The organism is Bradyrhizobium ingae, from assembly GCF_055791185.1.
The window spans coordinates 54,484-96,452 of the sequence record NZ_JBVUBB010000034.1 but is presented as its reverse complement, the minus strand read 5'-3'; the positions used below and the strand labels follow the sequence as shown (position 1 = coordinate 96,452).

At 65.2% G+C, this 41,969-nt stretch carries 40 protein-coding genes, 2 tRNA genes and 1 pseudogene (1 of these 43 running past the window's edge); 25 read left to right on the top strand and 18 right to left on the bottom strand.

Annotation, left to right across the window (positions count from 1 at the left end):
* A partial coding sequence (locus ACV1FX_RS33305; protein WP_473121776.1) for an acetate--CoA ligase occupies window positions 1-1,239 on the bottom strand: 1,239 nt, incomplete at its 3' end.
* 389 nt (window positions 1,240-1,628) lie between these two features.
* Here ACV1FX_RS33305 and ACV1FX_RS33300 point away from each other — a divergent pair.
* Entirely contained in the window at window positions 1,629-2,798 is a 1,170-nt protein-coding gene (locus ACV1FX_RS33300) for a DNA topoisomerase IB (protein ID WP_473121775.1), read from the top strand.
* A 6-nt stretch (window positions 2,799-2,804) separates the two neighbouring features.
* Here ACV1FX_RS33300 and ACV1FX_RS33295 read toward each other — a convergent pair whose 3' ends face one another.
* Window positions 2,805-3,263, bottom strand: a complete 459-nt coding sequence (locus ACV1FX_RS33295) for an SRPBCC family protein (protein ID WP_473121774.1) — start codon at window positions 3,261-3,263, stop codon at window positions 2,805-2,807.
* 114 nt (window positions 3,264-3,377) lie between these two features.
* Here ACV1FX_RS33295 and ACV1FX_RS33290 point away from each other — a divergent pair, with 114 nt between their 5' ends.
* The gene (locus ACV1FX_RS33290) at window positions 3,378-4,457 is read left to right on the top strand and encodes an adenylate/guanylate cyclase domain-containing protein (RefSeq protein ID WP_473121773.1); all 1,080 of its coding nucleotides are present in this window, start codon (window positions 3,378-3,380) and stop codon (window positions 4,455-4,457) included.
* 136 nt (window positions 4,458-4,593) lie between these two features.
* Here ACV1FX_RS33290 and ACV1FX_RS33285 read toward each other — a convergent pair whose 3' ends face one another.
* The 3 genes from ACV1FX_RS33285 to tsaD are packed head-to-tail and all read right to left on the bottom strand — an operon-like array spanning window position 4,594 to window position 7,066.
* Window positions 4,594-5,007 carry an EVE domain-containing protein gene (locus ACV1FX_RS33285; RefSeq protein WP_473121772.1) on the bottom strand — a complete coding sequence of 138 codons (414 nt, stop codon included), beginning with the start codon at window positions 5,005-5,007 and terminating at the stop codon, window positions 4,594-4,596.
* Window positions 5,008-5,009: 2 nt separating this feature from the next.
* Entirely contained in the window at window positions 5,010-5,990 is a 981-nt protein-coding gene (locus ACV1FX_RS33280; protein WP_473121771.1) for an NAD(P)H-dependent glycerol-3-phosphate dehydrogenase, read from the bottom strand.
* Between the two features lie 2 nt (window positions 5,991-5,992).
* A complete protein-coding gene (tsaD, locus tag ACV1FX_RS33275; RefSeq protein WP_473121770.1) occupies window positions 5,993-7,066 on the bottom strand; it encodes a tRNA (adenosine(37)-N6)-threonylcarbamoyltransferase complex transferase subunit TsaD in 1,074 nt (357 codons plus the stop codon).
* Window positions 7,067-7,214: 148 nt separating this feature from the next.
* Between tsaD and ACV1FX_RS33270 the strand changes: the two genes are divergently transcribed.
* From ACV1FX_RS33270 to ACV1FX_RS33250, 5 genes are all read left to right on the top strand, one after another.
* Window positions 7,215-7,961: a uroporphyrinogen-III synthase gene (locus tag ACV1FX_RS33270; RefSeq protein ID WP_473121769.1), complete on the top strand. Its 747-nt coding sequence runs from the start codon at window positions 7,215-7,217 to the stop codon at window positions 7,959-7,961.
* 73 nt (window positions 7,962-8,034) lie between these two features.
* Entirely contained in the window at window positions 8,035-9,282 is a 1,248-nt protein-coding gene (locus ACV1FX_RS33265) for a COG4223 family protein (protein ID WP_473121768.1), read from the top strand.
* Between the two features lie 21 nt (window positions 9,283-9,303).
* A complete protein-coding gene (locus ACV1FX_RS33260; protein WP_473121767.1) occupies window positions 9,304-11,139 on the top strand; it encodes a heme biosynthesis HemY N-terminal domain-containing protein in 1,836 nt (611 codons plus the stop codon).
* 87 nt (window positions 11,140-11,226) lie between these two features.
* Window positions 11,227-11,302: transfer RNA gene (locus ACV1FX_RS33255), tRNA-Thr, on the top strand.
* Window positions 11,303-11,411: 109 nt separating this feature from the next.
* Window positions 11,412-11,759, top strand: coding sequence for a hypothetical protein (locus ACV1FX_RS33250; protein ID WP_473121766.1), 348 nt, complete (start codon window positions 11,412-11,414; stop codon window positions 11,757-11,759).
* A 63-nt stretch (window positions 11,760-11,822) separates the two neighbouring features.
* Here the strand turns inward: ACV1FX_RS33250 and ACV1FX_RS33245 are convergent, their stop codons facing one another.
* Window positions 11,823-12,878, bottom strand: a complete 1,056-nt coding sequence (locus tag ACV1FX_RS33245; RefSeq protein ID WP_473121765.1) for a polysaccharide deacetylase family protein — start codon at window positions 12,876-12,878, stop codon at window positions 11,823-11,825.
* Window positions 12,879-13,131: 253 nt separating this feature from the next.
* Between ACV1FX_RS33245 and ACV1FX_RS33240 the strand changes: the two genes are divergently transcribed.
* Entirely contained in the window at window positions 13,132-13,428 is a 297-nt protein-coding gene (locus tag ACV1FX_RS33240; RefSeq protein ID WP_473121764.1) for a hypothetical protein, read from the top strand.
* A 101-nt stretch (window positions 13,429-13,529) separates the two neighbouring features.
* Window positions 13,530-13,745: a hypothetical protein gene (locus ACV1FX_RS33235; protein WP_473121763.1), complete on the top strand. Its 216-nt coding sequence runs from the start codon at window positions 13,530-13,532 to the stop codon at window positions 13,743-13,745.
* Between the two features lie 80 nt (window positions 13,746-13,825).
* On the opposite strand, the gene ACV1FX_RS33230 is transcribed toward ACV1FX_RS33235, so the two are convergent.
* Window positions 13,826-15,514: an MFS transporter gene (locus tag ACV1FX_RS33230; RefSeq protein ID WP_473121762.1), complete on the bottom strand. Its 1,689-nt coding sequence runs from the start codon at window positions 15,512-15,514 to the stop codon at window positions 13,826-13,828.
* 135 nt (window positions 15,515-15,649) lie between these two features.
* Between ACV1FX_RS33230 and ACV1FX_RS33225 the strand changes: the two genes are divergently transcribed.
* The 6 genes from ACV1FX_RS33225 (at window position 15,650) to ACV1FX_RS33200 (ending at window position 22,747) form a co-directional block, all read left to right on the top strand.
* Complete coding sequence (locus ACV1FX_RS33225; RefSeq protein WP_473121761.1) at window positions 15,650-17,023, top strand: hydrolase; 1,374 nt, start codon at window positions 15,650-15,652, stop codon at window positions 17,021-17,023.
* A gap of 36 nt (window positions 17,024-17,059) precedes the next feature.
* Window positions 17,060-18,427 carry a cytochrome P450 gene (locus tag ACV1FX_RS33220; protein WP_473121760.1) on the top strand — a complete coding sequence of 456 codons (1,368 nt, stop codon included), beginning with the start codon at window positions 17,060-17,062 and terminating at the stop codon, window positions 18,425-18,427.
* A 48-nt stretch (window positions 18,428-18,475) separates the two neighbouring features.
* Window positions 18,476-19,885, top strand: a complete 1,410-nt coding sequence (locus ACV1FX_RS33215; RefSeq protein ID WP_473121759.1) for a DUF5939 domain-containing protein — start codon at window positions 18,476-18,478, stop codon at window positions 19,883-19,885.
* A gap of 345 nt (window positions 19,886-20,230) precedes the next feature.
* Window positions 20,231-20,719 carry a tellurite resistance TerB family protein gene (locus ACV1FX_RS33210; RefSeq protein ID WP_473121758.1) on the top strand — a complete coding sequence of 163 codons (489 nt, stop codon included), beginning with the start codon at window positions 20,231-20,233 and terminating at the stop codon, window positions 20,717-20,719.
* Between the two features lie 221 nt (window positions 20,720-20,940).
* Entirely contained in the window at window positions 20,941-21,720 is a 780-nt protein-coding gene (locus tag ACV1FX_RS33205; protein ID WP_473121757.1) for an SDR family NAD(P)-dependent oxidoreductase, read from the top strand.
* 229 nt (window positions 21,721-21,949) lie between these two features.
* Complete coding sequence (locus ACV1FX_RS33200) at window positions 21,950-22,747, top strand: glutamine amidotransferase (protein WP_473121756.1); 798 nt, start codon at window positions 21,950-21,952, stop codon at window positions 22,745-22,747.
* A gap of 266 nt (window positions 22,748-23,013) precedes the next feature.
* Here the strand turns inward: ACV1FX_RS33200 and ACV1FX_RS33195 are convergent.
* Window positions 23,014-23,089: transfer RNA gene (locus ACV1FX_RS33195), tRNA-Ala, on the bottom strand.
* A gap of 189 nt (window positions 23,090-23,278) precedes the next feature.
* On the opposite strand from ACV1FX_RS33195, the gene ACV1FX_RS33190 reads away from it, so the two are divergent.
* From ACV1FX_RS33190 to ACV1FX_RS33180, 3 genes are read left to right on the top strand one after another with little or no spacing between them, the layout of a single operon-like run.
* Window positions 23,279-23,569 (top strand): YggT family protein, encoded by a 291-nt coding sequence (locus tag ACV1FX_RS33190; RefSeq protein ID WP_473121755.1) that lies wholly within the window; start codon window positions 23,279-23,281, stop codon window positions 23,567-23,569.
* 13 nt (window positions 23,570-23,582) lie between these two features.
* Window positions 23,583-23,933, top strand: coding sequence for a DUF167 domain-containing protein (locus ACV1FX_RS33185; RefSeq protein ID WP_473121754.1), 351 nt, complete (start codon window positions 23,583-23,585; stop codon window positions 23,931-23,933).
* Window positions 23,934-23,936: 3 nt separating this feature from the next.
* Window positions 23,937-24,821, top strand: a complete 885-nt coding sequence (locus tag ACV1FX_RS33180; RefSeq protein WP_473121753.1) for a bifunctional methylenetetrahydrofolate dehydrogenase/methenyltetrahydrofolate cyclohydrolase — start codon at window positions 23,937-23,939, stop codon at window positions 24,819-24,821.
* Between the two features lie 95 nt (window positions 24,822-24,916).
* On the opposite strand, the gene ppa is transcribed toward ACV1FX_RS33180, so the two are convergent.
* Window positions 24,917-25,447, bottom strand: coding sequence for an inorganic diphosphatase (gene ppa / locus ACV1FX_RS33175; protein ID WP_473121752.1), 531 nt, complete (start codon window positions 25,445-25,447; stop codon window positions 24,917-24,919).
* A 178-nt stretch (window positions 25,448-25,625) separates the two neighbouring features.
* Window positions 25,626-26,135: a GNAT family N-acetyltransferase gene (locus ACV1FX_RS33170; RefSeq protein ID WP_211387995.1), complete on the bottom strand. Its 510-nt coding sequence runs from the start codon at window positions 26,133-26,135 to the stop codon at window positions 25,626-25,628.
* A 266-nt stretch (window positions 26,136-26,401) separates the two neighbouring features.
* Here ACV1FX_RS33170 and ACV1FX_RS33165 point away from each other — a divergent pair, with 266 nt between their 5' ends.
* The 4 genes from ACV1FX_RS33165 to ACV1FX_RS33150 are packed head-to-tail and all read left to right on the top strand — an operon-like array spanning window position 26,402 to window position 29,506.
* Window positions 26,402-27,301, top strand: coding sequence for a dienelactone hydrolase family protein (locus ACV1FX_RS33165; RefSeq protein ID WP_473121751.1), 900 nt, complete (start codon window positions 26,402-26,404; stop codon window positions 27,299-27,301).
* On the top strand, window positions 27,298-27,765 hold the full coding sequence (locus ACV1FX_RS33160; RefSeq protein WP_473121750.1) for a DUF2269 family protein: 468 nt from the start codon (window positions 27,298-27,300) through the stop codon (window positions 27,763-27,765). The genes ACV1FX_RS33165 and ACV1FX_RS33160 overlap by 4 nt, the downstream gene beginning before the upstream one ends.
* A gap of 8 nt (window positions 27,766-27,773) precedes the next feature.
* Complete coding sequence (locus ACV1FX_RS33155; RefSeq protein WP_473121749.1) at window positions 27,774-29,099, top strand: SDR family oxidoreductase; 1,326 nt, start codon at window positions 27,774-27,776, stop codon at window positions 29,097-29,099.
* Window positions 29,099-29,506 carry a thiol-disulfide oxidoreductase DCC family protein gene (locus ACV1FX_RS33150; RefSeq protein WP_473121748.1) on the top strand — a complete coding sequence of 136 codons (408 nt, stop codon included), beginning with the start codon at window positions 29,099-29,101 and terminating at the stop codon, window positions 29,504-29,506. Before ACV1FX_RS33155 ends, ACV1FX_RS33150 begins: the two co-directional genes overlap by 1 nt.
* A gap of 23 nt (window positions 29,507-29,529) precedes the next feature.
* Here the strand turns inward: ACV1FX_RS33150 and ACV1FX_RS33145 are convergent.
* The 3 genes and pseudogenes from ACV1FX_RS33145 to ACV1FX_RS33135 all read right to left on the bottom strand — a co-directional run bounded on the left by ACV1FX_RS33145 (window position 29,530) and on the right by ACV1FX_RS33135 (window position 33,891).
* A pseudogene (locus ACV1FX_RS33145) lies at window positions 29,530-30,776 on the bottom strand (flavin monoamine oxidase family protein).
* 203 nt (window positions 30,777-30,979) lie between these two features.
* Window positions 30,980-32,806: a translational GTPase TypA gene (gene typA, locus ACV1FX_RS33140; RefSeq protein ID WP_473121747.1), complete on the bottom strand. Its 1,827-nt coding sequence runs from the start codon at window positions 32,804-32,806 to the stop codon at window positions 30,980-30,982.
* Between the two features lie 314 nt (window positions 32,807-33,120).
* Entirely contained in the window at window positions 33,121-33,891 is a 771-nt protein-coding gene (locus ACV1FX_RS33135; protein ID WP_473121746.1) for a Crp/Fnr family transcriptional regulator, read from the bottom strand.
* Window positions 33,892-34,052: 161 nt separating this feature from the next.
* On the opposite strand from ACV1FX_RS33135, the gene ACV1FX_RS33130 reads away from it, so the two are divergent.
* Entirely contained in the window at window positions 34,053-34,460 is a 408-nt protein-coding gene (locus ACV1FX_RS33130) for a response regulator (protein ID WP_473121745.1), read from the top strand.
* Window positions 34,461-34,469: 9 nt separating this feature from the next.
* Here ACV1FX_RS33130 and ACV1FX_RS33125 read toward each other — a convergent pair whose 3' ends face one another.
* Both ACV1FX_RS33125 and ACV1FX_RS33120 read right to left on the bottom strand, forming a co-directional pair.
* On the bottom strand, window positions 34,470-36,017 hold the full coding sequence (locus ACV1FX_RS33125; protein ID WP_473121744.1) for an alkaline phosphatase D family protein: 1,548 nt from the start codon (window positions 36,015-36,017) through the stop codon (window positions 34,470-34,472).
* Between the two features lie 151 nt (window positions 36,018-36,168).
* Window positions 36,169-37,614, bottom strand: coding sequence for a TAXI family TRAP transporter solute-binding subunit (locus ACV1FX_RS33120; protein WP_473121743.1), 1,446 nt, complete (start codon window positions 37,612-37,614; stop codon window positions 36,169-36,171).
* Window positions 37,615-37,764: 150 nt separating this feature from the next.
* Between ACV1FX_RS33120 and ACV1FX_RS33115 the strand changes: the two genes are divergently transcribed.
* Both ACV1FX_RS33115 and ACV1FX_RS33110 read left to right on the top strand, forming a co-directional pair.
* Window positions 37,765-38,070: a 4a-hydroxytetrahydrobiopterin dehydratase gene (locus ACV1FX_RS33115; protein WP_473121742.1), complete on the top strand. Its 306-nt coding sequence runs from the start codon at window positions 37,765-37,767 to the stop codon at window positions 38,068-38,070.
* Between the two features lie 91 nt (window positions 38,071-38,161).
* The gene (locus ACV1FX_RS33110; RefSeq protein ID WP_473121741.1) at window positions 38,162-38,551 is read left to right on the top strand and encodes a YkvA family protein; all 390 of its coding nucleotides are present in this window, start codon (window positions 38,162-38,164) and stop codon (window positions 38,549-38,551) included.
* A 223-nt stretch (window positions 38,552-38,774) separates the two neighbouring features.
* On the opposite strand, the gene ACV1FX_RS33105 is transcribed toward ACV1FX_RS33110, so the two are convergent.
* The 3 genes from ACV1FX_RS33105 to ACV1FX_RS33095 all read right to left on the bottom strand — a co-directional run.
* Entirely contained in the window at window positions 38,775-39,947 is a 1,173-nt protein-coding gene (locus ACV1FX_RS33105) for a TAXI family TRAP transporter solute-binding subunit (protein WP_473121740.1), read from the bottom strand.
* 24 nt (window positions 39,948-39,971) lie between these two features.
* On the bottom strand, window positions 39,972-40,838 hold the full coding sequence (locus ACV1FX_RS33100) for a hypothetical protein (protein ID WP_473121739.1): 867 nt from the start codon (window positions 40,836-40,838) through the stop codon (window positions 39,972-39,974).
* 529 nt (window positions 40,839-41,367) lie between these two features.
* Window positions 41,368-41,969 carry the 3' portion of an NADPH:quinone oxidoreductase family protein gene (locus ACV1FX_RS33095; RefSeq protein ID WP_473121738.1) on the bottom strand. It continues 373 nt past the right edge of the window, so the window shows 602 of its 975 coding nt (coding positions 374-975); the start codon falls outside the window, past its right edge; the stop codon is at window positions 41,368-41,370.

The window sequence follows — 41,969 nt, the reverse complement described above, 5'->3', positions numbered from 1 at the left end:
GGTCTGCCACCAGGTGTCGACGATCGGGCAGCGGTCCTCGCCGACGACGCGGTGATACCACTCCCAGGCTTCCGGATTGATGGGCTCGCCGACCGAGCCGAGCAGACGCAGGCTCGCGCGCGAGGTCTTCTTCACCGGCTCGTCGCCGCCCTGCATCAAGGCGCGGATCGCGGTCGGCGCGGTGTAGAAGATGTTGACCTTGTGCTTGTCGATGACGTTCCAGAAGCGGGAATTATCGGGGTAGTTCGGCACGCCTTCGAACATCAGCGTGGTCGCGCCGTTGGCGAGCGGTCCGTACAGGATGTAGCTGTGGCCGGTGACCCAGCCGACGTCGGCGGTGCACCAGTAGATGTCGCCGTCGTGATAGTCGAACACGTATTGATGCGTCATCGCGGCATAGACGAGATAGCCGCCCGAGGTGTGCAGCACGCCCTTCGGCGTGCCGGTCGAACCCGAGGTGTAGAGGATGAACAGCGGATCCTCGGCGTGCATGTGCTCGGCCGGGCAGTCCGTCGTCACCATCTTGGCGGCGTCGTGGTACCAGAGGTCGCGCGACGGGTTCATGTCGACCTTGCCGCCGGTGCGCTTGACCACGATGACCCAGTCGACGCCTTCTGTCTTGGCGAGCGCCGCATCGACATTGGCCTTCAGCGGCACCTTCCTGCCGCCGCGCAGGCCCTCATCGGCGGTGATGATCACCTTGGATTTGCAGTCGCTGATGCGCTGGGCGAGGCTGTCCGGCGAGAAGCCGGCGAACACCACCGAGTGGATTGCCCCGATCCGCGCGCAGGCCAGCATCGCATAGGCGGCCTCGGGGATCATCGGCAGGTAGATGGTGACGCGGTCGCCCTTCTTGACGTTGCGGGTGCGCAGGATGTTGGCCATCCGGCAGACCTCGTCATGCAGCTCCTTGTAGGTGATGTGCTTCGACTGCGAGGGATCGTCGCCCTCCCAGATGATCGCGGTTTGATTTGCACGGGTGTGAAGATGCCGGTCGATGCAGTTCCAGGCGACGTTGAGGACGCCGTCCTCGAACCATTTGATCGAGACGTTGCCGGGCGCGAACGAGACGTTCTCGATCCTGGTCGGCGCCTTCATCCAGTCGATGCGCCTGGCCTGCTCGGCCCAGAAGCCGTTCGGGTCCGAGATCGAGCGGGCGTACATGTCCTTGTACCTGGCCTGGTCGACCCAGGCACGCTTCGTCCACTCTGCCGGGACGTCGTAGATCTTCTCGGACATGTTTTCCTCCACCAAGCGGCAAGCTCAAGGCCACGCCGACATCATTTGAATGATTATGCGTCGGGCTAACCGCGCCCGACAAGGAGGACAAGCTGGACCTTCGGCGGGCATTCGGCCATGAGCAGAATCAAGATCGGTGAGGGGGCCTGTCGCAAATCTGAAACAGCCGGCGCGAAGGCTCCTGGGCTCTTTACCGAACCTTGCGGAAGCCGCGACGCAGACCCTCCATGCGCTAGCCGGAGGTATTTGGCAACCGTTAACCGCTGATTCGGGACTCGCAATGCCGTTCGGAACCTCCTAAATGGCCTGACCGGGTCCGTTGGGCCCACCGGAACAAAAATCAAAACAACAGCATTGACCGATAACAGGCGGAGCTAAGGCGCAAGACTATGATGGATCAGCAGAATTTCGGGACGATGCGGCCCGCTTCAGCCGATCCCGCCGCTATTGCGCTCGCCAAAGCGCTCGGACAATGGCCGAAACCGACCGGTTTCCGGCGCCCCAGTCCGAAAAAGACCTATGATACGGCGGCCGCAACTTCGGTCGAGGCGCTGGCCAAGGAATTGGGTCTGCGGCTCGGCGACCAGAACGAGCTGACGATCCGCCGCATCAAGCGCGGCAAGGGCTACTCCTTCGTCCGTCCCAACGGCGCCCATATCCGCGATGCCCGCACCATCCGCCGGCTGCACGCCATGGCGGTGCCGCCGGCCTATCGCGAGGTGCGTTATTCGGCTGACCCGAGCTCGCATCTCCAGGCGGTGGGTCGCGATGCCGCAGGGCGGCTGCAATATCGCTATCACGCCGACTGGGAGAAGGTCCGCGAGCATCGCAAGGCGCATCGCCTGGAAAAGCTCGTCGGTGCCTTGCCAAAAATCCGGCGCAAGGTCTCGGCGTTTCTCTCGGGCGACGAGCCGACGCGCGAATTTGCGCTCTCGGCGGTGATCGAGTTGATCGCCCGCACCGCGATCCGTCCCGGCAATGAATCCTACGCCCGCCTCAATGGCACCCGCGGCGCCACCACGCTGCTGAAGTCCAACGTCACGCTCGAAGACGACTGCTTCGTGCTGACCTTCAAGGCCAAGGGCGGCAAGGCGGTGCGGAAGGAGTGCGACGCGGCCAAGCTGGTCCGCGCCATCGGCATTCTGCGGGGCGTCCCCGGCAAGCGCATGTTCCAGTATCGCGATGCCTACGGCATCGTGCGCGCTGTGAACACCACGCAGGTGAACGCGTTCCTGCGCGAGATCGCCGGCATCAAGATTTCGCTGAAGGATTTTCGCACCCTGATGGCCTCGGCCGTCGTGGTGGAATCGCTGTCACGGATCACGCCGGCGACCAGCCAGCGCGGCCGCAAGCGCCAGGTGCTGGACGCGATCCGTGCCGCGGCCGACAAGCTTTCCAACACGCCGGCGATCTGCCGCAGGAGCTACGTCCACGACACCATCGTCACCGCATTCGAGGACGGCATCCTCGAACGTTTTGCCGCGACGATGAAGGGGCAGCGTTCGCAGGCGAGGCGCGAGCAGCTTCTGGCGCAGGTGGTGGCGACGGCTGCGGTGTAGCGCCCGCTACATCTTGCCCTGAGGCCTCATCACATCGGGCCCGGGATCTCGGCCTCCGGCCACGAGGCTCAACCGGTCCAGGTAATGGGCCCAGCCCCTGCTGTGGGCTTCGCATTGTTCCGCAGTCGGCAGGCCGCTGTGCGTCATGCGCAACAGCGTGCCGCCATCGCGTTCGATCAGGTCGATCTCGATCAGGCTGGAGCCCGGCGGCACTTCCTGGCCGCCCTCCCAACCGAACGTGTAGGCGAGCCGGTGCACCGGCACGACCTCGCGAAACGCGCCGCGCGCGACGCCGCCGCGCTGGCCAATACCCCTCAGCAGGTAAAGGCCGCCAGGCTGCGTCTCGAACGTCGCCTCCGAGCCCATCCAGTTCACGATTTTGTCGGGGTCGGCGAGGTAGGCGAAGACGGTGGCGCGCGGGGCCGGGATGTGGGTCTCGCGGCGGACTATGAATGGCTCAGTCATCGGCATCGGTTCCCAGGCTGAACTCAAGGACATGGCGCCGCTCCAGCGCCTCTTCAAGGCCGCCGTCGATGATAGGTCGTGACAAAAAGGGCGAGCAGACCACATGATCGCACCATGCAGTTGTCCTCGACGCTCGCCTGGCTCGTCGATGCCGCCGCCGAGACCACGGGCGCCGACCGGCTGCTCGCCGATCTCGGCGCGCATCTGGTTGCGGATGGTTTGCCGCTCGTCGCGGGCAGCCTGACACTGGACGTTCCGCATCCCCTGATCGCACAGCGAACCTGGCTGTGGCGCGCCGAGAGCGGCGAGGTCGTCGAAGCACTTGGTTTTGCGCCGGGGGCTGCCGCGCTCGCGCCACGCAATGATGCCGGCCGTCGCTGGCTGAGCACGACAGCCGCCGGCACCGTCCACGAAGACGTGATCGGACGGCAGGACGGACCGTTGCTCGGCTGGATCGGGCCGCATCCGTTCACGCCGCGCGAGATCCACGATCTCCAGCAAGCCGCGCGCTTTGCCGCAGCGCCGCTCGCCGTGCTCGCCGCACGGGCCACATTGGCGGCCGCGCTCGAAGCTTATCTCGGACGGCGCAGCGCCGAGCGCGTGCTCGCGGCACCCTTGCGCCGCGATCTCGGTGAAACCATCCAGGCAGCGCTGCTCTATGCCGATCTGCGTGATTTCACGGCACTGTCCGAAGGCAATCCGCCGGCCGCGGTCATCTCGGCGCTCGACGCCTGGTTCGATCGCATCGCGGGCGCGGTGCACGCCTTTGGCGGCGAGGTGCTGAAATTCATCGGCGATGGCGTGCTCGCGATCTTTCCGGTGCTTGACGATTCGCCGCGTCGTGCCTGCGACGCCGCCTTGCGTGCGGCGGCCGCGGCACGCGCCGGCATGGTGCATCTGGATGACGAACGGCGCCGCCAGAGATTGCCGTCGCTATCATTCGGCGCCGCGCTTCATCTCGGCGAGATGCTGTGGGGCAATATCGGTGCCGCCAACCGGCTGGATTTCACCGCCATCGGTTCGGCCGTCAATTTGGTCAGCCGGCTCGAGGGATTGTGCAAGCCGCTCGGCAAGACGATTCTGGTGTCGGGTGCGCTGGCGGCGGAGACCGACACGCCATTGCTTCCCCTCGGGATGCATCCACTGCGTGGGATCGTAGCGCCATGCGAAGTGTTTGCGTTGCCGGACTTGTGAGGCCAGCTTTTTTCCTTCTCCCCTTGCGGGAGAAGGTGGCGCGGACGAAGTCCGCGACGGATGAGGGGTCTGTTTCCGCGGATAGAGACCCCTCACCCGCGCTCGCTGCGCGAGTGCATCCGCAAGGGGAGAGGGTTTAAAGGCCGCCCATCTTGCAGACGAGCTTCCATTCGTCCGCCGTCACCGACTGCACCGACAGCCGCGAATATTTCACCAGCGCCATGTCGGCGAGCTTCTTGTCGGCCTTGACTGCGGCCATCGTCACCGGCGTCTTCAACGGCTTGTCGGCCTTGATGTCGACGCAGACGAACTTGCCGGTCTTGTCGGTCGGATCGGGATAGGCCTCCTTGATGATCTCCGCGATGCCGACGATCTCCTTGCCCTCGTTGGAATGATAGAAGAACGCCTTGTCGCCCTTCTTCATGTTCACGAGATTCTGGCGCGCGGTGAAATTGCGCACGCCGGTCCAGGCCTCGCCCTTGGCGCCCTTGGCGACCTGCTGGTCCCAGGACCAGACCGACGGTTCGGATTTCACCAGCCAGTACGCCATGCTCATTCCTCTGCCTTGAAGGGGCGCGTCAAAAGTCCCGATATTGCGGCGTCGATCGTGCTCTTGCCGCTCAGGATCGCTGCCACCGCCTGTGATACCGGCATCTCGATACTTTGCGAAGATGCGAGCTCGATCAGCACGGGTGCGGTGGATTCGCCTTCTGCGAGCTTGCCGGCCGGCGGCTTGTCGCCGCGCCCGAGTGCGAGCCCGAGCGCGAAGTTGCGCGATTGCGGGCTCGAGCAGGTCAGGATCAGGTCGCCGAGGCCGGACAGGCCTGCGAGCGTCTCGCTGCGCGCGCCGAGTGCGCGGCCGAAGCGGGCAAGCTCGGCAAAGCCGCGCGTGGTCAAGGCCGCCTGCGCGGACGCGCCGAGCTTGCGTCCGACTGCGATGCCGACAGCGATCGCCAGCACGTTCTTGGCCGCGCCGCCGATCTCGACGCCGCGTACATCAGTAGAGTGATAAGGCCGGAAAGTCGGCGACCCCAGCGCCTGCACCAGCGCGCTTGCGAGCTGATCGTCTTTTGCGGCGAGCGTCACCGCCGTCGGCAAGCCGCGCGCGACGTCGTCCGCAAAGCTCGGTCCCGACAGGATCGCGGGGCTCGAATGCGGCGCAGCTTCGGCGATCACGTCGGTCATGAATTTGTGGGTGCCGTGCTCGATGCCCTTGGCGCAGGCGATGATCGGCGTTGGCCTGGTCAAATGCGGCGCCAGCGTGCTCACCGCGCCACGCAAGTGCTGGGCCGGCGTGACGATCAGCAGCATGTCCGCGCGCGCGGCAAGCGCCAGCTCGCTCGTCACCACGATATCGGGAGACAGTTTTACGCCGGGCAGCCGCGGGTTTTCGCGTGACGATGCAATCCGGCCCGCGTGCTCGGCATTGCGCGCGCACAGCGTTACGGTTCTTCCCGCCCGCGCAGCGACCGTCGCCAGCGCCGTGCCCCAGGCGCCCGCGCCGATCACTGCGACGGATCGGAAGGATGTCATCACTAGAATCCCGCGCGGGTGTTGGTGTAGCCTTTGGGTGCCGTGGCATTGGCATCGAGCAGCCAGCGGGCGCGGGGCTGGGCGTCCATCGTGTCGGTGAGGCCGAGCGCGAGACGCTCGGCGCCGGCCCAGGCGATCATCGCGCCGTTGTCGGTGCAGAGCGCCGGGGGCGGCATGATCAGCCGCGTCCCGGCTGCGTCGGCAACGTCCTGCAAGGCGCCGCGGATCGCCTGATTGGCTGCAACGCCGCCGGCCGCAACGAGCGCTTGCGGCGCGCCGAACTGCTCGCGGAACAGCTTCAAGCCCATGCCGAGGCGGTCCGCGGTCGAATCCAGCACCGCGGCCTGAAAGCTCGCGCAGAGATCGCGGATGTCCTGTGGCTCGAGCGGCGTGATCCGGCTCGCTTCGTTGCGCACCGCCGTCTTCAGTCCCGACAGTGAGAAATTGGCGTCCGGGCGTCCCTGCATCGGCCGCGGAAACGCAAATCGCGTCGCATCGCCCTCTGCCGCGGCGCGCTCCACCTGCGGTCCGCCCGGATAAGGTAGCCCGAGCATCTTCGCGACCTTGTCGAAGGCTTCGCCGATCGCATCGTCGACGGTGGTGCCGAGCCGGATGTATTGACCGACGCCGACCACGGCGACGATCTGGGTGTGACCGCCCGAAGCCAGGAACAGGCAATAGGGGAATTCAAGATGATCGGTCAGCCGCGGCGTCAGCGCATGCGCCTCGAGATGGTTCACCGCGACGAGCGGGGTGTCGTGCACCATCGCGATCGCCTTCGCGGTGGTGAGCCCGACGATGACGCCGCCGATCAGTCCGGGGCCCGCCGCAGCCGCTACGCCCGACAACTCGGCGAAGCCGACGCCGGCTTCTTTCATCGCGCGGTCAATGATACCGTCGAGCAGGTCGACATGGGCGCGCGCGGCGATCTCCGGCACGACGCCGCCAAAGCGGGCGTGTTCCTCGACTTGCGAGCGCACGACGTTCGAGAGAATCTCGCCGTCACCGTCACCCGTGCGCGCGATCACGGCCGCGGCGGTTTCGTCGCAGGTGGTTTCGATGCCCAATACCAGCATTGGCGAATTGTTATCCAATTTGCGCCCTTGCGCTCTTCCGCAAAGCAGAGTTCTGGTACGTCCGGTAGCATTCCGGGGTCGCCAAAGGCAATCGCGCCTTTGCAACGTCCGGAACACCAGATCGCGATGCCGCCGGAGAATAGAGATCATGGCCATTCTTGTCACACGGCCGCATCCCGACAATGAGGCCACGGCGGCAAGCCTGCGTGCTCAGGGTCATGTGGTGCTGCTCGCGCCGGCGCTCAAGTTCGAGCCGGTCGCGTTTCACGACGAGAGCGAGGCGAACTACAGCGGCATCATCGTCACATCAGCCAATGCGATCCGCTCCATCGCGCCGCAACTGCCGGAGCTTCGTCTGTCGAGACTGCCGCTGTTCGCGGTCGGCGAGCACACGGCCACGGCCGCCCGCGAGGCCGGCTTTGAAAAGGTGATCGCCGCCGGCGGCGACGGGGCGGCCCTGCGCGATAAGGTGCTGCAAGGCGCACGCGACAAGGTCGTGAAGAAAAAGGGCACGCTGCTCTATCTTGCAGGCGCGGACCTGTCGCGCGATCTCGCCGGCGAGCTCGGCGCGGAAGGATTCAGTGTGGTGACGCAAACCATCTATCGCATGGTGCCGGTCAAGCATTTGCCGCGCGAGGTCTGCGAAGGTTTCGCCGCCCAGGGTATCCGCGCCGTCCTGCACTATTCGCGACGCAGCGCGCGCGCCTTCCTGGATGCGGCGCGCGACGAAGGCGTCGAAATCTCCGCGTTGTCGATTCCGCAGTGCTGCCTGTCGGAGAGCATCGCCGGCGTGCTCCGCGACGCCGGCGCGACGCAGGTTGCGGTCGCGGCCGCGCCGGACGAAAATGCCCTGATTGAGACCTTGGCGCGTGCTTTGCGCACCCGTTTGGCGTAAGAGAACGGGCCGAATCCTTCAACTTTGGGGTCCGGTCCGAGTACGTCGCTTGCAAGTGTGAGGAAACGTCACGATGGCCGAAGACAAGCCTGAAGACGCAGGATTGGCCCCCGAATCCGGCCGTGCCAAACGCACTCCGCCCACCATCGACCTCGAGGCGACCGAGGTGTCCACACAGCCGCAGCAGGCGGCCAAAGAGTCGCAGCCCGAGCCTGCCGATGCCGATGCCGATGCGGCCAAAGCCGAACCGGTCGCGGCCGAGGCCGCCGAGCCCGAAGCAGCTCAGCCAGAAGACAAGCCGGATCGCGCCGAGGCCCAGGCCGGCGTGCCTCCGACGTCTGCGCCGGTGTCACCCTGGGTCATCGCGCCGCTGTCGGGCGCGGTCGCAGCCGCGCTGGTGATCGCGGTCGGCTGGATGCTGGGCTGGCCGCAGGTGGAGGCGCCCGCAGCGGCGCCACAGGTCACGACTGCCACGGTCGATGCGTTGAGCGGGCGCGTCGCCGCCGTCGAGACCAAGGTCAACAAGCAGGCGGCACCTGCCGCAGACCCCGCCGCAGCGGCGCGGCTTGATGCGCTGGATAAATCCGTCACCGCCTTGCGCAGCGACATCGCGAGCCTGCGGACCCAATCGGAGAAGCTCGGTAGTGCACTGAACGACGTGAAGTCTGCGCCGCGCGACGCGGCTGCCGCGCCGGATCTGTCAGGTGTCAACGATCGCATCGCGCAGCTCGAGCGTACCATCAAGGCCGAGCGCGCCGAGCTTGCACAGCAGGGCGAGAAGATCGCCGATGCTAAGTCCACCGACGACAAGGCGATGCGTCGCGTCGTTGCCGCGGCGCTGCTCGACGTCGCGGTCCGTCACGGCGATAGCTATGCTGCGCAGCTTGAGGCAGCGAAATCCTTCGCGCCCGATCCGCAGGCGCTGAAGCCGCTCGAGACGTTCGCCTCCGCAGGCATTCCAACGCCGGTTGCGCTGAGCCGCGAACTCCTCAACATCGTATCGAAGTTGTCGCCACCGGCGGAGGCGCCGCCCAGCGGCGGCATTGTCGATCGCCTTCAGGCGGGCGCCTCGAAGCTCGTCCGCATCGAGCGCACCGACGGTGTCGGCAATGATCGCGGCGCGATCGTCGCGCGGATGACTGCGGCGGCACTGCGCAACGATTTCGACACGGCGCGGCGCGAGCTGAAGACGCTGCCGGAGTCCGATCGCGAAGCCGCAAAGGCCTGGCTCGACAAGGCCGATGCGCGCGATGCCGCGCTCGCCGCGTCCCGCAAATTCGCCGACGATGCCATGGCGGATCTCGCCAAACCCGCGCACTAGAGTCGCGCCGAAGGGATCGCCATGTTTCGCGTCGTATCGTTTCTCATCCTCATCGCACTTGCCGCGGCTGGCGCAGCCTGGGTCGCCGATCAGACCGGCGATGTCATCCTGACCTGGGGCAACTTGCGTGCCACGACGACAGTGCCGGTGTTCGTGCTCGGGCTTGGTCTCGTTGCGGTGGCCGCCGTCTTCGCCTGGAGCATTTTGAGCGGGATCTGGCGAACGCCGGCGCGGCTGCGTCGCCGTCGTCACGAGAAGCGCCATGCGCGCGGTCGCCACGCCATCACGCATGGATTGCTGGCGATCGGCCATGGTGATACCGCGCTCGCGCGCCGCCACGCGGAAGCGGCGCGGCGGCATGCGCCGGACGATCCGCTCGCGCTGCTCTTGCACGCGCAGTCGGCGCAGCTCGACGGCAATCGCGACGAGGCGCAGCGCGCCTTCCGTGCCATGGCCGAGCGCCCGGATACGCGGCTCCTCGGTCTGCGCGGTCTGTTTATCGAGGCGCAGCGCGCCGACGATGCCGTTTCCGCGGTGATGATCGCTGAGGAGGCGATCAAGCTGGCGCCGTCCTCGACCTGGGCCTCGCAGGCGGTGCTCGGCTTCCGCTGCGCGCGCAGCGACTGGAGCGGCGCGCTCGCGATCCTCGATTCAAATCTCTCGGCAGGCCTGATCGACAAGAAAGCCTGGCGCCGGCAGCGCGGCGTGCTGCTCACGGCGCGCGCGCTGGAGCTCGAGACCATGGACCGCGATGTCGCGCGCGAGAGCGTGATGGAAGCGGTGAAGCTTGCCCCGACGCTGGTGCCGGCTGCAGCCCTCGCCGCGAAATTCGAGAGCGAGGCGCATCAGGTGCGGCGCGCCATGAAGCTCGTGGAAGCCGCCTGGCTCGCTCATCCGCATCCCGATCTCGCCGACGCCTATGCGCATGTGAAGCTCGGCGACTCCGCGCGGCAGCGCCTGCAGCGGATCGAGACGCTGGCGGCCAAGACGCCCGGTCATGTCGAGGGCCAGCTCGCGCTCGCGCGCGCCGCGATCGACGCCAGCGAGTTCGCCCGCGCCCGCGAGGCGCTGGCGCCGCTGGTCAACGATCCGACCCAGCGGGTTGCGCTGCTGATGGCGGAGATCGAGCGCGCCGAGCATGGCGACAGCGGCCGCGCGCGGGCCTGGACCTTGCGCGCGGTGCGCGCCCGTCACGACCCGGCCTGGACGGCCGACGGCTATGTCAGCAACCGCTGGCGCCCGGTCTCGCCCGTCACCGGCCGGCTCGACGCCTTCCAATGGCAGACGCCGGTGGCGAGCCTGCCCTCGGACAAGGGCACGACGATCGAGGCCTCTCCATTCGAGGAGGCCATGCTGGCCGCCCCGCCGCCGAAGCGGATCACCGTGAGCAGCGAGGCGCTGGAACCGGTCCAGCCCGCGCCTGCGCCAGCCGCGCAGGACAATCTGCCGCCCACGCCCAAGCCCTTGGAAATCAAGCCTTCGGACGACAAGGTTTTGGAAGCCAAGGCTTCGGAGACCAAGGCTTCGGAGACCAAATCTTCCGAGGTCAAGGCGCCGGAGGCAAAGACGGAAGTCGAGACGGTCGACGTGAAGGCGTCCGAAGTAACGGAGCCGGCCAAACTGGTCCCGGAGCCCGCCGAATCAGCCCCCATTGCGGCCACGCCCGTGTTCCGCGCCCGGGCCGACCTCGGCAAGCCGGCGGCATCGCCGATTCCTGCCGTCATCCCGATCATCCGCGCGCCGGATGACCCCGGAATCGATGACGACGGTCCCAGCGATGAATTTACGGAACAAATCGGCACGCCGAAGGCTCAGGCCGGCGGCTGGCGCGGTTTCTGGTCCCGCTGGGGACGCTGATCGGCTGCTTGTCCTTGCCAATTCCGGCCATGCCCGATATCAGGGGCGCGCGTATTTGGGGTCGCTCAGCCGGCCCCTCATTGGTCCGCCGCAATAGCTCAGTTGGTAGAGCACGTCATTCGTAATGACGGGGTCGGGGGTTCGAGTCCCTCTTGCGGCACCAGCTTTCGCTGGCTTCGGCCGGGCAAGCCGGCAACTTGCGTGATCGATGTCACGTAACGCCAGGCCGACTTGTCCTAGCTTCCCGTCAGGCTCACACGGGAGACACGCACATGCGCAAGATCGTTCTGGTTGCCGCCATGGTTCTCGCCTCCGCGTCCGCGCAGGCCGCCGGTTCGCGTGGGCTCACGCTCGCGTCCGCCGATGATCCGGCCGCGCCGCAAGCCACGACCACCGCGGCCCCGCAGGCCTCCAAGCCCGCGGATGCTCCGAAATATGTCGACCGGCCGGCGGCCGTGTCCACGGCACCCGCGGCGACCACGGGCTCAGCGCCCGCGACGACGCAGACGCCTGTAGCTTCGAGCAAGACCGCGGCGAAGGCCGACAAGCCCAGGCGCAGGCCATACTGGACCGCAGGCCGCATCATCGGCGAGCTGCATCGCCACGGCATTTATTGGTAGCCAAAAACGATGATGGCCGGGAAGCCCGGCCATCATGAACTGTCGAAGCGGATTGGTTTGTCGTTACTGCGAAACGGTCTGCACCACGCTCGAGATCGGGCGCGCGCTCGACGTCGGCACCTTCAGCTCCTTGAGCAGGGCCTCGTCATATTCCGGCAGCGTCTCGAACGTCGTCTTGGCCTTGATCTGCACGACCTTGTAGCCGCCGGCCTTCAGGCGTGCGAGCAGCGTCGGCAAGGCTTCCGCGGTGTGCTTCTGGAAGTCGTGCATCAGGATGATGCCCTTGCCGAGCTTGTCGAGCTTGGTCATCACGTTGCTGACGATCTTGTCCGGCGTGCTTTCCTTCCGGAAGTCGAAGGAGTCGAGATCGGTCGAGAACATCGCGACGTTGCGCGTGCCGAAATAGCTCACGATCGCCGGATTGTGCTGAAGCTGCGGGAAGCGGAAGAACGGCGCCGGATTGGTGCCGAGCGCGAACTTCACCGCGCTAAAGCCCTTCTCGACCTCGTCCTTGGCCTGTTGCTCCGTCATCTTCTTGCTGTTGAGGTTGACGTGCGACCAGGTGTGCGTGCCGACCGTGTGGCCCTGGGCCAGCACCTGGCGCAGGATCTCGGGATGGTAGGTCGCATGCTTGCCGACCGCGAAGAACAGGCCCTTGGTGCATTCGTCGGCGAGCGCCTTCAGCACTGCGGGCGTGTTGTTCGGCCACGGACCGTCATCGAAGGTCAGCACGACCTCCTTGTCGGTGAGGAAGTCGAACTGCTTGAAATGCTCGAAGCCAAATCCGGGTCCGCCGGTGGTGTCGATCTCGACCACGCGGGCAACCCCCAGCGCGTTCGGATTGGCGCAGGTCGATTTCTGCTGGACCGGCATGGGCGCTGCCGGAGCAGGCACGGGCGGTGCGGCCGCAGCCGCGACCTGCCTGCCGGACAATGCCGCCGTCGTCTCGACATCATCCCTGGCGGCTAGCTTCGCCGAGGCCGGGAGAGGCTCCGACGCGCGGGCAGCCATTGTCTGGGGAGCGGCCTGTTCGGCGCGCGAGGAATAGAAAAACCAACCTCCGGCGATCACGACCGCCGCAATCACACTGGCCGCTATCAGGCCTAACGCATTACGCATCGCTACTCTTTCCAAATACGCAACCAAACCAGCGGTTTCTCTCCGCGCCGCCCCATTAATGCGAAGGAACAGTTAACGTGACACCAACGCGACAGCGGTTGCGGTGGAATTTCAGCGGGGTGCGCCAAAGTGACCGGTGTCACAATCGGCGGGCCGGTCGTGACCGTCATCACAGTGCAAACGGTTTTGCCGGGGCATCGTAGCTTTTCGTTAACGATGGCCCGCCCGACGGCGGCGCCGATGGGAGCCTCAAATGACCACCTCGTCTTCGTCCAAGATCCGCGACGCCAGCCTGGCGCTGGGTTTTGCCGCGTTTGTCTCGATCCTGTCCTCGACGACAAGCTTTGCCTACACCGCCGAGGCGCAGCAGATGTGCACCGGCGATGCCTTCCGCCTGTGTTCGTCGGAAATCCCCAACATCCCCGCAATCACTGCCTGCATGATCAAGCACCGCGCCGATCTCAGTCCCGGCTGCCGGGCCGTGATGGACAGGGATCTCGCCAAGGCGCCGTCGCGCAAGGTCGCCGACGCCCAGGAGAGCGCGCGCTGAGACAAGCGCTGCCGGCGCGGCGCATCAACAAAGCCGTTGCAGCGCGGGAACCATCGCTCTAGCTTCGCCGGCCTATCGTTTCGGGTATGAGGCATTGCGCGATGAGCAGATTTCTTTTGATTCTTCCCCTGGCCCTGATCGCATCGGGTGCATCGGCGCAGCAGCAGCCGGGCCACGATGCCTGCGCCCGTGACGTCTCGCGCTTCTGCCGTTCGGTGATGAACAATGGCGATTCGGCCGTGCTCGCCTGCCTCAAGCAAAATCGCACCCGCCTCGGCAAGGCCTGCGACAAGGTGTTGACCGAGCACGGGCAGTAATCTCTGTCGTCATTCCGGGCTCGCGCCTTGCGGCGCCCCGGAATGACGGAATTAAATTCGGGCTGCGACTTCGATGAAAACTACGTGCTGCTCCCCGCCGCGGTCGCGACCACCGGCAGCACCTCGCCGCTGCTGCGGTCCGGCGTCTCTTCCTTCCAGCGCACCGAGCCGAACGGGCGTTCGAGCATGCGGCGAATCCGCACCGGCTCGGGTCCGATGTGAAAATCGATCGCCTGCTGATGCAGCGCGCGTTCGGACTGGGTCGAGCGGTTGCGCTGGCGGAGGTAATCGAGCCAGGTCGGACAGTGGTAGCGCTCGGTCCACAATTCGGGATCGGCGATGTCGCGCGCGATCGACCAGCCATAGGCGCCGTTGCGCTGCCTTGAGAGCTGCACGTCCTGCATCACATTGTGGAAGGCGCGCGCGTTCTCCTGCCCCACGCGATATTCGATCTCGACCACCAGGGGACCGCTGCGCCCGGTCAATGACAGCCTCACCTCGGGATCGGCGAGCACCTCGGCGTCCTCGTTGCGCGCGCCGACGCGCGGCATTGCCAGCCACAAGCCGAGCAGTGGCGAAAGCAGCATCAGGCCGGCGGCCGTCAGCAGCGCCGTCTCGACGCCGGCATAATCGGTGAGGTGGCCCCAGCCCCAGGCGCCGATCGCGATGCCGCCGGAGATCGAGGCCTGGAATGCGGCGAGCGAACGTCCCGCGACCCAGCGCGGCGCCGAGAGCTGCACGCCGATATTGAACAGTGCCACCGACGCCATCCACACCGCGCCCGCCAGCACCAGCGCAGCCGCGGTCAGCACCGGCTCGCTGCTGAGCGCGATCGCGCCCATCGCGAAGGCCATCGAGATCGTGCAGGCGCGGATCGCCGCTTCGCCGCTCATGCGCTTGCGCAATTCGTGGATGTTGAGCGCGCCGACCACGGCGCCCATGCCGAAGGCGCCGAGCATGATGCCGTAGGTCTGCGCGCCGCCATGCAGGAGGTCGCGCGCGACCAAGGGCATCAGCGCCATGATCGCGCCGCCGATCAGGCCCATCACCAGCGTGCGCGTCAGCACGATCTTGATCGGCGGCGAATTGGTGATGTAGCGCACGCCGGACACCATGGCCCGGTTGAGCTTCTCTCGCGGCAGGCGCGAGGGTTCGGTCGAGCGCCGCCAGAGCAGCAGCACGACCAGCAGCGGCAGATAGAGGATCGCGTTGCAGGCAAACGCCGCCACCGCGCCGAGCGCGGCGACGATGACACCGCCGACTGCGGGACCGAAGCTGCGGGCGATGTTGTAGCTGATGCCGTTCAGCGCGACGGCGGACGGCAATGCTTCGGGCGGCACCTGCTCGCTGACCGAGGATTGCCAGGCCGGTCCGAACAATGCGTTGCCGCTGCCGACGACGAAGCAGAAGGCGAGCAGCGTTTCCGGCGTGACGAGCTGGAGGCCGGCCAGGATCGTGAGCGCGGACGCGCCGGTCAGCGCGATCGCGAGCGAGACCAGGGTGACGACGCGGCGGTCATACATATCGGCGATGGCGCCGGCCGGCATCGAGATCAGCATGATCGGCAGCATCAGCGCGGTCTGCACCAGCGCGACCTTGTCGGCCGAGGCCGCCATCTGCGTCATCGCCCAGGCTGCGCCCACGCCCTGAATCAGCAGCCCGAGATTGGAGAGCAGGCTGGCGAGCCAGATGCGCCGGAATACGGTATACCGCAGGGGTGCGGTGATGCCGTCATTGGCAAATTTCTGGCGTTTCGGCTGCTCGGTCATATCCCCTTCCAAATGGCTTGCGAGAAATGGTTCGGCGATTCCTGCTGGCCAAGTGATGCCTGTGAAAGTCCTTCGCTGTCCAGTGGTTAGACGGCTATAAGCGGTGCAACGAAATGGTTTGCCGGGGAGGAACAAATGAAACTATCGCGACGGACAATCTTGCAGGGCGTCAGCGCCCTGCCTTTCGCGGTTGCGAGCTTGCGGACGTCCGCATTGGCGCAGGCCACCGCCGCAGCGCCAGCCGCCGCCGAGGTGCCGCCGATCCTGTTCGTGCACGGCAACGGCGACTACGGCGCGCTCTGGATGACCACACTGTGGCGCATGGAATCGAATGGCATTGCGCGCGAGCGCATGCAGGCGATCAATTTCACCGATCCCAATGCGCGGGATGTCGACAGCGTCGAACAGCCCAACCGCTCCTCGATCGAAGATCAGCGTCGCGAGCTCGCCGCTGCGATCGCCGACTTGAAGCGCCGTACTGGCGCTGCGCGCGTCGCGCTGGTCGGCAGCTCGCGCGGCGGCAACGCCATCCGCAACGTCATCAAGAACGGCGGAGCCGGTGATGTCAGCCATGCCGTGCTGTGCGGCACGCCCAATCACGGTGTCTGGGCTACCGATGATGCGCTTGGCAACGAGTTCAATGGGCGCGGCGCGTTCCTGCGCGGCCTGAACGAGGGCGAGAGCGAGGTAACGCCGGGAACGGCCTTCCTCACCCTGCGCAGCGACGGCATGGACAAATATGCGCAGGCCGATGGTCGCTTTATCGGCAAGCCGGGTGTGCCCACCAATGTCACCGCCGAAGGCCCGGAGCTGAAGGGCGCCACCAACCTCGTGCTCGGCGCGCTCGATCATCGTGAAGTCGCGTTTCATCCGCGCGCCTTCCGCGAGATCTACAAGTTCATCGCGGCACGCGAGCCGGACCGCATCGCGATCACGCCGGAGAGCAGCGTCAAGTTGAGCGGCGTGGTGATGGGAACGCCAGATGGCGTGCCGACCAATCGTCCCGTGGAGGGTGCCACCGTCGAGATATTTCGCGTCGATCCCGCAAACGGCGAGCGCCAGGGCGGCGCGGTGCATAGCTCGACAACCGCCGCCGATGGCCGCTGGGGGCCGGCGCAGCTTGACCCGACCTGGTCGCTCGAGTTCGTCCTGACCTCGCCAGCCGCGCCCACGACGCATATCTACCGCTCGCCCTTTCCGCGCTCGTCGGACGTGGTGCATCTGCGCGCGGCGCGCCCGCTCGGGCCGCCCGACGCCGGGGCCGGTGCAGTCCTGATTCTGTCGCGGCCGCGCGGTTATTTCGGCCTGCCGCGCGACATCCTGCTGTTCGACGGCAAGGAGCCCGCCGACGTCAAGCCAGGTGTGCCAACGGATACGGCAGCAACCCTGCGGCTTCCCGCCACAGATGTCGGGCGTAACATCGTGGCCGAGTTCAACGAAGAACGGATCGTGGCCAGGGCCTGGCCGGCCGCCGAGAACAGGATTGCGATTGCCGAGCTGACTTACTAGCTCTTTGGGTGTGGCGGATATGCGGGGAGAGAGCCCATGAATGTCGCTCAGGTGCGCCGGCCCATCATTCCGCCGGCCCCGCCGCGCGCGCCGGAGGGCATGTCGTTTCTCCGCCGCGTTGCGGTGATCCGCAAGAACATGATCGCGACGTGGGGACAGCGCGCCTATGAGGAAGACGTCGTCAAGGGCCGCTTCTTCCTCCACAACAGCTTCATCCTCAACCAGCCGGACGCGATCCGGCACATCCTGCTCACCAACTACGAGAATTATACGCGCACGCCGGCCGGCATCCGGATGCTGCGTCCGGTGCTCGGGCAGGGTCTGCTGATCGCGGAAGGCCAGCCGTGGCGGCACCAGCGTCGAACGCTGGCGCCTGCCTTCACGCCGCACGCCACCGCCAACCTCGTCCCGCACATGACCGCGGTGCTCGACGAGACCATCGTCAAGCTCAAGACCAAGTCCAATGAGGTCCTCGACCTCCGCGAGATCATGCAGCGGATGACGCTCGAGATCGCCGGTCGCACGATGTTCTCGTTCGGCATGGACAAGCACGGCGCGACCTTGCGCAACTTTGTCATGGAATACGGCCACCGCCTGGGCCGGCCGTATTTCCTCGACATGCTGCTGCCGGTGTCCTGGCCGAGCCCGATGGATTTTGCGCGCGCCCGTTTCCGCAAGCGCTGGACCGCGTTCGTCGCGATGCTGATTGCCGAGCGGCGCGCCGCCGGCAAGAAGGAGGGCGCGCCGCCGCGCGATCTCTTCGACCTCATGGACGAAGCGCGCGATCCCGAAACCGGCAAGGGCTTTTCGGACGCCCAGCTCGTCGACGAGGTCGCGACCATGATCCTCGCCGGTCACGAGACGACCGCGACGGCGCTGTCATGGGCGCTCTATCTCCTGGCGCTCGATCGTGAGACTCAGGAGGAAGTCGCGTCCGAGACTCGCGGCGAGCACCTCGACAGCATCGCCGATATCGACCGGCAGAAATTCACCCGCGCCGTGATCGAGGAGACCATGCGGCTCTATCCGCCGGCCTTCCTGATCGCGCGCGCGGCGCTCGACAAGGACAACGCGGCGGGAGTCGAGATCGAAAAGGGCGATATCATCATGATCGCGCCGTGGCTTCTGCACCGGCACGAAAAGCTCTGGGACCAGCCCAACGCCTTCATCCCCAAGCGCTTCATGTCGGCGACCCCGCCCGATCGCTTCGCCTATCTGCCGTTCGGCGCCGGCCCGCGGGTCTGCATCGGTGCGCCTTTCGCGCAAGCCGAGTCGGTGCTGGCCCTGGCCCGGCTGATCGGCGAATTCCGTGTCGAGCTGGTCGACACCGGACCCGTCATTCCGGTCGGCGTCGTGACGACGCAGCCGGACCATTCTCCCATGTTCCGTATCACGCCACGGTGACGAGCCCGCTGCTTGGGATCGCTGCGCCGGCACATTAGATGAGGCGACATGAGTGACATTCACGCCCAGTTTTCGGTTCTCAAGCAAACCGCCGAGCCCAAGGTGGTCGACCAGATCGAGCGGCTGATCGATCGCGGCGAAGATCACGAGCTCAACCGCATCAACGCCATCGATTTCTCCCGGCAGCATGGCTTCGATGAGGAGCGGGTCATCTCCGCCTTCCTGCATTCGGCGCGGCTCGGACTGTTTGACCTGAGCTGGAACGTCTTGTGCCCGGGGTGCGGCGGCGTGCTCGGCGCGCACACGACGCTGAAGGCGCTGCGGCCCGACGATTATCACTGCGCGCTTTGCGCCTGCGGCTACAAGGCGTCCGTCGACGAGGCGGTCGAGGTCTCCTTCACCGTCAGTCCGCGCGTCCGGCGCATCGCGGCTCACGACCCCGATTCGCTGTCGGTGTGGGACTATTTCAAGCAGATTTTCTGGAGCTCCGGCATCGACTTCAACAAGGAGTCGTTCGCGACCCTCGCCGATGAGGTCACGCTCGACACGCTCGAGATTCCGGCCGGCGAAAAGGCGACGATGTCGCTCCAGCTTCCGAACGATTTCGTCATCGTGTTCGAGCCGGTGACGCATGCCGCGCATTTCATCGATGTCCAGGGCGAGCCGACCAAGGAGCGTCAGCAGCTCGCGATCATGTACAACAAGGTCCAGGCGCCGACGGGGACGACGACCTTGCGGCCCGGGCCCTTGCGGCTGTCGCTGGACAATCAGGCCGGCGTGCGCGTGCTGCCGACCGTGTTCATTGCGGCCGAGGCGCTGCATCACCTGATCGGCAAGCGCAAGCCGTTCCTGACCGCCAAGCGGATGCTGTCCAACCAGACCTTTCGCGATGTCTTCAAGGCCGACAATCTCAATATCGACCAGCGCCTGCAGATCACCTCGCTGACCTTCCTGTTCACGGACCTCAAGGGCTCGACCGCGCTCTATGAGCGCGTCGGGGATCTGGCCGCCTTCGACCTCGTGCGCGCGCATTTCCATGCCGTGCTCGAGATCATCGCCTCCGAGAAGGGCGCGGTGGTGAAGACGATCGGCGATGCCGTGATGGCGACGTTCGTCAAGCCGGAGGACGCGCTCATGGCCGGCTTGCGCATGCGTTCCGCAATGGAGGAATTGAACAGGAAGCGCGGCTCCCAAGATCTCGTTCTCAAGATCGGCATTCATGAGGGGCCATGTCTTGCGGTCATGCTCAACGAGCGGCAGGACTATTTCGGCCGGACCGTCAACATTGCCGCGCGCGTGCAGAGCGTGTCGATGGCCCAGGAAATCCACATCACCGGTCCCGTGCTGGACGCGCCGGCGGTTGCCAGGATCCTGGAGCAGTGGTCGATCAAGCCGATCCAGAAGCAGGCCGCGCTCCGCGGCATCGCCGACAAGATGGTGGTGTACGAGCTGCCGTGAGCGGTGAGGTATAGCTGCCACAATTTCCGTCATTGCGAGGAGCGAAGCGACGAAGCAATCCAGACTGCTTCCGCGGATGAATCCTGGATTGCTTCGTTTCGCTCGCAATGACGATGTGGAGGCATATGTGCGCCATGCCCTCGGTCGTCATGCCCGGGCACAGGAGAGCGGAAGCGACGCCGTCCTTCAGACGGCCATGGCCAGGCCATTGACGGAGGATGCGGAACATAATTGCCGAAACGTAATGCAGCACCGGGCATAAGCGCGCATTGCGCCGTGCGAATTTCCCGCTCATATAATGAGGAGAGGCCGCCGTTGCGGCGCCAACCAATGCGGCGGGATTTCATGCTGGACGGACTGCGCCAATTCATTGCGGACATCGTCGCCCCCGAGGCGCGGGACCGCGCCTTCGGCGACAGCGACTATCGCCTGGCGGCGACCGCGCTGCTGATCCATGTGATCTCGCTCGATGGCGAGCCGACGGAAGCGGAACGGCGCAAGTTGCACAGCCTGATCGAAAGCCATTTCTCGCTGGATCGCGGCACCGCGGACCGCCTGATCGCCTCCGCGACGCAGGTCGAGGGCGAGGCAGTCGATCTCTATCACTTTACCAGCATCATCATGCGCTCGCTCAATGAAGAGGGCCGCAAGCGCATCGTCGAGATGATGTGGGAGGTGGTCTATGCCGATGGCCAGGTGACCGAGTTCGAGGACAACGTCGTCTGGCGCGCATCCGATCTGCTCGGCGTGTCACAGCGCGACCGGATCGAGCTCAAGCATCTCATCGCGAGCCGCCGCACCGGTCAGGTCGAGGATGGCGTCGCCAGTACTTGAACGCGTCGGCAGCGAGGTCAGCGCCGGCCACATGACGAAACTTTAATGTATCCGGCGATCGCAGCTTCGCGGAATACCCCTGCAAATCTACGGCTTTTTCGTCATCCCTCATCCCCGCCACCCATCGCGAGGCCGGCGGGCGGCTTGCATCGCGCACGCGCCGTATGCTCTCGTCCCTGGGTTGTCGCCCCAATTTCGCTTGCATTGAAGAGACGTCGATCGTGACTGAGCGTGTGACGCTGATTACCGGTGCCTCGGCGGGCATAGGCACGGAGCTGGCGCGCGTGTTTGCCGCGAACGGTCACCGCCTCGCCTTGTCGGCGCGTCGCGCCGACCGGCTTGGTGCATTGGCCAGCGAGATCGCAGCCAAGGGCGGCAAGACGCCGATCGTGATCGCCTGCGATCTGGAGGAGCCAGGTGCGGGCGAGAAGATCGCGGCGGCTCTGGCCGCCGCCGATGTCGAGCTTGACCATCTCGTCAACAATGCCGGCTTCGGGGTGTTCGGCGATGCGATCGAATGCGATCGCGCCGCGCAGCTCGGCGTCATCGACGTCAACATCCGCGCCCTGACCGATCTGTCGCTGCGTTTCGCGGATCAGCTCGTCAAGAACAAGGGCGGCATCCTCAACGTCGGCTCGGTCGCGGGCTTCCTGCCCGGCCCCGGCATGGCCGTTTATTATGCCTCCAAGGCCTACGTCATCTCCTTCACCGAGGCGTTGCGCGGCGAGCTCGGCCCGCGCGGCGTCCGCGTCACCGTACTTTGTCCGGGTCCCGTGGCGACCGAGTTTCAGACCCGCGCCGGCTTTACCCCGGGGATCGATTCCGCGGTTCTTGACGTCTCCCCCGCTGATGTTGCGCGCGCCGCCTATCGTGGGCTGATGGCTAATAAACGGGCGGTATTGCCTGGTCTCGGCATCAAGATCGTGCCGTTCCTGCTGCGCTTCTTCCCGCGCGGATTCATTTTGGCGGCTGTCGGCAGGTTTCAGAGGCGCCGGCGCTAGAGCATGATCCGGATCCGAAGGGCCGCGTTAGCGCAAAGTGTGACGCGGTTTTCCCTCGCGACAACGGGGACCGCGTTTGCCCGGAGATCATGCTCCAGAAAGAACAAAAGCCGATCTTGGCCCGGCACTTGCTTTGTCTTCTTCAGCTCAGCGTGTGCGCAAACTCACACGAAATTAACGATCGCTTAGTTATGCTGGCGGTCTGAACCGATAGCTTTCGACAAGGGCAATGTCGTTCCGGACGGACAGGCTTGGTGGTGCGGAGGTGGTCCCCTTCAGGAGAAGGGCGCCAGACGCCGCCGCCGACCCAAGGCCGCCGCTGCCTGTTCTGATCGTCCTGCATCAGGAATCCTCGACGCCAGGCCGGGTCGGCAACGCCTTGCGCGCGCTCGGTCATCGCCTCGACATTCGCCGGCCGCGCTTCGGCGACCCCTTGCCGCAGACGCTCGAGCATCACGCAGGCAGCGTGTTTTTCGGCGGCCCGATGAGCGCCAATGATGGCGACGACTACATCCGCCGCGAGATCGACTGGATCGAAATTCCGCTGCGCGAGCAGCGCCCGTTTCTCGGCATCTGCTTGGGTGCGCAGATGCTCGCGATGCAGTTAGGAGCCCGCGTCGCGCCGCATCCCGATGCGCTCACCCAGATCGGCTACTATCCGATTCGTCCGACTGCGGCCGGACACGCGCTGTGCCCGGACTGGCCGGGCAAGGTCTATCACTGGCACCGCGAGGGCTTTGAGCTGCCTGCCGGCGCGGAGCTGCTCGCGGAGGGTGACGATTTTCCGGTGCAGGCGTTCTGTGCCGGCAATGCATTCGGCTTCCAGTTTCATCCCGACGTGACCTACGCGATGATGCATCGCTGGACCACGCGCGGCTATGACGGCCTGAGTGCGCCCGGCGCGTGCGCCCGCCACCATCATTTCGCAGACCGCGCCGTCTATGACGTCACGGAGCGTGCCTGGCTGAAGAATTTCATCGATGGCTGGCTGGCGCGCAGGCCGGTCATGGCGCAAGCGGCCGAGTGATCGTGGCGGAGCTCGAAGATCAAAGATTGCGGATCAAGCCCGCCGTCGCCCTTCGGGCTTTGGCGCGGCAGCCTTCGCTCACTTCGCTACGATGGAACGGAACGGGCTTGCCGAGCCGAAGCTCGCGAAGCGGATAATATCTTAGGTCGAAGTTTTGCCGAGGCCCGGCTTCGCCCTTCGGGCTACGCCGCGGCAGCCTTCGCTAGCTTCGCTACGATGGAGCGGAGCTGGCTTGCCGAGCCGTAGCTCGCGAAGCGAGCGAAGGCTGGTGGAGCCAGGCGGGATCGAACCGCCGACCTCGTCATTGCGAACGACGCGCTCTCCCAGCTGAGCTATGGCCCCGTTTGCTGGCCGCTCTGGTAAACGCGGCCGACAACCGGGCGCCATTTAAGTCCCCGCCAAGGTCAAGTCAAGGACGGGCATGACCCGGTTTTAGCCCCGTGCGAGCCGGGACTTCCCTTGTTTGGGCCGGGGGGAACCGATATCTAGCAAAAGGCGTCAATCCCGACCGGAACCAGAGTTTTCCCAGCCATGCGTGCCGTTCTCGACATCGTCATCATCGTGCTCGATCTCTACGTCTGGCTGCTGATCGCCTCCGCGATCCTGTCCTGGCTGATCGCCTTCAACGTGGTGAACACCCGCAACCAGTTCGTCTCGGCGGTGGCCGAGTTCCTGTACCGCATCACCGAGCCGGTGCTGGCGCCGATTCGCAATTTCCTGCCCAATCTCGGCGGCATCGACATCTCGCCGATCATCCTGATTCTGATCATCATGTTCCTCGAGCGGGTGATCATGTACTACATCTACCCGAACGTGATTTAGGCGAAGCAGGGCCTTGGTCTCGACAACGCCCTCCAGAGAACCTTGGCGCTATTCCACCTCGGGTATCAGTATCGCGCTGCGGGTGACGCCGCGCGGCGGCCGCGACGACATTGACGGCATCGAGGCACTCTCCGACGGCCGCTGTGTGCTCAAGGTGCGGGTGCGGGCGATTGCCGATGGCGGCGAGGCCAACCGTGCCGTTTTGCAGCTGTTGGCGAAATCGCTCGGCGTACCAAAGGCGAGCGTGCGGCTGCTCTCGGGTGCCACCTCGCGGCTGAAGCAGATTGCGGTCGACGGCGACCCGGTGCGCCTTGGCGAGGCGCTGCGCCGGCTCGCCGCGGCCAAATCGACGGACAAGGATTAGGACATGACGGCAAAGATCATCGATGGAAAAGTCATTGCCGCGGAGCTCCGGGCCCGCGTCGCGGACGAGGTCGCCCGCGTCAAGCGCGAGCACGATCTGGTGCCGGGGCTCGCGGTCGTGCTGGTCGGCAGCGATCCCGCCAGCGAAGTCTATGTCCGCTCCAAGCACACCCAGACCCAAGCTGCCGGCATGGCCTCGTTCGAGCACAAGCTGCCGGCCGACGTCTCGCAAGGAGATTTGCTGGCGCTGGTCGCAAAACTCAATCGCGATCCCGCCGTGCATGGCATCCTGGTACAGTTGCCGCTGCCCAAGGGCCTCAACACCGAGGCCGTGATCAACGCCATCGATCCTGCCAAGGATGTCGACGGACTCCATCCGAACAATGCCGGCCGGCTCGCCGGCGGTTTTCAGGCGCTGTCGCCCTGCACGCCGCTCGGCTGCATCATCCTGACCAAGAGCGTGCACGCCTCGCTCGAAGGCTTGAACGCCATCGTCATCGGCCGCTCCAACCTCGTCGGCCGTCCGCTGGTGCAGTTGCTGCTGAACGAGAACGCCACGGTGACGATTGCGCATTCGCGCTCGCGCGATCTGCCTGGGCTCGTCAGGCGGGCAGATCTCGTCTACGCCGCCGTCGGCAAGGCGGAGATGGTCCGCGGTGACTGGCTGAAGCCGGGTGCGACCGTGATCGACGTCGGCATCAATCGTATCCCGAAAGAAGACGGCAAAACGCGTCTCGTCGGCGATGTCGCCTATCAGGAAGCCCTTGATGTCGCCGGCGCGGTCACGCCGGTGCCGGGCGGCGTCGGCCAGATGACGGTGGCGTGCCTGCTGGTCAACACGCTGCGTGCTGCCTGCGCGATCGCCGGCCTGCCGAAGCCGGCGGTGTAAGAGGTTCGTCATTCCGGGGCGATGCGCTAGCATCGAACCCGGAATCTCGAGGTTCCGGGTTCGCGCTATCGCGCGCCCCGGAACGACAGTGAAGGTTACTTCTTCTTCGCGCGCTCGATGCCTTCGAGGATCAGCTTGTGCGCTTCCTCCGGGCCACCCCAGCGCAGGATCTTCACCCATTTGCCCTTCTCGAGATCCTTGTAGTGCTCGAAGAAGTGCTGGATCTGCTGCAGTGTGATGTCGGGCAGGTCGCTATAGGCTTTGACCTTGTCGTAGCGCTGCGTGAGCTTCGACGACGGCACCGCCAAGATCTTCTCGTCGCCGCCGGCCTCGTCCTCCATGAACAGCACGCCGACCGGGCGCACGCTCATGACGGCTCCGGGGATGATGGCGCGGGTGTTGACGATGAGCACGTCGCAGGGGTCGCCGTCATCCGACAGCGTGTGCGGGATGAAGCCGTAATTGCCGGGGTAGCGCATCGGAGTATAGAGGAAGCGGTCGACCACCAGCGTGCCGGCTTCCTTGTCCATCTCGTACTTGATCGGCTCGCCGCCGACCGGCACTTCGATGATGACGTTGACTTCGTTTGGCGCTTTGGTCCCGATCGAGACCGCATCGATACGCATAAAAGGCTCCGTGTTTTGCCGAAATTGATCTCGCCCGGCAGCGATTTGGCGCTGTCATACGCGGGCTTGGCACGCCGATCCATCGACTTTTCGCGAAATGATGAACCCCGGTTCTACCGGCGCAAATGGGCAAACGGTATCGGCGGAAGGAAGTATGGCCTGCCCGAATGACGGCAGGTCAGTTGGTCCAGGCGAAAGCGACCTTGTCGAGCGATTTGGGCCCGAACCGCTCCGAGGAGCGCGCCACCATGCGGCCACCCAGCGCCCGGTAAAATTCCGTGGCCGGATCGTTGTCGGACAGCGCCCAGACCACCATGCTCTTCAGATTGCTCTGCACCAGGTCGCGGCGGGCGGCGGCGAACAGGCGTCGGCCGAAGCCAAGCCCCTGGAATTCCGGACGCAGGTAAAGCTCGTAGATTTCACCGTCGAAGTGAAGGCTGCGGGCACGGTTGCGGCCGTAATTCGCATAGCCTGCGATCTTGTCTCCGAACACCAGCACGCTGACACGGCTGCCCTTGCGGATCGCACTGTCCCACCATTGCGGGCCGCGGCGGTTGATCAGCTTTTCCAGCTCGGCGCCGGGGATGATGCCCTGATAGGCTGAACGCCAGGCTTCGTCATGAGTAGACGCCACCGCAGTTGCGTCTGCAGCTTTGGCCGGCCGGACCTCGATCAGGGTTGTGCTCATGGGCGCGATCAAACCAAGTCGCCGGGCCGGCGGCAAGAGCCATCGTTAATTATCGGTTAACCTGTGGACTTTCTGCATCAGTTTCCTGGCCGTGTTGTACCGAAAGAGGACAGGGCGCCACCTTGAACGGCATTGTCCTGCCGCGTACCGGTGCAAAACTGCTTTGTGACAAAGGCCTGCTTGGTGGCCACGCAGAAAAGTCCGCCCAGGATGATTCGTTCCAGCTACTCTGGTCCTCCGCTGTTCGAATCCGCGCCCGGTAATTTATGCGGTCCCTGGAGCTCGTCGTTGCCCTTTGTTTGCTCGCTATGCTGGCGGCGTCGCCCGCGCGCGCTCAGAGCGCGTTGGGCGCTGCGGGTGCCGAAAGCGAACCGTTTCGCCGGCAGGAGTGGCGCGTGCCGACGTCCGACCCGAGCGTCGCGGCGCGCGCTCTGCTCTTTCGCCCGGCCGGCGATGGCCCGTTCCGCCTCGCGCTGATCGCGCATGCCTCGACGCAAAACGTTCTGCGTCGTGCGCAAATGCCGCAGCCGGAGTACCGCGCGCTGGCCGCGTTCCTGGTCGCGCGCGGCTTCGCCGTGCTGGTGCCGGAACGGCTCGGCCATGGCGCAACCGGCGGCCGCTATGTTGAGGACCAGGGCGGCTGCGACGAGGCTGACTATGCGCGCTCGGGCCGTGCCACGGCCGAGGAAATCGCAATTGCGCTGGAATTTTTGCGGACACAGGATTTCGTCCGCAAGGATGGCGCCGTGGTGCTCGGTCATTCCGCTGGCGGGTGGGGCGCGCTGGCGCTCGCCAACGCCGACCCCGCGACGGTTGGTGCCGTCATCGCCTTCGCGCCTGGGCGCGGCGGCCACGCCAACGACTTTCCGAACCAGGTCTGCGCGCCGCATGCGCTTCAGGCGGCGGCAGGCGAATTCGGCAAGGCGGCGCGCGTGCCCGTCATGTGGCTGGTTGCGGCCAACGACAGCTATTTCGCGCCCGCATTATCGCGGCAATTGGCCGATGCGTTTCGCAGCGGTGGTGGCAAGGTCGATTTCCGCGCGCTGCCTGCCGTGGGCAGCGAGGGCCATTGGATGATCGAGACTGAAGCCGGCGTCAAAGTCGCCAGCGCCGAGATTGAGCGTGCGCTGAAATCGCCAAAGCCGGTCGCAGCCAAAAAGCCATGACGCTGTATTTCCTGATCAAATATCTTCATGTGCTCGGCGCCATCGTGATTCTCGGCACCGGTAGCGGCATCGCATTCTTCATGCTGATGGCGCATCGCAGCCAGGACGCCGAGTTCATCGCGCGCACCGCCTCTGTCGTCGTGACTGCGGACGCTCTGTTCACGCTCTCGGCCGTCATCCTCCAGCCGGTCACGGGCGGACTATTGATGATGCTCTCGGCGACGGCGTTCACGGAGCGCTGGCTGCTCGCTTCGCTGGCGCTCTATGCCATCGCCGGGCTGTTCTGGGTGCCCGTGGTGTTCATGCAGATCGAGATGCGCGATCTCGCGCGCAAGGCGGCCCAGCAGCGCGCTGCGTTGCCGCCGCGCTATTTTGTGCTGTTCCGCCGCTGGTTCGCCTTCGGCTTCCCCGGCTTCGGTGCGACGATGCTGATCCTCTGGCTGATGATCGCAAAGCCGTTTTGAGTGACGCGATGGGTGAAGTGATACGCAATATTCTCCTGCTGGGAGCCTCCGGCCTGATCGGCCGTTTCGTCACCGACGATCTCCGCTCCCGCGGCTTTCGAGTCATCGGCGTGGCGCGACGGCTGTCGCCGGCGCAGAAGATGAGCGCGCTCGACATCGAGCTGCCGATCCTCAACCTCGATGCGGCGGCGCTGACGCGGCTTCTGAACGAGCATGCGGTCGATGTGGTCGTCAATTGCCTCGGCGTGCTCCAGGACGGCCCCGGCAGCGACACCAATGCGGTGCATCGTGATTTCGTCGCGCGCCTGTTGCGGGCGATTGGCGCGAGCGGTCACGCGATCCGGCTGGTGCACATCTCGATCCCCGGCGCGGCCAATGAAGATCTCACCGCCTTTGCCACCACCAAGCGCGAGGCCGAGCGCCTGATCGGCTCTTCCGGCATTCCTTACGCGATCCTGCGCCCCGGCTTCGTGGTCGCGCCGTCGGCCTATGGCGGCAGCGCAATGCTGCGTGCGCTCGCGGCCTTGCCACTCGACCTGCCCGCTAAGGAGGTGGCGACGCCGTTCCAGCCTGTCGCCGCCTGCGATATCGCCGCCACGATCGCCTGGCTCGCGGTGCGCGACATCGACGATCCCGCCGTGAAAGCCGTGAGCTGGGATTTGATGCAGGCGGAGCCTGTCACGATGGCTGGTGTCATCAAGCAATTCCGCATCGCCTTCGGCACTGCCGGCTGGCCGCATTTCGCGATGCCGGCAGTCCTGCTCGATCTCGGCGCGAAGCTCGGCGGTCTCGCCAGCCTTCTCGGCTGGATGCCGCCGATACGCTCGACTGCGATCGCCGAACTGCGCCGCGGCCTAACGGGCGACCCGCAGCATTGGATCGTGGCCACGGGCATCGCGCCGAAGACGTTGGCAGAGACGATCGGGCGCCATCCCGCGACCATCCAGGACAAATGGTTTGCCCGGCTGTTCCTGGTCAAGGCGCTGATCTTCGCAAGCCTGGTCGCATTCTGGCTCGTCTCCGGCTTCATTGCGCTGTTCGTATCTTATCGCGCGGCAGCCGGTATCCTGAGCGCGCACAACTTCCCGCCCGCGCTGGTCGGTCCCATTACCGTCGGCACCAGTCTGATGGACATGAGCATCGGCGTGCTCATTGCGTTCCGACGCACGGCGGCCGTCGGGCTCGTCGCGGGCATCATGGTCTCGCTCGGCTACATGTCTGGCGCGGCGATCCTCACGCCCGACCTCTGGATCGAGCCGCTCGGCGCATTGGTGAAGACAGGGCCGGCGATTGTGCTCATGCTGGTCGCACTGCTCACGCTGGATAATCGCTGATGCCCCAATGGCCCGACGACGACGTGATCCTGTTCGACGGCGTCTGCATCTTCTGCTCGCGCTGGGTCCGCTTCGTCGCGGCGCGCGATACGACGAGGCGATTCCGGTTCACGCCGATTCAGTCGCAGTACGGAACGAAGCTCGCACAGACCTTCGGCATCGATCCCGATGATCCCGACACCAATGCCGTCGTCCACGGCGGCGACGTGTACATGAAATCGGACGCCGCGCTGACCGTGCTGTCGCTGCTCCCCGGCTGGGGCTGGGTGCACACGCTCTTCGCCGTACCCAAGCCGCTGCGCAACGCGATCTACAATCTCGTCGCGCGCAACCGCTACCGCATTTTCGGCAAGTACGACGCGTGTTTCGTGCCGGACGCGGATTTGCGCGCGCGGGTGATTGAATAGTACCCGTCGCAATGACGGAGTTGCTACCGCTTCCCAGCCGCCGCCAGCACTTCTTGCGCTGCCCGTTCCCCGCTATCCCGCGCCCCGTGGGCGGTCGTGAAGAAATTCGGCGACGTTGCCTCTCCCGCGAAGAACAATCGCCCATCGACCGGCGCCGCCAGCACGGCGCGATCGCCGGCGTGGCCGGGCAGTGCGTGCGAATAGGCGCCGCGGGCGAACGGATCTTTTGCCCAGCGGGACTCTGCGAGCGGCTTCAGCTTCCGGCGGATGTCGTTGCCGAGGAGGCCGGCGATCTCGTGATGCTCTCTGCGGCAATGGCGCCGTCGCCGGCATCTTCAAGTTCGCGCGCAAAGCTGCCGCCGAAGAAACCCTCGATGCAGGGCTGGCCGAACGGGCGGATATGATAAGTGCCCATCGCGGTGCGCATGGTGGCGCCGCGCAAGTTGGCTTCCTTCGGAAATGCTTCGGCATCGTCCAGCGCCAGCGTCACCTTGTCGTCGACCCCGAGCGGCAGGCCGCCGGCGGCGTCGAGCTTGCCGGGCAATGCGGGGACAAAGCGGATTGCTTCATCTGCGATCAAATTGGTCGGCACGGTGACGATCGCCTTTGCCGCATCAAGCTTGCCCAGGGAGGTTTCGAGGCGGATGCGCTTTGCCGAATGATCGATCAGCGTGACGTTGCAGTTCAGCGCCACGGGGCAGGGCGCGCCATAGGCAGCGATCAGCGCGCCATAGCCGCGGCGAATGCGCCAGTTGAGGTTGCTGTCCTCATAGGCATCCCAGTCCAGCGTCGACATGTCCCTGAGTTCGCAGCCGTTGATGTAGGTCGAGATCGCATCGATCATCGGATTCCAGCGATTGCCGGATTCTAGGCTTTGACTCGCGGGCGCGTCGTCTCCCTTCTGGGCGGCCTCCCAGAGGCGCTCATAGAACGCGTCGATCGCGCGCATGAAATCGTCGCGCTCGGCCTGCGGAAATGCGTTGCCATAGGCGCGCTCGCGCCAAGGCGGCAGGTCCTTGTTGATTTCGAAATTGAGCTGCTGCGCGATCGGAACGAAGGAGTTCTTGTCTGCCGAATGCAGCCAGCCGCAGCCGACGTCAAACGTCACCTCAGGCGAGGCCTGCACCGTCCAGGCGCGGCCGCCGAGCCGGTCGCGGGCCTCCAGCACGATCACCGAAAGCGCGGAATTCTTCAGCCCATGTGCGGCGCCAAGGCCGGCGGCGCCAGCGCCGATGATCGCGACGTCGACGGAGGAGGGGAGGGAGGTCATGGGTGGGCTCTAGCACGTTCGCCGGGTGTGCTGAAGGCAGACAGGTATGCAGCTATCGTGTCCCGGACGCACTGCAGCGCCCTTGCGCTGCGGTGCAGAGCCGGGACCCAAGAGGGCAAGCAAGCGCGGCGCGAGCGGCTGGGCCCCGGTTCAGCGTCGCACCGCTATCGCGCTGCGCCGCGTCCGGGGCATGAGACGGTGGCTTACGCCACCGCTTCCTTGGCCTTCTCCGCGCGTTTGCGCTCGTTCGGATCGAGGTGCTTCTTGCGCAGTCGGATCGACTTCGGCGTCACCTCGACGAGCTCGTCGTCCTCGATATAGGCGAGCGCCTTTTCCAGCGTCATCCGGATCGGCGGGGTCAGGCGCACCGCCTCGTCCTTTGACGTGGTGCGGATGTTGGTGAGCTGCTTGCCCTTGAGCACGTTGATCTCGAGATCGTTGTCGCGGGTATGCTCGCCGACGATCATGCCGCGATACACCTTCCAGCCCGGCTCGATCATCATCGGGCCGCGATCTTCCAGCTTGAACATGGCGTAGGCCACCGCGTCGCCCTGGTCGTTGGAGATCAGCACGCCGTTGCGACGGCCCTGGATCTCGCCCTTGTACGGGGCATAGCCGTGGAACAGGCGGTTCATGATCGCGGTGCCGCGGGTGTCGGTGAGCAGCTCGCCCTGGTAGCCGATCAGGCCGCGGGTCGGCGCGTAGAACACCAGGCGCTGACGATTGCCGCCCGAGGGTTTCATCTCGATCAGTTCCGCCTTGCGCTCGCTCATCTTCTGCACGACGACACCGGAATGCTCCTCGTCGACGTCGATGACGACTTCCTCGATCGGCTCCATGGTGGCGCCGGTCGCCTCGTCCTTCTGGTACACGACGCGCGGACGCGACACCGAGAGCTCGAAACCTTCGCGGCGCATGGTCTCGATCAGGATCGCGAGCTGCAATTCGCCGCGGCCCGACACTTCCATCGCATCCTTGTCGGCGGCTTCGACCACGCGCAGCGCGACGTTGCCTTCGGCTTCACGGAGCAGACGGTCGCGGATCATGCGGCTCGTCACCTTGTCGCCTTCGGTGCCGGCGAGCGGGGAGTTGTTGACGATGAACGACATCGACACGGTCGGCGGATCGATCGGCTGCGCCGGCAGCGGCACCTCGACGGTCGGATCGCAGAAGGTGTCGGCGACGGTGCCCTTGGTCAGGCCCGCAATCGCAACGATGTCGCCGGCTTCGGCTTCATCGAGCGGCGTGCGCTCGAGACCGCGGAACGCCAGGATCTTGGTGATACGCCCGGACTCGACCAGCTTGCCGTCGGCATTGAGCACCTTCACCTGCTGGTTCGGCTTGAGCACGCCGGAGGAGATGCGGCCGGTGATGATGCGGCCGAGATAGGGGTTGGCCTCCAGGATGGTGCCGATCATCTTGAACGGGCCTTCCTCGACCTGCGGCGGCGCGACATGGCGCAGGATCAGGTCGAACAGCGGCTCCATGCCCTTGTCCTTCGGACCCTCCGGGCTCTCGGCCATCCAGCCCTGCTTGGCCGACCCGTAGAGGATCGGGAAGTCGAGCTGCTCCTCGCTGGCGTCGAGCGCCGCGAACAGGTCGAACACCTCGTTGATGACTTCGGTCGGGCGCGCGTCGGGGCGGTCGACCTTGTTGATGACGACGATCGGCTTCAGGCCGACCTTGAGCGCCTTGGAGACCACGAATTTGGTCTGCGGCAGCGGACCCTCGGCGGCGTCCACCAGCACCAGAGCGCCGTCCACCATGTTCAGGATGCGCTCGACCTCGCCGCCGAAATCGGCGTGGCCGGGGGTGTCGACGATGTTGACGCGGGTGTCTTTCCACTGCACCGAGGCCGCCTTGGCCAGGATGGTGATGCCGCGCTCACGCTCCAGGTCGTTGGAGTCCATGGCGCGTTCGGTCACCTTCTGGTTCTCGCGGAAGGTACCGGATTGCTGCAGGAGGCGGTCGACCAGGGTCGTCTTGCCGTGGTCGACGTGGGCGATGATGGCGACGTTACGAAGGTTCATGAGTGAGCTTCTTTGCGTTCGAACAATGGGTTAGCGCGATCTCGCCGGTCAGACCGGGACCTCTTTCGAAACAACGCTGGAAACCTGAGAAACGGGCGCTTTCCGCCCAAAAAGGAAACCCGGCCATCAGAGCCGGGCACCTCAACGCGTTTGCAGCGCAATATAGGCAAAAAACGCCAAAAAACAATGTGTTCTTTGCGCGTTGGTTGATTGAATTTTGTCCGGGAATCCCCGGGGCTTAGGGCCTTTGCGTGTCGTTGTGCCCTCTTCTCCTGCCTGCGGGAGAGGGCTGCTCCGCAAGGGGAGGAGGAAGATTATCCTGCGCCGCCATCGGCCTTCTCCGTCGGATAGACCCCGCGCAGCACCTCCTCGAAATGGTCTTTGACCGCCTCGTTGCACAGGCAGGCCCGCAATTTCAGGCCATCGCGGTTGCGCACCAGGATCGAGCCACGGCGCGTCTCGATCACCCCTTGCGCCTTGAATGACTGGATGACACGGCTGGCATAGCTGCGCCCGACGCCGAGCAGGGTGGCGAGCTGCTCGTGGGTGAGCGGCACGCTGTCGTCGCCGTCAGTGCGCTCCATCGCAGCCAGGATCCATTTGGCCGTGCGCTGCTCGATCGAGTGGATGGCGTTGCAGGCCGTCGACTGGAAGATCTGCGCGAGCATGCAATCGGCATAGCGCGCAAAGATGTTGCGCAGCGACTGCGAACTCCGCTTGGCGGCCTCGAGCTTGCCGATATGGATGCGCGCGAACGGCCCGCCGAACTTCACGACGATCCGCGTATAGGCCGGCAGATAGCCCTCGCTGACAATGCCTCCGACGGCGCCTTCGCGGCCGACCAGAATCGTCTCCACGTCGCGGCCATCCTCGTTGGGGACAAGGAAGGTCGCAAGCGACGGCCCGCAGGGAAAGTGCACGACCTCGACGTCGTCGCCGGGATTATAGAGCAGCTCGTTCGCCGATGCTGCCTCGGTTGCCAGGTGCGGCGCGATCAGCGCGTAGTCGGCCTGGTTCAATCGCCGCAGCAGATTATTGTAGGGCCGGCTCGCAATCTCGGCCGTATTGCTGCTTCGCGCATCCATCCCCGGTGCTCCGATCTCCCCCTGATACTAGCTGGTTCCATGGGCGACTTGTGTGCACAAGTGGACAGACGAAGAAACGATGATGTGGTGGGTTTCGTTCCTGGAACACCGATGCGCGGGGCGCAGGCATCGGGTTGGAACCATTCTGGTTGGAAAAAACCATGCGGCCCGTATTCGACGAGATCATGCAACGCGCCTCATTCGACGGTCCCGATATCCCCGCCGACGTGCTGATCGTTGAAGATGACCCCATCATCGCAATCGATTTCGAAGATCGCCTGCTCGGCTTCGGCGTGAAGCGCGTGCGGACGGTCGCATCCGTGGCGCGTGCGCTGGATGCGATCATCGACCGCACGCCGGGCTTCGCGCTGCTTGATGTCGAGCTGGTGCGTGAGAAGAGCTTTGCGATTGCCGAGCGCCTGGTCGCGCTGAAAATCCCGTTCGTCTTCGTCACCGGCTACGGTGCCGAAACGCGAATTCCGCCCGAATTCGCGGACGTGCCGCGGTTGCAAAAGCCCTGCTCGAGCGATGCCATGGAGGCCGCGCTGCGCACGCGTGCCTCCATGTAACAATGTGCTCTAAGCAAGCTTCGGATCGAGCGTCGTCGACCACAGCGCGACGTCGGCGCGGTCGCGCAGGGTCACGGTCATCTGGCCGCTTGCGCCGTCGATCTTGACGTGGCCGAAGAACTGCATGCCGGCCGACGGCGGCAGGTTCTGCTTGTCGAGGCCCGGCGCTTTGACGAAACGCACATCGGGGCCGAACGTGTTGTCCATCTCGCCCGGTCCGTACGTGCCTGCATGCAGCGGACCCGAAACGAATTCCCAGAACGGCTCGAAGTCCTGGAACTGCGCCTTGTTGGGATCGTAGTAGTGCGCGGCCGTGTAGTGCACGTCCGCGGTCAGCCACACCGTGTTCCTGATCGGCGCCGTCTTGATGAAGCGCAGGAGGTCGGCGATCTCGAACTCTCTGCCGCGCACCGGGCCGTCGCCCTGGGCGAAGGCTTCCGATCCCTTCTTGTTCGCAGCGTCGTCGTAAACGAGGATGCTGAGCGGCATGTCGGAAGCGATGACCTTCCAGGTCGCGCGCGAGTTGAGCAGGCCGCGCTTCAGCCAGGCCATCTGATCCGGACCGAGGAAATAGGACGCGGGGCCGTATTCCGTCTCCAGGTTCGGTCCGTTGGGGCCGCGATAGCTGCGCTCGTCCAGCATGAAGACGTCGAGATGCGGGCCGTAGGAGATCTGGCGATAGACCCGGCCGGGCTCCACGATGCTTTCGCGCATCGGATACATCTCGTGGAAGGCGCGCGCCGCGCGCGCGGCCAGCAGCGTGATGTTGCGCTCCTTGTAGGTCGCCGGCAGGTCCTTCGACAGCGACCAGTTGTTGGTCACCTCGTGGTCGTCCCACTGCACGAAGATCGGCACCTCGGCATTGAAGGTGCGGACATTGTCATCGGTGAAATTGTATTTGTGCGCGGCACGAAACTCGTCGGTCGTCTCGGCGACCTTGGCCTTTTCGGGAATGGTGACGTTCTTCCAGGTCTTGCCGTCGGCCAGTTTTACCTCGGACGGGATCACACCGTCGGCATAGATCGTGTCGCCGGAGTGCAGGAAGAAGTCCGGACGGTGTTTGCGCATCGCCGAGAAGGTGAACATGCCGCCGTCGTCGGGGTTGATGCCCCAGCCCTGGCCGGCGACGTCGCCGCCCCAGACGAAGCTGACGTCGCGGCGGTCCGCAGGCGCGGTGCGGAAACGGCCGACCACGGGCTCGCTCTCGATCGCGGTATGGGAAAGATCGCGGAAGCGGACCCGATAGAAGATGTCCTGCCCGCCGGGCAGATCTTCGACCAGCATCTTCGCGGTGAAATCGCTCTCGGGCAGCGCGGCGATCGGCGGCAGCGTGCGGGCATCCTTGAAGCTATCCGTCGTCGCCACCTCGACCAGCATCTGCGAGGGACGATCGGCGCGTGCCCAGACCACGCCGCCGTCGACCGTGACGTCACCGGACTGAACGCCATGGGTGATCAGCGGCCGGTCGGCCGCGCGCGACACATAGGGCATCGCGATCGCGCCGAGCGCACCGGCGCTGGTGGAAAGGAATTGGCGGCGGGAGAATTTGATTTTCATGGGGAATCGCCAGTTGGAGCGTCATTCCGGGATGGTGCGTTAGCGCCAGGCCCGAAGTCTCGAGATTCCGGGTTCGCGCTATCGCGCGCCCCGGAAGGACCAAGGCAGCTATATTGAGGCAATGTGACGCAGCGATTACGCGTGCAAGATTCTAAGCGTTGCCGGCGGCCCGGAATTGCGCGCCGGCGCGCTGCAGGTTCTGCGGCAGGCTGAGCAGCAGCGCCCTGCGGTCGGCGACCGCGGAGTGGAATTGGTCCAGCGCGATATTGAAGGCGGTCAACGCGCCTTCCTCGATGGCGCCGTGATCGAAGCAGCGCAGCGTGTCGCGCAGGATGCCGTCGGCCTCGTTTTGCATCTGGTCGAGCTCGTCGACGGTCTCCGAGCGCCGTGCTGCGGCAATCATGTCGAGCAGCCGTTCGCGCAGATGGCTGTTGTTGTCGCGCTCGTCCTTCTTCAGGTAGCCGGCAAACCAGGCGCCGATCGAGCCCATGGCCGAGAGCGCCATCAGGCTCCACCAGATGTAGTCGCTGTATCTGTCGAGGAAGGTCTTTTCCTCGCCGTCGACAAAGGCGGCCGCGCCCGGATGCACGGGAATCACGGCATCCTTGTCGGTGTCGGGCGTCTCGATCTTCGCCGCCAACGGGAATTCCGCCACCAGCTGCTGGCGTATCGCGAAGAGCTGCCGGGTGAGGGCGGCGACGGTGGTTTCCGACAGGCCTTTGCGCGCCACGATGTGGTGGGCGAAGCTGATCGTCTTGACCTCGTCATCGGGCCGATCGGGCGAGCCGCCATAGGTGCCGGCCGGGATCTCGGAGGCTTCATAGACCGGATGGTTCTGTGCGATGGCATCGGCCGAATCGATCGCGAGGAAGGTCGGCGTGCCGCCGTCCTTGGTCGAGGCGGCGATCGCATCCGCGGTGATCTTGCTGTTGACGGGGCCGGCGGCGAGATAGACGTCGGCCTTCTGGGCGCGGATCGCTTCGGCGGCTTCATTGGCCGGGAATTGCACGATCTCCACCTTGGCGGGATCGACGCCGTATTGCTGGAGGATCACCTTCAGGAGATTGACGTTGGCCGTGGTGCGGCCGACGACGCCGATGCGATGGCCGGCGAGCTGCGCGATCTTGGTGATCTTGGCGCCCTTCTTCTTGCCCTTGGCGGGCGGCACCCAGAGCACGACGACGTTCTTGCGCAACGTTGCTACCGCCTGCGCGTTCTTCGGCACATCGAGATCGCCGCGAATGATGGCGAGGTCGACCTTGTTCTCGGCGAGCGCTTCGGCGCTTGCGGTGGCGCCGTCGGTCTGGACCGGACGCAGCCGGACATAGCCCTTGCTCTGGACGAAGGCCTGCGTCAACGCCTGGACGACCTTGACGTCATCGCTGTTGGCCGGGCCAACGGCGATCTTCAGCGTCACCGGCCGCATGGCAAAATAATAGCCGCCGACGAGTGCGCCGACGATGGCGAGCACGAACGCGAGCGAAACGAGCATGGTCTTCCGCGCCGCCGATCGCGGCGACGTCGGGGTAGGTGTTTCGGCCAGCTCGAGGCCCCCGGTCATCGATCTCCCATACAGGTGCTTCAGGTTCGGTTTCATCCTGGCCTGGTGACTAGCCGGGCAATTGTAGCAAATTTCTTGCCCGTCTGGGTTACATCTGCGTCATGGTTAGCGGATGGAGGACATCCCCTTTGAACCCGGGCGTCGGCACGGTGTTAAGGTAAAGTTCCCCTGAAGACGGAGGCGACCATGACGCAGCGGCTGTCGGCGGAAGCACGCAAGCAGGCCTTGAGCGAATTATCCGGCTGGACCGAGACGGCTGGCCGCGAGGCGATCGGCAGGACGTTTACCTTTGGCGATTTCAACCAGGCTTTCGGCTTCATGACGCGCGCGGCGCTGGTGGCCGAGAAGATGAACCATCATCCCGAGTGGAAGAACGTCTACAAGACGGTCGAGGTGGTGCTTTCGACCCATGATGCCGGCGGCGTCACCGCGCTTGATGTCGAGCTCGCCAAGGCGATGAACGCCATCGCCAGGCAGGCAGGCCCTGGCTGACGCCTTGTTGCCATGGCGGCGCATCCCCATCTTGTGATCGGCATCGGATGCGGCCATCAGCCGCGCCGGCCTGAACGGGGAGTCTTGGACCATGGCTGCTGCCGAACACAGCGTCGGCTTTGAGCCGGCCGATCGGCTGGCGGAAGACCGCGAGACAGTGCGCCGGCGTTTCTGGCGCAAGCTGAAGCGCGTGGTCGCGCACCTGCCGTTCGCCGAGGACCTGCTCGCCGCCTATTACTGCGCCTTCGACAAGCAGACGCCGCGCCATGTGCAGGCATCGCTGCTCGGCGCGATCGCCTATTTCATCCTACCGTTCGATATCGTGCCCGACATGCTGCCGATGCTCGGCTTTACCGATGATGCCGCCGTGCTCGCGACCGCAATCAAGCTGGTCGCCAGCCACATCACCCCCGACCACCGTGAAGCCGCCCGCGCCGCGCTGAAGCGCGGTGTGGGCGAGGCGGAGGCGGAAGCGGCGTAGCGTAGTCGCGCGAGCCGGGCCACGCCTTCCGCAGTCATTCCCCGCGAAGGCGGGAAATCCAGTACGCTGCGGCTTCTCCGCAGCCTCGCGCCGCCTCGGGGATACTGGATCACCCGGTCTGCGGGTGATGACAGCGAGAGTGCGGAGAGCTCCCCGCAATGTCGTCCTGGCTTTCGCCAGGACGACCACAAGTGAGGTCATTCCGCAATGACGGTGTTTGTCGCTACTTCTTCTCCGACCTCGCCTGCGCCCGCGAGCCGTTGTTCTGCGCCTCCCAGGCCTGGAATTGCTTGAACAGCGCTTCCTTGTCGGTGTCTGACACCTTCGCGGCGGCGGGATTCTGTTTCAGGAACGTCTCGAAGCGCTGGCGGGCCACCGGTTCGACGCCGTGGCTGTCGAGCCATTGCTGCGCCACCGGCAGCCTGTTCCAACCCGACAACGGAGCCGCGAGCGAAACCTCTTTCCACTTGGGATGGAAGGGCGGGTTCTGCAGCGTCGGGAATTTCGTGAAGAACGCGTCCACGAACTGCGCTATCTTGCGATAGCGCTCGGACTTCGGTCCCCAATTGTAGGCAGCGAGCACGGCCGGCACCGCGATCGTGTCGACCGTCTCGCCGTCCTTGATCAGGTTCGGATAGTCCTTTGCGGTCAGCGACGCCGGCAGATAGTCGCTCTGCAGCGGCTTGGCGTAGTCCACGCCGGCAAGGTGGAAGCGGCCGTCATTGTTGAAGGTCGAAACCGATTTGTACGGCTTGCCGCCGACCACGATCACCGCGTCGATCTCGCCGGCCTTCAGCTTCTCCATCGCGATGCGCTGCTCGATATAGACGAAGTTGGCCTTGATCCCGAGCCGTTCGAACACCGTGAGCGCGGTGACGAAGGTGCCGCCATTGGGCAGGTCGACGCTGACCTTCTTGCCCTCGAGGTCCTTCAGCGTCGCAACCGATTTCGGCGCGATGACCTGCATCTCTTCGTTGTAGAGCTTGGTTACATAGGTGAATTGCTTCTTGATGTCGCTCGCAAATCCCTTGCGCTCGAGATAGTCGAGCGTGTCGGCGCGAACGATGCCGAGATCGACGCCTTGCAGAAACAGGATGTCGGCGACGCTCTGCACCGAGCCGCGGCCGACGATCGGCAGCACGCGCAGCTTGTTGCCGTCATCGAGCACGGAAGCGAGGTCGGCGCCGAACTGCACATAGGTGCCGCCGATGGTGCCGGTGATTAGCGTGACCGTGTTGGCGTTGAGCGCCTGCTTGGTCGAGACCGATCCGAACTGGAAGATCGCTTTCAGGCTGTCCGAGACCTTGCTCGGGTCGTATTCGGTCTGCTCGGCCTGTGCCGACAGGCCGCACATCGTCATGATGGCGGCAAGCGCCATTCTCAAAGCGTTACGCATGATGTCCCCTGCTTGGCTGAAGTCTTAGTCTTGAAGCTGCGCGAGGCGCGCTCGCGCCTCCGCGGATCCGAGTCCGGCAGCCTTTTGGTACCAGCTCCGCGCGGCGGCGGGATCCGCGGTGATGCTGCGCGTATCCTTGGTGCCGAGCACGGCCGGGTCAAAGGTCTGCGCCAGGACGAACGCCGCCGTCGCATCCTGCGCGTTCGCCGCGCGCTCGAGCAGAAGCCGGGCGGCTGCGATATCGCCGATGGCCATCAGGCTCCTGGCGCGCGTCATCAGCCCGGCCAGCGTGTCGGCGTCGAGCGTCTTGACGGGCTGGGGTGGGGTCGGCGGTGCCGGCGGCGGCTCCACGGGTGCGGCCGCGGCCTGTGCCGGCGTCTGCGCTTGCAGCGCGTTCTGATAGGCCGTCGCGATTGCCTCGCGGCTCGGCGTCGCCGGCACCATCACTTCTTTGGCTTCTGCGCTCGCAAGTTGCATCGGGTTCGACACCCGGGCCGGATCCTTCAGCGGCGTCTGGCGGGCGACCTGCGTCGGAGGTTCCGCCGGCTGCTCTGCCGCGAGGCTGCCCATCCAGGCCTTGGCATTGGCGGCGAACAGGCGGCTGACGTCGGAGTGAAACAGGACGACCAGCACCGAGATCGCTGCTGCCGCCAATACGCTGGCGACGATCTGCGTCGCAAGGCCGATGCGCCGCACGCGGCGGGGAGTGAACTCTCGCGGATCCGGCGTACCCAGCGGATCGGAGAGAAACAGCGGGATCGGATCGTGCGGTGAAAGCTCGGTCCGGTCAGCCTGTGCCAGATGATAGGGCATGGCGCCCGGATCGGTCGTGACTTGCTCGACGTCAAACGCCCGCGACGTCTTGGACAGACGGTAGGCCGTCGTCTCCATGGTGTGATGCTCCCCTATTACTAAACGCAACGCGCTGGGGGCATCCCGGGTAAATTCTTCTTGTTATTGTCCAGAAGCCCCCGCTCACTGGAACCGGTAAATCGCCGTCCGATTCAGCCCAAAAGACGACGACGATTGGGGCGAATCAGGAAAGATTTAGGTTTGATTGAGGCAAGAGCTGGGAGTGCACCGCAATTTTGATCGCGCTGGTTGAGGGAATTTTTACCTTAAATCCGGCGGTCCGCCACGGGAGAGAGGGGCCGTTGCCTGCGCGGCATTCCACGCGGTCATTCCCCGCGATCGGGCGCCCCAAGGCTTCGCCGCGGCGTGAGGTCCAGGCACGCCAAAGCTTTAGCGCCGGCGGCAAGTGGGGAGTCCAGTCCGCCAGCTTCTCCGTATGCGTCATAGCCTCTGGAATACGGCTCGCCCGCACAAGTTATTGCGCAAAGGCGGGCGATGACCGTTGAACGTGTGGCGGGCGATGATGGCCGGCTTTGTGGCCGGCAACGTTTCGCAACAATCAACGCGCTCAGGGATGCAGGATCACCTTGCCCATCGCCTGACGGCCGGCGAGAACTTTCAGCGCATCTGCGGTCTGCGCCAGAGGGAAGGTGCGGTCGACGTGGGAAGAGATCTTGCCTTCCGCCGTCCACTTCACGAGCTTCTCCAGATTGGCGCGGTTCTTCGCCGGATTGAGCCGTGTCCATGCGCCCCAGAACACGCCGCGGATATCGCAGCCCTTCAGTAGCGCGAGGTTGAGCGGCATCTTTGGAATGTCGCCGGCCGCAAAGCCGATCACCAGGAAGCGGCCTCCCCACGCGATCGAGCGCAATGCCTGCTCCGCATAGGCGCCGCCCACGGGATCGAAGATGATGTCGACGCCCTTGCCGTCGGTGAGCTTGCGCAGGCCTTCCTTCAGATCTTCCTTGGCGTAGTTGAGCGTCAGCTCCGCACCGTGCGCTTTCGCAAAGGCGAGCTTCTCGTCCGACGAGGCGCAGGCGATCACCTTCAGCCCCATCAGCTTGCCGAGCTCGCAGGCAGCCAGGCCGGTGCCGCCGGCCGCGCCCAGCACCGCGAGCGTCTCCCCCGGCTTCGGGCTCGCGCGATCTTCCAGCGCATGCAGCGCGGTGC

Bases quoted from the DNA above. Each gene is read 5' to 3' on its own strand.
- ACV1FX_RS33300 (WP_473121775.1), top strand. From the start codon at position 1,629: ATGATGGATCAGCAGAATTTCGGGACGATGCGGCCCGCTTCAGCCGAT.
- ACV1FX_RS33295 (WP_473121774.1), bottom strand. From the start codon at position 3,263: ATGACTGAGCCATTCATAGTCCGCCGCGAGACCCACATCCCGGCCCCG.
- ACV1FX_RS33290 (WP_473121773.1), top strand. From the start codon at position 3,378: ATGCAGTTGTCCTCGACGCTCGCCTGGCTCGTCGATGCCGCCGCCGAG.
- ACV1FX_RS33285 (WP_473121772.1), bottom strand. From the start codon at position 5,007: ATGGCGTACTGGCTGGTGAAATCCGAACCGTCGGTCTGGTCCTGGGAC.
- ACV1FX_RS33280 (WP_473121771.1), bottom strand. From the start codon at position 5,990: ATGACATCCTTCCGATCCGTCGCAGTGATCGGCGCGGGCGCCTGGGGC.
- tsaD (WP_473121770.1), bottom strand. From the start codon at position 7,066: ATGCTGGTATTGGGCATCGAAACCACCTGCGACGAAACCGCCGCGGCC.
- ACV1FX_RS33270 (WP_473121769.1), top strand. From the start codon at position 7,215: ATGGCCATTCTTGTCACACGGCCGCATCCCGACAATGAGGCCACGGCG.
- ACV1FX_RS33265 (WP_473121768.1), top strand. From the start codon at position 8,035: ATGGCCGAAGACAAGCCTGAAGACGCAGGATTGGCCCCCGAATCCGGC.
- ACV1FX_RS33260 (WP_473121767.1), top strand. From the start codon at position 9,304: ATGTTTCGCGTCGTATCGTTTCTCATCCTCATCGCACTTGCCGCGGCT.
- ACV1FX_RS33250 (WP_473121766.1), top strand. From the start codon at position 11,412: ATGCGCAAGATCGTTCTGGTTGCCGCCATGGTTCTCGCCTCCGCGTCC.
- ACV1FX_RS33245 (WP_473121765.1), bottom strand. From the start codon at position 12,878: ATGCGTAATGCGTTAGGCCTGATAGCGGCCAGTGTGATTGCGGCGGTC.
- ACV1FX_RS33240 (WP_473121764.1), top strand. From the start codon at position 13,132: ATGACCACCTCGTCTTCGTCCAAGATCCGCGACGCCAGCCTGGCGCTG.
- ACV1FX_RS33235 (WP_473121763.1), top strand. From the start codon at position 13,530: ATGAGCAGATTTCTTTTGATTCTTCCCCTGGCCCTGATCGCATCGGGT.
- ACV1FX_RS33230 (WP_473121762.1), bottom strand. From the start codon at position 15,514: ATGACCGAGCAGCCGAAACGCCAGAAATTTGCCAATGACGGCATCACC.
- ACV1FX_RS33225 (WP_473121761.1), top strand. From the start codon at position 15,650: ATGAAACTATCGCGACGGACAATCTTGCAGGGCGTCAGCGCCCTGCCT.
- ACV1FX_RS33220 (WP_473121760.1), top strand. From the start codon at position 17,060: ATGAATGTCGCTCAGGTGCGCCGGCCCATCATTCCGCCGGCCCCGCCG.
- ACV1FX_RS33215 (WP_473121759.1), top strand. From the start codon at position 18,476: ATGAGTGACATTCACGCCCAGTTTTCGGTTCTCAAGCAAACCGCCGAG.
- ACV1FX_RS33210 (WP_473121758.1), top strand. From the start codon at position 20,231: ATGCTGGACGGACTGCGCCAATTCATTGCGGACATCGTCGCCCCCGAG.
- ACV1FX_RS33200 (WP_473121756.1), top strand. From the start codon at position 21,950: ATGTCGTTCCGGACGGACAGGCTTGGTGGTGCGGAGGTGGTCCCCTTC.
- ACV1FX_RS33190 (WP_473121755.1), top strand. From the start codon at position 23,279: ATGCGTGCCGTTCTCGACATCGTCATCATCGTGCTCGATCTCTACGTC.
- ACV1FX_RS33180 (WP_473121753.1), top strand. From the start codon at position 23,937: ATGACGGCAAAGATCATCGATGGAAAAGTCATTGCCGCGGAGCTCCGG.
- ppa (WP_473121752.1), bottom strand. From the start codon at position 25,447: ATGCGTATCGATGCGGTCTCGATCGGGACCAAAGCGCCAAACGAAGTC.
- ACV1FX_RS33170 (WP_211387995.1), bottom strand. From the start codon at position 26,135: ATGAGCACAACCCTGATCGAGGTCCGGCCGGCCAAAGCTGCAGACGCA.
- ACV1FX_RS33165 (WP_473121751.1), top strand. From the start codon at position 26,402: ATGCGGTCCCTGGAGCTCGTCGTTGCCCTTTGTTTGCTCGCTATGCTG.
- ACV1FX_RS33160 (WP_473121750.1), top strand. From the start codon at position 27,298: ATGACGCTGTATTTCCTGATCAAATATCTTCATGTGCTCGGCGCCATC.
- ACV1FX_RS33155 (WP_473121749.1), top strand. From the start codon at position 27,774: ATGGGTGAAGTGATACGCAATATTCTCCTGCTGGGAGCCTCCGGCCTG.
- ACV1FX_RS33150 (WP_473121748.1), top strand. From the start codon at position 29,099: ATGCCCCAATGGCCCGACGACGACGTGATCCTGTTCGACGGCGTCTGC.
- typA (WP_473121747.1), bottom strand. From the start codon at position 32,806: ATGAACCTTCGTAACGTCGCCATCATCGCCCACGTCGACCACGGCAAG.
- ACV1FX_RS33135 (WP_473121746.1), bottom strand. From the start codon at position 33,891: ATGGATGCGCGAAGCAGCAATACGGCCGAGATTGCGAGCCGGCCCTAC.
- ACV1FX_RS33130 (WP_473121745.1), top strand. From the start codon at position 34,053: ATGCGGCCCGTATTCGACGAGATCATGCAACGCGCCTCATTCGACGGT.
- ACV1FX_RS33125 (WP_473121744.1), bottom strand. From the start codon at position 36,017: ATGAAAATCAAATTCTCCCGCCGCCAATTCCTTTCCACCAGCGCCGGT.
- ACV1FX_RS33120 (WP_473121743.1), bottom strand. From the start codon at position 37,614: ATGAAACCGAACCTGAAGCACCTGTATGGGAGATCGATGACCGGGGGC.
- ACV1FX_RS33115 (WP_473121742.1), top strand. From the start codon at position 37,765: ATGACGCAGCGGCTGTCGGCGGAAGCACGCAAGCAGGCCTTGAGCGAA.
- ACV1FX_RS33110 (WP_473121741.1), top strand. From the start codon at position 38,162: ATGGCTGCTGCCGAACACAGCGTCGGCTTTGAGCCGGCCGATCGGCTG.
- ACV1FX_RS33105 (WP_473121740.1), bottom strand. From the start codon at position 39,947: ATGCGTAACGCTTTGAGAATGGCGCTTGCCGCCATCATGACGATGTGC.
- ACV1FX_RS33100 (WP_473121739.1), bottom strand. From the start codon at position 40,838: ATGGAGACGACGGCCTACCGTCTGTCCAAGACGTCGCGGGCGTTTGAC.